The sequence below is a fragment of the Chryseobacterium sp. GM_Chr_2 genome (assembly GCF_026540445.1).
Classification (GTDB): domain Bacteria; phylum Bacteroidota; class Bacteroidia; order Flavobacteriales; family Weeksellaceae; genus Chryseobacterium.
Genome location: NZ_JALNUD010000005.1, coordinates 57672 through 115342, shown reverse-complemented (window position 1 = coordinate 115342; position 57671 = coordinate 57672). Strand labels below are relative to the sequence as shown.

At 34.5% G+C, this 57671-nt stretch carries 50 protein-coding genes (2 of these 50 cut by a window edge); 32 read left to right on the top strand and 18 right to left on the bottom strand.

Annotated features, from left to right (window positions below):
- Positions 1–1044, top strand: partial view of a SulP family inorganic anion transporter gene (locus OXQ85_RS09855; RefSeq protein ID WP_267404069.1) — the 3' portion only. 483 nt of this gene lie to the left of the window's left edge; only the last 1044 of its 1527 coding nucleotides appear in the window; its start codon lies beyond the left edge, outside the window; the stop codon is at positions 1042–1044.
- A 239-nt stretch (positions 1045–1283) separates the two neighbouring features.
- On the opposite strand, the gene fusA is transcribed toward OXQ85_RS09855, so the two are convergent.
- The gene (fusA, locus tag OXQ85_RS09850; RefSeq protein ID WP_267404067.1) at positions 1284–3350 is read right to left on the bottom strand and encodes an elongation factor G; all 2067 of its coding nucleotides are present in this window, start codon (positions 3348–3350) and stop codon (positions 1284–1286) included.
- Between the two features lie 720 nt (positions 3351–4070).
- Here fusA and OXQ85_RS09845 point away from each other — a divergent pair.
- From OXQ85_RS09845 to OXQ85_RS09815, 7 genes are all read left to right on the top strand, one after another.
- Complete coding sequence (locus tag OXQ85_RS09845) at positions 4071–4739, top strand: HAD family hydrolase (RefSeq protein WP_267404065.1); 669 nt, start codon at positions 4071–4073, stop codon at positions 4737–4739.
- Between the two features lie 9 nt (positions 4740–4748).
- Complete coding sequence (locus tag OXQ85_RS09840) at positions 4749–5573, top strand: phosphoribosyltransferase family protein (protein ID WP_267404063.1); 825 nt, start codon at positions 4749–4751, stop codon at positions 5571–5573.
- Entirely contained in the window at positions 5563–6117 is a 555-nt protein-coding gene (locus OXQ85_RS09835) for a TerD family protein (RefSeq protein WP_267404061.1), read from the top strand. Before OXQ85_RS09840 ends, OXQ85_RS09835 begins: the two co-directional genes overlap by 11 nt.
- Positions 6118–6123: 6 nt before the next feature.
- Entirely contained in the window at positions 6124–7293 is a 1170-nt protein-coding gene (locus OXQ85_RS09830) for a toxic anion resistance protein (RefSeq protein WP_267404059.1), read from the top strand.
- A gap of 164 nt (positions 7294–7457) precedes the next feature.
- Positions 7458–8258: a hypothetical protein gene (locus OXQ85_RS09825; RefSeq protein WP_267404057.1), complete on the top strand. Its 801-nt coding sequence runs from the start codon at positions 7458–7460 to the stop codon at positions 8256–8258.
- 85 nt (positions 8259–8343) lie between these two features.
- The gene (locus OXQ85_RS09820) at positions 8344–8955 is read left to right on the top strand and encodes a TerD family protein (RefSeq protein WP_267404055.1); all 612 of its coding nucleotides are present in this window, start codon (positions 8344–8346) and stop codon (positions 8953–8955) included.
- A 172-nt stretch (positions 8956–9127) separates the two neighbouring features.
- Positions 9128–10171 carry a TerC/Alx family metal homeostasis membrane protein gene (locus OXQ85_RS09815; protein WP_267404054.1) on the top strand — a complete coding sequence of 348 codons (1044 nt, stop codon included), beginning with the start codon at positions 9128–9130 and terminating at the stop codon, positions 10169–10171.
- Positions 10172–10200: 29 nt separating this feature from the next.
- On the opposite strand, the gene OXQ85_RS09810 is transcribed toward OXQ85_RS09815, so the two are convergent.
- On the bottom strand, positions 10201–10362 hold the full coding sequence (locus OXQ85_RS09810) for a hypothetical protein (RefSeq protein WP_267404052.1): 162 nt from the start codon (positions 10360–10362) through the stop codon (positions 10201–10203).
- A gap of 177 nt (positions 10363–10539) precedes the next feature.
- The gene (locus OXQ85_RS09805) at positions 10540–11538 is read right to left on the bottom strand and encodes a catalase (protein WP_267404050.1); all 999 of its coding nucleotides are present in this window, start codon (positions 11536–11538) and stop codon (positions 10540–10542) included.
- 227 nt (positions 11539–11765) lie between these two features.
- Here OXQ85_RS09805 and OXQ85_RS09800 point away from each other — a divergent pair, with 227 nt between their 5' ends.
- From OXQ85_RS09800 to OXQ85_RS09780, 5 genes are all read left to right on the top strand, one after another.
- Complete coding sequence (locus OXQ85_RS09800; RefSeq protein ID WP_267404048.1) at positions 11766–12200, top strand: FKBP-type peptidyl-prolyl cis-trans isomerase; 435 nt, start codon at positions 11766–11768, stop codon at positions 12198–12200.
- A 134-nt stretch (positions 12201–12334) separates the two neighbouring features.
- The gene (locus tag OXQ85_RS09795) at positions 12335–13285 is read left to right on the top strand and encodes a hypothetical protein (protein ID WP_267404047.1); all 951 of its coding nucleotides are present in this window, start codon (positions 12335–12337) and stop codon (positions 13283–13285) included.
- A gap of 65 nt (positions 13286–13350) precedes the next feature.
- Positions 13351–13761 (top strand): Rrf2 family transcriptional regulator, encoded by a 411-nt coding sequence (locus tag OXQ85_RS09790; protein ID WP_267404045.1) that lies wholly within the window; start codon positions 13351–13353, stop codon positions 13759–13761.
- 58 nt (positions 13762–13819) lie between these two features.
- On the top strand, positions 13820–14470 hold the full coding sequence (locus tag OXQ85_RS09785; RefSeq protein ID WP_267404043.1) for an NAD(P)H-binding protein: 651 nt from the start codon (positions 13820–13822) through the stop codon (positions 14468–14470).
- A 21-nt stretch (positions 14471–14491) separates the two neighbouring features.
- Positions 14492–15664 carry an MBL fold metallo-hydrolase gene (locus OXQ85_RS09780; RefSeq protein WP_267404041.1) on the top strand — a complete coding sequence of 391 codons (1173 nt, stop codon included), beginning with the start codon at positions 14492–14494 and terminating at the stop codon, positions 15662–15664.
- Between the two features lie 76 nt (positions 15665–15740).
- On the opposite strand, the gene OXQ85_RS09775 is transcribed toward OXQ85_RS09780, so the two are convergent.
- The gene (locus OXQ85_RS09775) at positions 15741–16769 is read right to left on the bottom strand and encodes a M23 family metallopeptidase (protein WP_267404039.1); all 1029 of its coding nucleotides are present in this window, start codon (positions 16767–16769) and stop codon (positions 15741–15743) included.
- 225 nt (positions 16770–16994) lie between these two features.
- Here OXQ85_RS09775 and OXQ85_RS09770 point away from each other — a divergent pair, with 225 nt between their 5' ends.
- From OXQ85_RS09770 to OXQ85_RS09740, 7 genes are all read left to right on the top strand, one after another.
- Positions 16995–18035: an NAD(P)H-dependent glycerol-3-phosphate dehydrogenase gene (locus OXQ85_RS09770; RefSeq protein WP_267404037.1), complete on the top strand. Its 1041-nt coding sequence runs from the start codon at positions 16995–16997 to the stop codon at positions 18033–18035.
- A gap of 397 nt (positions 18036–18432) precedes the next feature.
- Positions 18433–19938 (top strand): malate dehydrogenase (quinone), encoded by a 1506-nt coding sequence (mqo, locus tag OXQ85_RS09765; RefSeq protein WP_267404035.1) that lies wholly within the window; start codon positions 18433–18435, stop codon positions 19936–19938.
- Between the two features lie 259 nt (positions 19939–20197).
- Positions 20198–20599, top strand: a complete 402-nt coding sequence (locus OXQ85_RS09760) for a hypothetical protein (RefSeq protein ID WP_267404033.1) — start codon at positions 20198–20200, stop codon at positions 20597–20599.
- A gap of 416 nt (positions 20600–21015) precedes the next feature.
- A complete protein-coding gene (locus OXQ85_RS09755; RefSeq protein ID WP_267404031.1) occupies positions 21016–21633 on the top strand; it encodes a DUF1684 domain-containing protein in 618 nt (205 codons plus the stop codon).
- Positions 21634–21636: 3 nt separating this feature from the next.
- A complete protein-coding gene (locus OXQ85_RS09750; protein ID WP_267404029.1) occupies positions 21637–22110 on the top strand; it encodes a GNAT family N-acetyltransferase in 474 nt (157 codons plus the stop codon).
- A gap of 214 nt (positions 22111–22324) precedes the next feature.
- Positions 22325–23134, top strand: a complete 810-nt coding sequence (locus tag OXQ85_RS09745) for a glucose 1-dehydrogenase (protein ID WP_267404027.1) — start codon at positions 22325–22327, stop codon at positions 23132–23134.
- Between the two features lie 255 nt (positions 23135–23389).
- Positions 23390–26044 (top strand): glucosidase, encoded by a 2655-nt coding sequence (locus tag OXQ85_RS09740; RefSeq protein ID WP_267404025.1) that lies wholly within the window; start codon positions 23390–23392, stop codon positions 26042–26044.
- 77 nt (positions 26045–26121) lie between these two features.
- On the opposite strand, the gene OXQ85_RS09735 is transcribed toward OXQ85_RS09740, so the two are convergent.
- The 4 genes from OXQ85_RS09735 to OXQ85_RS09720 are packed head-to-tail and all read right to left on the bottom strand — an operon-like array spanning position 26122 to position 30764.
- On the bottom strand, positions 26122–26808 hold the full coding sequence (locus OXQ85_RS09735) for a recombination protein O N-terminal domain-containing protein (protein ID WP_267404023.1): 687 nt from the start codon (positions 26806–26808) through the stop codon (positions 26122–26124).
- Positions 26808–29045, bottom strand: a complete 2238-nt coding sequence (locus OXQ85_RS09730; RefSeq protein WP_267404021.1) for a two-component regulator propeller domain-containing protein — start codon at positions 29043–29045, stop codon at positions 26808–26810. The genes OXQ85_RS09735 and OXQ85_RS09730 overlap by 1 nt, the downstream gene beginning before the upstream one ends.
- Before the next feature lies 1 nt (position 29046).
- The gene (locus tag OXQ85_RS09725; RefSeq protein WP_267404020.1) at positions 29047–29997 is read right to left on the bottom strand and encodes a metallophosphatase; all 951 of its coding nucleotides are present in this window, start codon (positions 29995–29997) and stop codon (positions 29047–29049) included.
- Positions 29997–30764, bottom strand: coding sequence for a 5'-nucleotidase C-terminal domain-containing protein (locus OXQ85_RS09720; protein WP_267404019.1), 768 nt, complete (start codon positions 30762–30764; stop codon positions 29997–29999). The genes OXQ85_RS09725 and OXQ85_RS09720 overlap by 1 nt, the downstream gene beginning before the upstream one ends.
- A 107-nt stretch (positions 30765–30871) precedes the next feature.
- On the opposite strand from OXQ85_RS09720, the gene dapA reads away from it, so the two are divergent.
- The 4 genes from dapA to OXQ85_RS09700 all read left to right on the top strand — a co-directional run bounded on the left by dapA (position 30872) and on the right by OXQ85_RS09700 (position 33763).
- Positions 30872–31744 carry a 4-hydroxy-tetrahydrodipicolinate synthase gene (gene dapA / locus OXQ85_RS09715; RefSeq protein ID WP_267404018.1) on the top strand — a complete coding sequence of 291 codons (873 nt, stop codon included), beginning with the start codon at positions 30872–30874 and terminating at the stop codon, positions 31742–31744.
- Positions 31745–31940: 196 nt separating this feature from the next.
- On the top strand, positions 31941–32453 hold the full coding sequence (locus OXQ85_RS09710; protein WP_267404017.1) for a GNAT family N-acetyltransferase: 513 nt from the start codon (positions 31941–31943) through the stop codon (positions 32451–32453).
- A gap of 299 nt (positions 32454–32752) precedes the next feature.
- Positions 32753–33319: an AraC family transcriptional regulator gene (locus OXQ85_RS09705; RefSeq protein WP_267404016.1), complete on the top strand. Its 567-nt coding sequence runs from the start codon at positions 32753–32755 to the stop codon at positions 33317–33319.
- A gap of 6 nt (positions 33320–33325) precedes the next feature.
- Positions 33326–33763 (top strand): response regulator, encoded by a 438-nt coding sequence (locus tag OXQ85_RS09700; RefSeq protein ID WP_267404014.1) that lies wholly within the window; start codon positions 33326–33328, stop codon positions 33761–33763.
- Positions 33764–34388: 625 nt separating this feature from the next.
- On the opposite strand, the gene recG is transcribed toward OXQ85_RS09700, so the two are convergent.
- The 5 genes from recG to OXQ85_RS09675 form a co-directional block, all read right to left on the bottom strand.
- Positions 34389–36473, bottom strand: coding sequence for an ATP-dependent DNA helicase RecG (gene recG, locus OXQ85_RS09695; RefSeq protein ID WP_267404012.1), 2085 nt, complete (start codon positions 36471–36473; stop codon positions 34389–34391).
- 72 nt (positions 36474–36545) lie between these two features.
- Complete coding sequence (locus tag OXQ85_RS09690) at positions 36546–37079, bottom strand: thioredoxin fold domain-containing protein (RefSeq protein ID WP_267404011.1); 534 nt, start codon at positions 37077–37079, stop codon at positions 36546–36548.
- Between the two features lie 42 nt (positions 37080–37121).
- Complete coding sequence (locus OXQ85_RS09685; protein ID WP_267404010.1) at positions 37122–38633, bottom strand: peptide MFS transporter; 1512 nt, start codon at positions 38631–38633, stop codon at positions 37122–37124.
- A gap of 145 nt (positions 38634–38778) precedes the next feature.
- Complete coding sequence (locus OXQ85_RS09680; protein ID WP_267404009.1) at positions 38779–40284, bottom strand: peptide MFS transporter; 1506 nt, start codon at positions 40282–40284, stop codon at positions 38779–38781.
- A gap of 134 nt (positions 40285–40418) precedes the next feature.
- Entirely contained in the window at positions 40419–42128 is a 1710-nt protein-coding gene (locus tag OXQ85_RS09675) for a peptide MFS transporter (RefSeq protein ID WP_267404008.1), read from the bottom strand.
- Between the two features lie 88 nt (positions 42129–42216).
- Between OXQ85_RS09675 and OXQ85_RS09670 the strand changes: the two genes are divergently transcribed.
- Complete coding sequence (locus tag OXQ85_RS09670) at positions 42217–42462, top strand: hypothetical protein (RefSeq protein ID WP_267404006.1); 246 nt, start codon at positions 42217–42219, stop codon at positions 42460–42462.
- A gap of 352 nt (positions 42463–42814) precedes the next feature.
- Here the strand turns inward: OXQ85_RS09670 and OXQ85_RS09665 are convergent, their stop codons facing one another.
- From OXQ85_RS09665 to OXQ85_RS09655, 3 genes are all read right to left on the bottom strand, one after another.
- Positions 42815–44944 carry a S9 family peptidase gene (locus OXQ85_RS09665; RefSeq protein ID WP_267404004.1) on the bottom strand — a complete coding sequence of 710 codons (2130 nt, stop codon included), beginning with the start codon at positions 44942–44944 and terminating at the stop codon, positions 42815–42817.
- 131 nt (positions 44945–45075) lie between these two features.
- On the bottom strand, positions 45076–46464 hold the full coding sequence (locus tag OXQ85_RS09660; RefSeq protein WP_267404002.1) for a hypothetical protein: 1389 nt from the start codon (positions 46462–46464) through the stop codon (positions 45076–45078).
- Positions 46465–46471: 7 nt separating this feature from the next.
- Entirely contained in the window at positions 46472–47653 is a 1182-nt protein-coding gene (locus OXQ85_RS09655) for a hypothetical protein (RefSeq protein WP_267404000.1), read from the bottom strand.
- A gap of 191 nt (positions 47654–47844) precedes the next feature.
- Here OXQ85_RS09655 and OXQ85_RS09650 point away from each other — a divergent pair, with 191 nt between their 5' ends.
- Together OXQ85_RS09650 and OXQ85_RS09645 are read left to right on the top strand one after the other, a co-directional pair.
- Positions 47845–48318, top strand: coding sequence for a hypothetical protein (locus OXQ85_RS09650; RefSeq protein ID WP_267403998.1), 474 nt, complete (start codon positions 47845–47847; stop codon positions 48316–48318).
- Positions 48319–48330: 12 nt separating this feature from the next.
- Positions 48331–48516 carry a DUF6496 domain-containing protein gene (locus OXQ85_RS09645; protein ID WP_267403996.1) on the top strand — a complete coding sequence of 62 codons (186 nt, stop codon included), beginning with the start codon at positions 48331–48333 and terminating at the stop codon, positions 48514–48516.
- A gap of 216 nt (positions 48517–48732) precedes the next feature.
- Here OXQ85_RS09645 and glgP read toward each other — a convergent pair whose 3' ends face one another.
- Complete coding sequence (glgP, locus tag OXQ85_RS09640; RefSeq protein WP_267403994.1) at positions 48733–50397, bottom strand: alpha-glucan family phosphorylase; 1665 nt, start codon at positions 50395–50397, stop codon at positions 48733–48735.
- Positions 50398–50587: 190 nt separating this feature from the next.
- Here glgP and OXQ85_RS09635 point away from each other — a divergent pair, with 190 nt between their 5' ends.
- The 5 genes from OXQ85_RS09635 (at position 50588) to OXQ85_RS09615 (ending at position 57543) form a co-directional block, all read left to right on the top strand.
- Positions 50588–51385: a hypothetical protein gene (locus OXQ85_RS09635; protein WP_267403992.1), complete on the top strand. Its 798-nt coding sequence runs from the start codon at positions 50588–50590 to the stop codon at positions 51383–51385.
- Between the two features lie 155 nt (positions 51386–51540).
- The gene (locus tag OXQ85_RS09630) at positions 51541–53637 is read left to right on the top strand and encodes a gliding motility-associated C-terminal domain-containing protein (protein WP_267403990.1); all 2097 of its coding nucleotides are present in this window, start codon (positions 51541–51543) and stop codon (positions 53635–53637) included.
- 331 nt (positions 53638–53968) lie between these two features.
- The gene (locus OXQ85_RS09625; RefSeq protein WP_267403988.1) at positions 53969–54559 is read left to right on the top strand and encodes a DUF1572 domain-containing protein; all 591 of its coding nucleotides are present in this window, start codon (positions 53969–53971) and stop codon (positions 54557–54559) included.
- A 67-nt stretch (positions 54560–54626) separates the two neighbouring features.
- The gene (gene mtaB / locus OXQ85_RS09620; protein WP_267403986.1) at positions 54627–55973 is read left to right on the top strand and encodes a tRNA (N(6)-L-threonylcarbamoyladenosine(37)-C(2))-methylthiotransferase MtaB; all 1347 of its coding nucleotides are present in this window, start codon (positions 54627–54629) and stop codon (positions 55971–55973) included.
- A gap of 52 nt (positions 55974–56025) precedes the next feature.
- Complete coding sequence (locus OXQ85_RS09615; protein ID WP_267403984.1) at positions 56026–57543, top strand: FMN-binding glutamate synthase family protein; 1518 nt, start codon at positions 56026–56028, stop codon at positions 57541–57543.
- An 84-nt stretch (positions 57544–57627) separates the two neighbouring features.
- Here the strand turns inward: OXQ85_RS09615 and OXQ85_RS09610 are convergent, their stop codons facing one another.
- Positions 57628–57671, bottom strand: the 3' portion of a protein-coding gene (locus tag OXQ85_RS09610; protein ID WP_267403982.1) for a hypothetical protein. 727 nt of this gene lie beyond the right edge of the window; 44 of the gene's 771 nt are visible here — the last part of the coding sequence; its start codon lies off the right edge, out of view — the gene reads right to left on this strand; it ends in the stop codon at positions 57628–57630.

Below are 57671 nucleotides of genomic sequence, written 5' to 3'. Positions count from 1 at the left end.
GTTGCTTTAACCATCGCGATTGTTTACTCTTTTCCTAAAATTACAAAAGTAGTTCCGGCTTCTTTAGTTGCTATTTTAATAGTTTTTGGAATCGTTTTAGGTTTCGGAATTCATACAAAAACCGTTGCAGACATCGCTCACATTAGCGGAAGTCTTCCAAGTTTTCATATTCCAAGTATTCCTTTTTCATTGGAAACTTTACAAATTATTTTTCCTTATGCCTTAATTATGGCTGGAGTTGGCTTGATTGAATCATTATTAACATTATCAATGGTTGATGAAATTACCAACTCTAAAGGAAGTGCCAATAAAGAATCTGTTGCTCAGGGTTTAGCAAATATTACCAATGGTTTCTTCGGTGGAATGGGAGGTTGTGCGATGGTTGCGCAAACTTTGGTCAACTTAAATGCGGGTTCAAGAGCCAGACTTTCAGGAATTATTGCATCCATTACCATTTTAATTATCATTTTAGTCGGAGCTCCATTTATCGAAAGAATTCCGATGGCAGCTTTGGTTGGTGTAATGATGATGGTTGCCATCAGTACTTTTCAGTGGGTTTCGATTAGAATTGTCAATAAAATGCCGAAATCCGATATTTTTGTTGGAATGACGGTGGCTTTAATTACGATTGTTCTTCACAATTTAGCGTTGGCAGTTTTGGTTGGAGTGATAATTTCAGCCTTGGTTTTTGCGTGGGATAATGCGAAAAGAATTCGAGCTAGGAAATATATCGACGAAAATGGTGTTAAATATTACGAAATTTTCGGCCCTTTATTCTTCGGCTCTGTTACAACATTTACAGATAAGTTCGATCCTGCAAACGATCCGAATGAAGTGGTTATTGATTTCAAAGAAAGCCGAATTGTAGACATGAGCGCCATCGATGCTTTGGACAAACTATCAAAAAAATACAGTCAACTCAATAAAAAACTTCATTTAAAACATCTTAGCGAAGATTGCATCAAAGTGCTGAAAAATGCAGAAGCCGTTATCGAAGTCAATATCCAGGATGACCCGACGTATAAAGTGATGCCGGAAAGGTAGGAGAGCTTTTAGGGTTTGAAAGTAGGAGAGTTTTGAAGGATGAATTAGGTTAGAGTCCTGAAGGGACGATTTAGGATAGAATCGTATGTAATGCGATTAAAAACAAGGTCATATTAATCGTCTTAGAAAATCAGCGCAATCCGCAAAATCAGCGCGAGAAAAATTTCCAATTTACCATTGACAATTCACTTCCATAACCCAAACAAGGACTGCAAAATAAAATTTACAGCCCTCGTTCTTTAGGTTACTAATGTATTTGCAATGAAATCAGGCACCAAAGCATAGTGCGATAATTTCATGCTGATCGAAGCTCTACCGCTCGTCAACGTTCTCAGATCAGAAATATATCCAAAAGTAGAAGCCAAAGGAACTTCCGCTGTGAAGATTTTTCTTCCTGATTTTTCATTAATCGAAGTGATCATTCCTCTTCGTTTGTTGATATCCGCCGTCACAACGCCCGTATAATCTTCAATGGTTTGAATTTCAACTTTCATAATGGGTTCCATTAATTTAGGTTTACAAGATTTTCCTATTTCTTTGAAACCATCTCTTGCTGCCATTTCAAAATCAAAGGCATGAGAATCAACTTGATGAACGGATCCGTCCAGAAGCGTAACTTTCATACTTTCCAAAGGATTTCCACTCAAAGCTCCGTTTTCCATCGCTTCTCTGAAGCCTTTTTCAACAGACGGAATAAATTCACTCGGAATCACACCACCTTTGATTTGATTAATGAACTCCAAACCCATTTCATTATCTTCTCGAGGTCCAATTTCAAACGTGATGTCGGCAAATTGTCCGCTTCCACCGTTTTGTTTGGAAAGTTTTTCTCGATGCCTTTTAGTTTCCGTTAAAATTTCCTTGTACGAAACTTTAGGTTTTCCCTGATTGATTTCAATTCCATGATTCAATCGAATCTTTTCCAACGTCACTTCAAGATGCAATTCTCCCAAACCACTCAATAAAGTTTCCCTTTTCTGTTTGTCTCTTTCAACAACCAATGAAGGATCTTCTTCCTGAATTTTTGCTAAAACCAATCCGAAAGATTTTTCATCAGCATTCGTTTTTGGCTCAATCGAAACACGAATAACCGGAGCAGGAATTGTAATGGCTTCAAGCAAAATAGATTGTTCAACACATGATAAAGAATCTCCCGTTTTCGCATCTTTTATTCCAGTTAAAGCAACGATATCTCCCGCTTTTCCTTCCTCAATAGTTAAAATCTTGTCAGATTGCATCTGCAAAATCCTCGATATCCTGAAACTTTCACCCGTTTTTACATTCTGAACAGTATCGCCAGATTTTATTTTTCCGGAATAAATTCTAAGCATCGCCAATTTACCCATGTGTTTATCAATGATAACTTTGAAAACCAATCCTGAAAAAGTTTCTTTTTCATTCCTCTGCAATTCAATTGTTTCTTCAGTTTTCGCATTTTTTCCTTTAACAGAAGGCAATTGATTCGGAGCTGGAAGATAATTAACGATCGCATCTAGCAAAGGCTGAACGCCTTTGTTCTTAAAAGCAGAACCGCATACAACGGGAACCAAACTCCTTGCCTGACAAGTTCTTTGAATTGCTTCAAAAATCATTTCCTCAGAAATTTTATTCTCAGAATTCATAAAAGTTTCAAAGAAAATTTCGTCACATTCTGCCAATGTTTCCATTAGCTTTAATCTGAATTCATCAGCTTCAGCTTGGTAATTTTCAGGAATTTCCTTCTCAATAATGGTTTCTCCGTTTTCATCGATCCAATACAAAGCTTTTTGTTTGATTAAATCGATAACGCCTTCAAATTGATCTTCAGAACCAATCGGAATTTGCAAAGCCAAAGGAACTGCATTCAGTTTGGTTTTAATTTCATTCACAACAGCGAAGAAATCGGCTCCGATTCTGTCCATTTTGTTGATGAAACAAATCTTTGAAATTCCATGTTTTTCAGCTTGGAACCAGACATTTTCCGTTTGTGGCTGAACTCCTGAAGAAGCACAGAAAACCGGGACAACGCTGTCTAAAACTCGTAATGAACGTTCAACTTCCACCGCAAAATCAATGTGTCCCGGAGTGTCGATAATATTGATATTGAAAATGTTATTATCCTTTTTCCATTGCGTGGAAATTGCTGCAGATGAAATGGTAATTCCTCGGTTTTTCTCCTGAATGTCTTTATCCATCGTAGTATTTCCATCGTCTACGTTTCCAATTTTGTGGATCATTCCAGTGTAATAAAGCAATCTTTCTGTTAAAGTCGTTTTTCCTGCATCGAGGTGTGCTATGATACCTATATTTCGTGTGTTGTATTTCATTTTGTTTAATTTAAATTGTTGATTTTTAAAGTGTATTCTGAATTTTAGGCATAAAAATTCCTTGTCCTTACGTTTCGTTTTTGTAAGAAATTGAATTTTATTTTCGTGAAAAATATCAGATAACCTTTTCGAATAATTGAAAAGCTGAAAGTAGGGTAGCAAAAAAGACCTATCTGAACAGATAGGCCTTCATTATATTTTTATTTTATAAGGTCGATCGTTATTCAGATAAATATTTAGTGCTACCAAAGTACACAGCTCTGATAGGATTGCTTAAAGAAATTATATTTATCATTTTTGTTGACATTGTTGATTGTTAATCGGTTGCGAAATTAGAAAAAATATTTTAACAGCAAAAACTTTTTTTGATTTTTTTCAAAGGACAAAAAATTGACAAATATTGAATTGCTACATTCGTTCAGCAAATGATATCAGAAAATCTTGGCTGAGTGAAACGCCTTTGCGAACGAAAAATATACATAATGATTTTCAAGAAAACCTTTGCGATCTTTGCGTTAAAAAAATGATTGGTATTGAGTTCAAATTAGAATAAATTATAAAAATATCTTAAAACACAGAACTACATTTCTACATTAATTTAAAAATTCTATCTTTGGAAAGAATTGAAATGATTCGGCTAAAAAAACTAACGATGAAAAACTTGAAATCAATTAAATCTTTTTCAAGAAAAAGCTAAATAAAAATTTTAACTTATAAGGTTTGAAAACAGATATAGACATCCACAATCACTCACATTTTTCTTTTGATTTGTGGCTTACTTTAATAAAATCTCACCCTGAATTTAAAGCAAAAAGAGTTGAGCTTTTTTCCTCGTTTTTTAATGTGGAAAAACCGATTGATGAAGTTGCGAAAACGGTAAAATATTATGACGATTTGTGTAATACCATTAATGAAGTAATTGGTGGGAATGTAGACACTTTCGAAATTTATTTATTGATTTTAAATGCTCTGAATGTAAATGTAAAACAATTGAATAAAGATGTTTTAAGCGAATTTTATCAAAAAAGTGAAGATCTTTTTTTAGAATATAGCCCTGTTGTGATATTTGAAAATATTCATGATTTTTTTGATGAAATTAAAAATCAAGGAAAAACGATAAATATTCTAAGCAATACAGGATTTATAAAAGGAAAAACGATGCGCAAATTCCTTATTAATGAGAATCTGGATCAATACATCGATTTTCATATTTATTCTGATGAAATTAATTGCTCAAAGCCGAATCCTCAGATATTTCAGGAAGTGAAAAATTTAATTAAAAATCAGGATTTAAGTTTAAATCAAATTTTGCACATCGGCGATAATCCGATTGCAGATTATAAAGGGGCAAAAGATTTTGGTTTCAATGCACATTTATTAAAACACTAATTATAAAAGATGAATAAAAGATATAGTTTACATCACATTCATTCGGCGGATGAATTTACATTTTCGCCCGCAGAATACAGCTATTTTAAGTACGGAGATAGGTCGTTTGCACAAAAATTTGCAAAGGAATTGTTTACTGGGTTTATTGCTTCTCATGAAGAAATTCTGAACACAGATCAGCAGATCGTTGTGTTGCCAAGTCCTTACATGGCGATTCCGACGGCTTCTAATTTCCTGTGTTTTTACTTTAAAAAGCATCTTGATTTTTATCTTTTTCAGAAAGGAAAAAAATCAAGCATTTTATCAAAAATCAATAGAAATCATACCTATACAACAGATTACGGAAATCTAAGCTTTGAAGATCGTAAAAATCTGATAGCCAATGATACTTATTATCTGGATAAGGATTTTCTTAAAGGAAAACTTTGTATTTTTATAGATGATATTAAAATAACGGGAAGTCATGAGTTTACCGTGAATAAAATTTTGAATGAATATAATGTAGAAGGTGATTTTTTATTCATGTATTATGCTGAACTGATGAATTTTGAGCTGGATCCAAAGATTGAAAATTTCTTCAATTATTATGCGGTGAAAAACGTAGAACACATTGCAGAAGTAATGTTGAAACCAAGTTTTCAGTTCAATACAAGGATTGTAAAATATATTTTGGGCTTAGATTCAAGTAATTTTGATTATCTTACGTCTAAAGTAAAAAAAGAACAGATGGATGATTTGCTGGAACAGGCAATCAGTAATAATTACCATCTCATAAAAGAATTTGAAAATAATATAAACACTTTAACGCAAACAGAACTAAATTATGGCTATTAACTTACAGAAAGGACAGAGAGAAAATATAAATGCACCAAAATTCACTGTAGGATTGGGTTGGGACACCAACAATACTTCTACGGGAACGGGTTTCGATTTAGACGCATCTTTATTTTTGTTGGGAGAAAATAAAAAGTTAATTTCAGATAATCACTTTATTTTTTACAACAATTTGGAGTCTCCGGATAAAGCGGTAGTTCACTCTGGTGATAACTTAACAGGTGACGGAGCTGGAGATGATGAGCAAATTAAAATCGATTTAACTAAAATTGATGATGCTGTAAAAGAAATCACTGTTGTTGTTACCATTCATGATGCAGATGCAAGAAGACAGAACTTTGGGCAGGTGAGAAATTCTTTCATCAGAATTTTCAATACAGATACGAACGAAGAAATTTTAAAATACGAACTAGACGAAGATTTTTCTATTGAAACCGCTGTAGAATTCGGAAGAATTTATAACAGAAACGGAGAGTGGAAATTTGAAGCAGTAGGTGCGGGGCAAAGAGAAGGTCTTGAAAAATTTGTATCAATCTATCAATAATTTATTATGGACAATCAAGAAAATCAACCTATAGATCCACTTGGATCAATCGAGCCTCTAAAGACGTTTGAACCAACTCCGATGACTCCTCCGACACCCGCGACGCCAAGTATGGCTCCGGCTCCGGTGATAGATAGAGACGGAAACGTAAATTTAAAGCAGTTGCAGTCTGAAGAGCGTAGAAAATATGAAGTTCTTGCCGATTCTATTGATGAAACCAATCCAGGATCGATCGTTAATTTTGGAGCAGAGCTTCAGAGAACGTTATCGAACCAGAGTGATAGTTTCTTAGGAAATGTAAGAAGATCAAATTCCGGTGAAGTTGGAGAATTGATTAATAATTTATTGATCGAGCTAAATTATGTAGATGTTGAAGAATTAAATCAGAATAAATTCAAAAGTTTTTTAAGCAAATTACCTTTCATGAAAAGTGTAATGACGCAGATTGAGAATTTATTTGCCAAATATGATAAAATTATCAACAATATTGATCAGATCTCTTATAAAGTAAATGCTGGAATCATTACTTCAACGAAAGATAATGCAGTTTTACAAACGATTTTTGAAAGTAATATTAATGCCATCAAGCAAATTGAAGAACTGGTAATTGTCGGAAATCTAAGAATAGAAAGAGCCGGCGCCGAGCTAACCCACATGGAGGCTAATACGCAGGAGTTTCAGGATTATCAAATTGCGGATAAAAGAGATTTTATCGCGAGATTAGACCGAAGATTGGCAGATCTTAAAGTGGTTCGTTTAATTATGATGCAGTCTCTTCCGCAGATCAGATTGGTTCAGAATAACAACGTTTCGATTGCTGAAAAAGCTCAAACGATCTTAACAACAACGTTGCCACTTTGGAAAAACCAACTTTCTTTAGCCGTTGCGATGTACAGACAACAGCAAAGTATTGAAATTCAACAAAAAGTTTCTGCGACAACGGAAGATATTTTGAGAAAAAATGCCGAGCGTTTAGGTCAGAATTCAGTGAATGTGGCAAGAGCCAACGAGCAAACGATTGTATCTGTTGAAACATTGAGAGAAACGACTTCGAAGTTGATCAATACATTAAATGAAGTAAAACAAATCCAGAAACAAGGTGCAGAAGGAAGAAGAAAGCTGGATCAGGATTTGATGACTTTAGAGCACGAATTAAAAGCAAACGTAAGAGGATAAGAGCATAGAAAAAGGTGAATGATGATGCTGTAAACATACTATCTCAGAGCAATAGAAGATTAACAAAGCTTAAACTTCTGTGTAATTTTTTTGAAAATGTTGATATAATTTCAATTTATATAAAAACCGATATTATACACAATCTTTTTCGGGAAAATACGGGATTGGATTACAGTAAACTCGAACTTTTTCACTTGCAATATACCGATAGCCTGATCGAACTTCTGACTAAAATTAAAAGGCAAAAGGAAAACGATCTCTTGGTTATCATTAATGAAATTGATATTAATAACAAGTACATTTCGGGGTTTGAAGATAGACGTGTTGATAGTTTTGAAACAGACCGGAGAATGTACAGCGGAGTTTTTTCTAATCAGCTGAAAAGCCTTTACAAAGATCTTACGGAAGATAAATTCCGTCTGAATTGGGATAATGTGCTGTATTTTAATAAAAGATATGCCACAGAATTTTACAGAAATGATGTGGATGAAGAATTGTTAAAGTCGGATACTTTTCCTGCTTATCGATACCTTGAGTATGAGATCGAAAGAAAATTATTGGGAAGACTTAATATTCAGGATTTTAAAGCTCGTTTTGTCTGCGGATATGTGATTTCCGGAAATCAATATGAGTTGTTTAAAATTTTCCAGTCGGATGACCATTTTATTTTTGATGTTGAAGGTAAAAAAATGTACCTGGTCGATTCAAAAAAACTGGAAAAGCTGGATATATCGCCCAATGAATCTAATCAGGGATCTATTGTGGATCAGTTGAAAAAGAAAAATGAGCAGTTGGAAGAAAATATCAACCAAAGAAAAAGAACATTGCCGGAGCAGGTAACCTCTGTTTTGAAAGATTATATCCAAAATTTAGAAAGCATTGATATCATGAGCAAAATTTTTGACATCAATGAAGAAACGAATATTCTGCGTGCAATGTTGAATTTAAATTTAAATAATAATTAAAAAAACAAAGAATACTGAAAACCGTAGAATTTAAATACGGGAATTCTGTTTCTTTGCTAAAAAACAATAAACTAAACATAAAAAGATGGCTATCAATTTACAAAAAGGTCAAAGAATTAACCTTACGAAGGAAAATGGTACAACGCTTACTCAGGCTTGTGTTGGGATCAACTGGGGGGCTATTGAGAAAAAAGGATTTTTCGGTGGAGTAACTCGAGAGGCAGTTGATTTAGACGGAAGCTGTATTTTATACGATTCTAATAAAAATGCGACTGAAGTGATCTATTTCGGAAACCTGAAATCTAAAAACGGAGCTGTAAAGCACAGTGGCGATGATTTAACAGGTGACGTGAATGGAAACGACGGTCTTGACAATGAAGTAATCACTGTAGATTTCAGTAATTTGGATTCAAATGTTGAGCACGTTGCTTTGGTTTTGAACAGCTATAAAGGTCAGGATTTCGGAACAATTCCTTTTGCTTCAATCAGAATTTACGAAGGAACTCCTACGAATGTAAGAGAAGTTTTCGCTAAATATGATATTGCTAATGATGCTTCGTTCAGAGGTCATGTGGCGATGGTAATGGGTGTTTTCTACAAAAGAAACAACGAGTGGAAATTCAATGCGATTGGAGATCCAACAGCAGACAGAAAATTGCAGGAAACCATTGAAACGGTAAAGCAGAAATATCTATAAAATTGGTATTCATTAGGAACGGGCTTTAGCCCGTTTAATGAAAAGGTAAGTTTCTAATCCGGCTTTAGCCAAAACTTATTTTAAAATATTGAATTTTAAGACAATAAATTTAAATGGCAATACTTGTATTCGTACAACTATTGCTTTTATCATATAAAAAGCACATTAAAAAGTGGACAAACATCAAAGTATTATAGATCTTCATCCTGGGTTGGTTTGGGGATTTGCGGTAACGGTAGTTATCATGTTGCTCCTTGACTTAGGGGTTTTCAACAAAAAAAGTCATGAGGTTTCTTCCAAAGAAGCTACCATCTGGTCAGTTGTTTGGATCTCGCTGTCTATGGTATTTTCGGGAGTGGTGTATTGGGTTTTCAATACAGACGGAACGCTGGAAAGTCATGCTATGGCAGTAGAGAAATTCACACAATATCAGGCAGCTTATTGGGTTGAAAAGGCTCTTTCGGTAGATAATTTATTTGTATTCATCTTAGTTTTCGGATTCTTTAAAGTACCGAAATACCTTCACCATAAAGTTCTTTTTTGGGGAATTATCGGAGCATTGATTTTCAGAGCGATCTTCATTTTTGCTGGAGTTGGATTAATTAATTTGACGTATTTGCCTGAAATGAATATTTTCGGACAGGCCGTTCAGATCAATATTGTAATGGTACTTTTCGGATTATTCCTTGTCTATGCCGGGATCAAATCTTGGGGAGATGGTGGCGATGATGAAGACGAAGATTACAGCAATACTGCCGGAGCTAAACTGATCAAAAGATTCTGGAAAGTTTCTGATAATTATGCTGGAGATAAATTCTTCACCGTTCAAAACGGAATTAAAATGGCAACTCCACTTTTGGTAGTTGTGGCGGTAATCGAGTTTACAGACGTATTGTTTGCGGTAGATTCTATTCCGGCGATCTTTGCGATTTCAGATGACCCTTTTATCCTTTACACCTCGAATATTTTCGCAATTTTAGGATTAAGATCATTATATTTCCTTTTGGCAAACTTCATACACATGTTCAGCAAACTGCCTTACGGATTGGCAATTATCTTGTCTTTTATTGGAGTTAAAATGCTAATTGCACCGTGGATTCACATTTCATCACCGGTTTCATTAGGAATTGTAGGTGGGGTATTGGTGATCTCAGTAATTTTATCAATCATTTTCCCTGATAAAGAGGAAGAAGAGAAAGAAAAAATTGAAAAATAATACCAACTATCTTTAGATATAGAAAAGCTTTACATTGTGTAGAGCTTTTTTTGTTTGAAGCTTTTTCCCGCTTTCCACTGTATCTTTTGGGTTACGGCTTCTGCTTCGCTCCAGCCGCAACCCAAAAGGATGTCGTTCCAATCGGGGCTAGGGTAGAAGTCAATCATTTTAGTATTTGAAAATATGTTCAAAGTTTATCATTCTGAAAATAATCTAAACAGATTAAGATAATTAGTGTTTAGATGCTTTCAGCATGACAAATTAGAGGGATATATGAAATACTTTTTGAATTAAAATATTCTTAATAATTTCAAATTCATTATTCACTTGCAAAGCAAAATTCGCCATTGACTATTCAACCATAAAAACTACTTATATTTCAATAGTTTATTAATTTTTTGACGGGTTTGCAACGAAACCTTATACGCTTCATCTCTCAATTTTTGGATCTTTCCAACAGGCTGAAAATAATATTTACTTTCGAAAGGATTAAAAGACAGCAATTCATTTTCACAAGCCGTTGGATTTTGCAAAGAACCTTTTTCAATTTTTACTTCTCCAATTTTGATGAAAGGCGAGTTTTTCCATTCAACATTTAACCTGTTAATAGGTTGATGTTTTAGATCGTAACAAATTTGAATTAAAACATCGGCGTAAAAATCATTTTCATTAAAATAACGATTCAAAGCATCTTTGGGTTTCTTTTTTTTATCGAAATTTTTATCAACCGATTTAGGTTGAAGTTTTATTTTCATCATATTTTCTCCCAAACGGTAAGCCCCAACCGAATGATAATCGAATGATAAAATAAAATCATTTCTTTTAGCGAAAAGCTTAAAACCGTTTTTTAAGAACGAACCTGTAAAAGTGGAAGGTATCACTTTTAAAATCTGAAGCATCAACGAAAAAGAACTCCATTTTTTAATATAAAATCGATTCACAGAGGTAAATAATTTCAAAAAAGTAATTACGGAATTGATCGGAAACAAAGGAAAGTTCACCAAAGGATAATTGGCGAGTAGATCTCCATTTTCATCTTTTATCTTCACCGAAAATCCGTAGGCGGGAACATCTTTTTTGCTATCATTAATTTTCAATTGCGCATTCGAAAAACGAATCATCAGCTCATATTTTTCCTTATCAAAGAAAGGCTGAAGCTCTTCAGGTACATTCTTATCAATAATGAATTCTCCTTTTGCTACGGCATAGGTTTTTGCATGGGCATTTCGGGTGGCGTAATTTACATCGCTTACGGTTGATGACTGTTCAACAAAGTCGGCAATACTTTTTTTATTGATCTCAAGCAGTTCCTTTTCTTCGTCGGTTAGCTTGTCGTATTTCTTATTATATTTTAATGGACTTGGCATTTAGTTTTTAAATTCAATTATAACGCCAAGTTTCGACAAAGATGTTAACCCAGTATTAAAGATATTTGAACTTTTTCAAAAAGTAAGTTTTATGTTTAAGGTTGGTGGTTTAATGTGTTGAAAAATAGTTATTTAATATATTTTTATTTTATGATTATAAAAGAAACCTCCATTTTCCAACTCCCATCTTCCGACACAAAAAACTATCTTTGCAAAAATATTTAATTATGGGAGTAGCAGATATGTTATTTAAACGTAAAAAAGAATTGGCAGAGAAAAACCTGAAAGACGGTCAGGAATATATGGCAGAATACGGAAAAAGAGAATCTGTAGTTGAGCTGCCAAGCGGTTTGCAATATGAAATCATCACAGAAGGCGACGGCGAAAAACCGGGACCAAAATCTACCGTAAAATGTCATTATCATGGGACAACAATTACTGGAAAAGTATTTGATAGCTCTGTAAAAAGAGGTACTCCGGCTTCATTTCCTTTGAATAAAGTAATTAAAGGTTGGACGGAAGCTCTTCAGTTGATGCCTGTTGGAAGCAAATGGAGATTAATTCTTCCTCCGCATTTGGCTTACGGAGATCAGCAGATCAGCAAAGAAATCGGGCCAAACAGTACGCTTATTTTCGAAGTTGAATTGTTGGATATCAAATAGTATATCCTTAAAAATAGCTTAAAAATCTACTTGACATTCAGGTAGATTTTTTTATTTGTATTATCTTAGTGTTTAGTAATGATTGCAGATTTGTTTGCAGTTTTAAAGCTTTACACAAATAAAAATACAACCAAATGAAAAATTTATTCTATCTCCTTGCTGCTTTTAGCATGCTTACGTCCTGTGTTTCCAGAAAAAATCAGGTCATTAAGCAAAATATTCTTACTCTTAAAGACAGCTATTGTAAAGCGCCTTTTCAGTATAATTATACCAATAAAGTTCCTTCTTATAATTCAGATTCTATTATTGCTGCCAATAAAGAACTGAAACCGATGTTTTCAGATCAAAGTATTTTAATTTTAAATGCTTTGGATAATCTGGATGAAGTTCATGATATTATCGAGCTTAAAAAAAATACGTCTTTAGACGCTCAGGTTAAAGTTTTACAATTAAAAGGAAAGATTAATAGTAAAATTACCATTGCTTTAACTGAATTAGATGCTGTTGCTGCCGAATTTGACTGTGAAGGTGAAAGAGTAGCGCAGATCGGAAGTTATGTTGATAATCTGAACGATTCCAGAAATAATAAGCTTATTTTATATTCAATTATTACCGGAGCAGCCGCTTCAATCGCCGGAGGTATTGTGAAAGACAACGGCTGGAGCAATGCGATCGATATTGGTGGGGGTATTTTAGGAGCCGGATTTGGTTTGGCGACATTAAATCCTAAAGGTCAAAAAGTTGAATTTATTCATCAGAGAAATCTGTTAAGAGATATTTGGACAGAGAAACTAAAGGCTGCCAATTTTCCGCCGTTTGTTTGGTATATGTACACAGAGAAAAAGTTTTCAAACAAAGAAAAACATTCAATTATTGGAAGCATGAGAGAAAGATGGCTGCATTATCAGTTTGAAGATAACAAAGCGGATGCAGATCAATCGGTTATTTTCAGTGATGGAGGTTATTACAGAGCAGATGATTTGCACAATCGGGAAGCTATGTTGAATCAAATGCAGTCGGCAACGAGAACAATTAATCAGAATATCAATTATTTACTCTTAGATTTGGATCGATTAATTCTTTAAGAAAATTTTAAATGTAATATTTTTTGTTACAATTAAAATATATATATCTTTGTACTGTAATTAAAATGAACAACACAAGATTTGCTACGGCAATACATATTATGATTTTATTGGCTAAAAGCCCTCAAGAATGGTTAAATTCTGAGTGGCTGGCGGGTAGCATCAATATCAATTCGGTTGTTGTTCGTAAAGAAATTATTGTGTTGAAAGAAGCCGGTTTAATTGTCAGCCGCCAGGGAAAAGAGGGAGGAAGCCAGCTTTCGAGAAAAGCAGAATCTATTACCATCTCTGAAATTTATTCAGCGGTAAAAAATACGGAGCTTTTAGGAAAGAAAAATCAAAATCCTAATCCGATTTGTGCTGTGGGAAGAGATATTAACAATCATTTGGATCATTTATTTACAGAAACTGATCGATTGGTTTTAAACTTTTTAGGAGATAAAACACTTCAGGAGTTTAGTGATCAGTTCGAATAAAAAATTTGATTCAAAATGTAACAAAAATTATTACAATTTAATTTAAAAATAAAATATTATGAAAAAAGTAGCAGTAATTGGTGCGACAGGTTTTGTGGGAACACAAGTGGTAAACGAATTGGTAAACAGAGGATATGAAGTGGAAGCGATTGTAAGAGATGCTTCAAAAGTCCAGCAAAATGAAAAAATAACCGCTAAAAGTGTTGATGTAAATAATGTAAGCGAATTGGCAGATGCTTTAAAAGGAAATGATGCGGTAATCAGCTCTTTCAATGCAGGTTGGACAAACCCAAACTTGTATGAAGACTTTTTAAATGGTTCTGTAAACATTGAAAAGGCAGTTGAAGAATCGGGCGTGAAGAGATTTATTACCGTTGGTGGAGCGGGAAGCCTTTTCATCGATGGAAATCAGTTGGTAGATGGACCAGATTTTCCTGCAGAAATTAAACCAGGAGCAACAGCTGCAAGAGATTATCTAAATAAAATTAAAGAAAATACAGTATTGGACTGGACATTCTTTAGTCCGGCTATCGAAATGCATCAGGGGACTGCAGGAGTGAGAACTGGAAAATACAGAACAGCTTTGGAAAATCCAGTGTTCAATGAAGAAGGAAGAAGCGTACTTTCTGTAGAAGATGTTGCAGTTGTTTTGGTAGATGAATTAGAGCAGAATAATCATATCCGCGAACGTTTCACCGCTGCTTATTAATTGTAATTAAAATTTTCATTGATGTTTAAAAAGAAGTTTTTAACAATAATTGCTGTTTTGAGTGTAAGTTTTGCTTGGGCGGGAAATTTAAAGATAGAAGTTTTCAATCCGGGATCTAAAGCTATTTTTCCGATAACTTCCACTATTGTTTATGGAGATAAAGATGCGATGTTGGTGGATGCTCAGTTTGAAAAGCAATATGCAGAAGCGCTGGTAAAAGAAATTAAAGCTACAGGTAAAAATCTGAAAACGGTTTTTATTTCTCACAGTGATCCTGATTTTTATTTTGGATTGGATGTGATTAAAAAAGCTTTTCCCAATGTGAAAATTATTTCGACGGCACAAACGGCGTATTTAATTTCAAGGTCTAAAGATGGAAAATTAGCAGTTTGGGGCCCAAAATTGAAAAATGATGCGCCTTCTGAAATTATTATTCCTGAAGCAGTTTCTGAAATTCCTGATCTGGAAGGAAACAAAATTGAGATCAAAGACAATATCGATGATCCTGCCCATAGTTTTTTGTGGATTCCTTCCATTAAAACTATTCTTGGCGGTATTTCGGTGACCGTGGAATCTCATATCTGGATGGCTGACACTCAAAATAAGGCTGCAATCGATCAATGGATTGCTAAAATAGATGCCATGAAAGCTCTGAATCCTCAACAGGTTGTGCCTTCGCATTATGCAAAGCTGGATCTTTCACCAAAATCATTGGATCTTGTTAAAAACTATCTTGAAAACTTTAAAAAAGCGGTTACAGAATATAAAACTTCAGATGCCATAGTAAACTATATGATTAAGCAGTACCCAACTCTTCCCGGAAAAGATGAATTGGAAATGGGCGTGAAAGTTTTCTTGGGAGAAATGAACTGGGATTTGAAATCTCCTTATCCTGCCATCGGTAGAAAAGTTTTGGTGGATTTTAATGAAACGAAATTTATTGAAGAATACAAGGATAATAAGACGATGACTTTTGTTCAGGCAGAAGGAAAATCAAAAGGAGATACAGACACTGTGCAATATTCTGTGGTTGAGGTAGCTAAAAATGTTTTTCTGGTTTATTGGCATGAACCTAAAAACGGATACAATATAACGCACATCGAAGATTATAATAAAAATATTGTGTACTCTAATTTTACAGCAAAAGATGGAAGTTTAGTTCATCTTGAAGGTAAATTGAGCTTTTTGAAATAACGAATTGCTAGTGCTAAAAATAAGTCTGGGCGGAACCAAAGGTTCCGCCCAGACTTTTATATAACATTAAAATCTTTTACAAATTCATGAATAACTTCGGATTAACCGGAGTATTATTTTTGTGTACTTCATAATGAAGATGAGGTCCTGTAGAACGTCCGGAATTTCCTGATTTTGCAATCACTTGGCCTACTTTTACCTTATCATTTACCTTTGCAACCAATTGAGATAAGTGACCGTAAAGCGTTGCCAAACCGTTTCCGTGAGAAACAATCACACAATTTCCATAACCACCTTTCTGTCCGGAAAAGATTACTTTTCCTGCAGCGGTTGCTACAACATCCGAGCCATACGCAACAGCAATATCCAATCCTTTATGGAACTGCATTTGGTCTGCTTCAGCCGGAGGATTATTTTTTTCAGGAGTCGTTGTTTTAGTGTTTGAATTAGAAGCGATAGCTTTTGTTGATGAAATAGCTGCTGGAGAAGGAGCGGCAGGCGTTGCTTTCGGAGTTACCATTACTTTTACTTCTCTCTTATTTCCGTAACTGTCTGTCAGTTCAATGATTTTTTCTACAGGTTCTGCTTTCACTTCAGGAGCGGCAGCTGCTGCAATAGGTTTCGAGTCTGTTTTAGACGGTGATTTTACCGAAGCATACACTGTTTTAAAAGGAATCGGATTTTTTCTGATTCCGAAGTTGGATGAAATATAGCCGTCAGTAGGCATTCCTAGGGGAACTTCCTGAAGCTTTTTCTGTAAATCCATTAAATATTGGCTGTATCGGTTCGATTGTTTTGCCAGATATACAGAGTTGGAAATACTATCTTTACTCAATGCCATCAATCTTTCGCTCGGCACATCTTTAGACTTTAAAAATGAGTTAAGCTGAGCAACAGTTTGATCTACAATACTCAGGTCAGTTTTCATTTTCAGGTAATCTACGCTGTCTTTTTGGGTGTTGATCTTCACAAGATTCACCTCGTAGGTCTTGTCATCTTTTTGAGAGAATAACTTAACAATAAAAATGGCTTGTGCAAAAACTACTAATAAAAGCCCTCCTAAAAGGAAATTTACGTTTTTCTTGCTGCTTAGAAATTTCTTCATTTTCCTGCTCTTAGAATTAAAAAAACGGTTTTAAGCTTGCAAATTTAATTAAAAATAACTTTTTGATGTTATTCTTAACATACTTTTATTTTTATCTGTAATAAACGGCGATTAATGTATTTAATTGTGTTGAAGTGTTAATTTTTTCTAAAAATGGGTTTTATCATGCCTTCAAAAGTACTGTTCAACCTTTGTTTTAATATATTTGCAAATCACATTTCAGTTATGGCGAAAAAGAAAACAAATTCGGAAACTTCAAATTCAAAAAAGAATAAAAAAGACATTTCCGTTGGCGTAGTAGGAAGCGGAAGTTTTGCAACGGCTATTGTAAAAATGCTCGTAGAAAATTGCAAAGTGGTGCATTGGTGCGTAAGAAATGAGTTTGTAAAAGGAGCAATCGAGCTTCGTGGTCACAACCCGACGTATCTTACAGCTGTTAATTTTAATCTTAAAAGTTTAAAGCTTACGACAGATATCAACGAGTTGGTTTCGGCTTGTGATGTTATTGTTTTGGCAACTCCATCTATTTATTTATCAGATACATTAGATAAAATGAGTTGTGAATATAGCGACAAGATTTTCGTTTCTGCGATCAAGGGAATTATCCCTAAAGTGAACGATGTGGTTGCTCATTATTTAAGAGACGAATTTAAAATCGGTTTCAGAAATCAGGCGGTGATTGCAGGGCCTTGTCATGCTGAAGAGGTTGCAATGGAAAGACTTTCTTACCTTACAGTTGCCACAGTGGAAGAGGAGGTTTCAGCTAAATTGGTTGATATTTTTAATTCTGATTTTATTAAAATGCATTCCAGTAAAGATATTTTAGGAAACGAGTACAGTGCGATTCTTAAGAATATTTTCGCTATCGGAGCGGGTATTGCAAGCGGTTTGGGTTATGGAGATAACTTTACTGCAGTTTTTGTTTCCAATGCTATTCGTGAAATGGAAACTTTCCTGGAAGCTATTTATGAAGCACCGCGAGACGTGAATGAAAGTGCTTATTTAGGCGATTTATTGGTAACGGCGTATTCGCTTTTCTCCCGAAACAGAAATTTAGGAAACCTTATCGGAAAAGGATATACCGTAAAATCTGCCATTCAGTCTATGAATATGGTAGCAGAAGGATATTACGCAGCCGATTCCATTTATAAAACATCAAAATTGAAAGGATTAAAACTCCCAATTGTTGATACCATTTACAGTATTTTGTATGAAGGTAAAAATGCTGAAAAACAGTTCAAAAAGTTAACGACAAAACTTAACTAAATTATATTTTCAAACATTTCGACTTTGAGCAAGACTGATTTTTAATAATTAAAACTGTTCCGAGCCGAAGTGTTTTTTTTCTGATATTATTTCAATCAAAAAGTGAAATTTCATTCCTTTTTAGAAAAAAGTGGAGCCAATCCGTGGAATACTCGGAAAATAAAAATTTTAAAACCATTAAGATTTATATTGAAAAGCTCAAGTTTTTCTCATCCTTAATCTTAGCCTCTACCTCCTATTAAAATTTATCTTTTCGATAGCACTTCATTTATATTTTCCATCATATTTTCTTCTCTATCAACTAATTTGTTTTTTTCTAAAAAATTACGTGCTAAATCGTATAATCAAGCTTTAATTGTTAAAATTTTTCCCGAAATTTGTTGTAAAATTTAGAATTATGCCACAAACGCTTATTAGCAGAACACCGAAGCCAAAATACGACGTTGTACTGATAGGTGGCGGAATTATGAGCGCCACTTTAGCAACTTTGCTTCATGAGTTTGATCCTAACCTTGAAATTGCCATTTTTGAAAGGCTGGGACGATTCGCCAAAGAAAGTACCGCAGCATGGAATAATGCAGGAACAGGACATTCTGCTTTTTGCGAACTAAATTATACCCCAGAACAGCCAGACGGAAGCATCGATATTTCAAAAGCAGAAAGTATTGCTGAACAATTTGAAATTTCTAAGCAGTTTTGGGCTTATCTTGTGGATAAAGGATATGTGGATACACCTAAAGATTTCATTAATTCTTGCGCACACATGAGCTTGGTGTTTGGTGAAAAAGACGCTGAATATCTGAAAAAACGTCACGATAAATTATCAGAATCTGCTTTGTTCAAAGGAATGGAGTTTTCAACCGATCATGATAAACTGAGAGAATGGATTCCATTGGTAATGAGTAAAAGAAATAAATCTGAAGTACTCGCAGCCACAAAAATGGATATGGGAACAGACGTGAATTTCGGAAGCTTAACAAGAAAAATGGGAAGACATTTGATGTTAGGTTCGAATGTTGAGATTTTCCTTTATCATGAAGTAAAAGACATTAATCCTCGTAACGACGGAAAATGGGAGATGAAGGTGAAAGACAGAACTAAAAATCACAAGCAGGAAGTGGTAGCGGATTTTGTATTCATCGGAGCCGGAGGATATGCATTGCCGTTGTTAGACAGTTCGGATATTAAAGAAAGTGAAGGATACGGAGGTTTCCCTGTTTCCGGGCAGTGGTTGGTAACTCATAATCAGGAATTGGTAGAAAAACATCAGGCAAAAGTGTATACACAGGCAACTGTGGACGCGCCGCCAATGTCGGTTCCTCACTTAGATTTAAGAATTATTGATGGTAAAAAAGCACTTCTTTTCGGTCCTTTTGCAGGTTTCTCAACGAAGTTTTTAAAAGAGGGAAGTTATTTAGATTTACCTGAAAGTGTGAATACTAAAAACTTAAGATCTCTTTTTGGAGCTTGGTGGCATAACTTACCATTAACGAAATATCTGATTCAGCAGGTAGCGATGAATAAAGCACAGAGAATTCAGCATTTAAGAGAATTCATTAAAGATGCGAAAGAAGAAGACTGGGAATTAAAAGTTGCCGGACAAAGAGTTCAGATCATTAAAAAAGATGACCAGCTGGGTGGTAAACTTGAATTCGGAACTGAAGTCGTGGTGAATAAAGCAGGAACAATCGCTTCATTATTGGGAGCCTCTCCAGGAGCTTCAACAGCAGTTTATGCTATGTTGAATGTTCTTGAAAAATGTTTCCCTGAAAAAATGGAAGGAGAGTGGAAAGCTAAATTACTGGAAATGGTTCCTTCTTACGGACAGAAATTAGCGCAACATCCGGAACTTACGGACAAATTGAGAGATTATTCGAAAGAAAAATTAGAATTGGAATATTAATCTGATTCATAAATATTTAAAAATGGCTTTGCAGTTTTGTAAAGCCATTTTTGTTTTATGAAATTTTCAAAATTATCTTAGCTTTTGAAAAAAATGTTATCATCTTAAAATAGGATATTCAAACATTCTAGGGATCATTCTAATTAACTTCACAATAAGCTACAATGTGTTTATGCATTCTCTGAATTGGAATTTTCTCAGCGCTATCTTTCAACAAAAATTTTAAAATTAATTATCTTTGCCCAACAATTTCCTCAATATGTCAGAAACAATAGCAAAGCCCATCATTGCAAAAGAATTGCTGGAATCTCTTCAGACCAAAATAGAAGAAGAGCAGCAGGTGATTGTGCACTGTTGCTTTCCGGCATCGCCATTTTTAGGAAATCTCATCAGAATTTGGCATACGACCTATTTATTTGATAATCAGTCAGAGCATCAAAGTAAGCTTATTCATGCCGAAAATATTACTATTTTTCCAAATTGGACGCCCGTCCCTTTTATGCAGGATTTTTGGTTTACACTTGTCTTTTCAGGATTACCGAAAGGTTGTAAAAGTTTTGATTTGAAGGAAGTTATTCCAGAAGAAGGTGGCTTTTTCGTAGAATCAATCAAAAGGAATAACTCAGACATTTATCGGGTGAAAATTTCTGAATCCTATTAGAATGATTTTACTAACTCTTCCATTTTAAGCATTACTGTCATTTGCTGAGTAAAACGCCCTTTCGAACGAAATTATTAAGCGTTAAATTGACCAATCCTTGCGAATCTTTGCGTTAAAAATTACAAGTATTTATCTTCGAAAGGATATTTTTTTAACCAACCAAAAAAAAAGTCCTTCTATAAGTGAAACGGCTTTGTGAAACTAAAAAAATAATTAGTATCCAAAAAAGCTTCGTGAACTTAGTGTTCAAAAATTAATATTAGCCTATTCTTATCATTTTCCCAAAACAGTTTCTAAAAAATTCAAATAAATTCATGAAATTTGTTTGTCATAAAACGATCAGTATTTTGTAACATAATCATAATATTGACGAAAACAAAAAAGTAATAGTTTTAACCCCAATTTCAAATAAATTCATGAAGAAATATATTTTACTGCTTATACTTTTCCCTTTGTTTGCCTTTTCTCAGAAAATGGTTTCTAAAGACATTGTGGAAATCAAAAAATTTCAGGAAGACCTAAACGCAGAATATTTCAATCCGAAGGAGACGCCTTTAAAAGGTGATAATTTCACCAATTTCAAAGGACATCCTTTCTTTCCTTTCGATTTGAAATATAAAGTAACCGCAACATTTACCAAAACAAAAGACGCGAAACCATTTGATCTTCCTACTTCTTCAGGAAAAACAAAATCTTACAGAGAATATGGTAAAGCAACTTTCGAATTAGACGGAAAATCATATACTTTAACCTTATATCAAAGTTTAGATTTAATCAAACAAAAGAAATATAAGAATTATTTATTTCTCCCTTTCCGTGATGCAACCAACGAAAAAGAAACTTATGGTGGCGGAAAATATATGGATTTAACGATTCCAAAAGGAAATACCATCATTTTAGATTTCAACAAATCTTATCAGCCTTTCTGTGCTTACAACGCTTACGATTATAATTGCCCGATCGTTCCTGAAGAAAATAAACTTCCCGTTGAAATTCGCGCAGGAGTAATGTATGAAGATATTTATCATCATTAAAATATGGTTCGCTTACAATTTTTCAGCCCAGAAGATCTTTCTAGAGTAAATTATACTTTGAACGAACTTCAGCTTCAATATACTTCTACCGCCGAATTTGCTTTAAATCGAATTTCCGAAAGAAATACAGGTTTAGAATTTGCTGTTACAATTTTCGATAACGAAGAGATTGCCGGCTTTTTTACCTTAGATTTTGGTGAAGATAAATTAGATTTAACAGATAATCAAAACTCAACTTTACTGCGTTCCCTTTCCATAAACCCTGAATTACAAGGCAAAGGAATCGGAAAAATTGCGATGATTCAGGTGGATGATTTTGTACGAAAAAATTTCAAAGACTGTAATGAAATCGTTCTTGCCGTTAATCAAAATAATATTTCCGCTTACGAGTTATATTTAAAAGTAGGGTATCAATATGAAGGAAAAACCCGCATCGGACGAAGCGGACTACAATATTTAATGTTCAAAAGACTTTAAAATCAATTTTTCAAACAATTAACACATAGATTCACCACAAATATCTGCGCAATTTGCAAAATCTGCGAGAGAAAAAATCAACATTCCCATTCAATTAAGAATGGGCTTTAGCCAAAACTTATTAATCCTCAAACTTTAAGAAACTTTTAATTCAGAATTTTCATGTTTGGCGTGATACTTTCAACTAAATTTGAGTAACATCAAATAATAAAACATGGAAATATCACTTCATAGTCAAGTAGCTATCATAACGGGAGCTTCCAGCGGCATTGGATCCGGAATTGCAAAATCCCTCGCTTCGGCGGGAGCAACGGTTATCGTCAATCATTCCTCGCAACATTCTACAGACGAAGCAAAAGCTGTTTTAAAAGAAATTACCGATGCTGGAGGAAACGGAATGACCTATCAATGCGATGTTTCCAAGGAAGATCAGGTGGTGAAAATGTTTCAGGATGTTGTTGCACAATTTGGAACGGTTGATATCCTCATCAACAATGCCGGAGTTCAAAAAGATGCAAAATTCACCGAAATGACACTCGATCAATGGAATACCGTCATCGGCATCAACCTCACCGGGCAGTTTTTATGTGCCAGAGAAGCGATCAAAGAATTTCTCCGTCGCGGAATCGACACTTCCAGATCCGCTGCCTGTGGCAAGATCATTCATATTAGCTCGGTTCACGAGATTATTCCTTGGGCGGGGCATGCTAATTATGCGTCGAGTAAAGGAGCGATCCGTATGTTGATGCAAACTTTGGCTCAGGAATACGGGGCAGACAAAATCAGAGTCAATTCAATATGTCCGGGAGCCATTCAAACACCGATTAATAAAGACGCTTGGGGAACTCCGGAAGCTTTAAATTCATTGTTGGATTTAATTCCTTATAACAGAATCGGACAACCAAAGGATATCGGCAATCTCACCGCATTTTTAGCAAGCGATCTGGCAGATTACATCACAGGAGCCAGTATTTTCGTAGATGGCGGAATGACTACTTTCGAAAGTTTTTCTACCGGAGGATAGTTTTTGGGGCGCACATTTCCGGCTTTCACTACTCGCTTTTTTATGCCCTTTCTGAGTCCAACGCTTATAAAAAGAGTTCAGACAGGCCGTTCAATCCGGGGCGCGATGCAGCCGAAAATAGAAAAAGTAGTTTTTTGAAAGTGAATGGTCAATAGTGAATTTGTTTCACTTGTCAATTTTTAAGCTAGATATCAATTCACCATTCACTTTTAGCCCTTTAATCATATACCATTTATCAATTATCATTTATAAAGTATGAAAGAAAAAGAAAGATTATCCGATGTCAGCTGGAAAAAATGGGGACCTTACGTCAGCAATCGTGAATGGGGAGTTGTGCGCGAAGATTACAGCGAAAATGGCGATGCATGGAATTATACCAACCACGACATCGCTGAAGCTAAAACATATCGTTGGGGCGAGGAAGGAATTTGCGGAATTTGTGACGACCTTCAAAAGCTGGTTTTTTCTGTCGGATTCTGGAATAAGAAAGATAAAATGGTAAAGGAGCGTTTTTTCGGTCTCTCCAACGATCAGGGAAATCACGGGGAAGATGTGAAAGAATATTTCTATTATCTCGATTCTACGCCTACGCATTCTTATATGAAGATGCTGTACAAATATCCCCAAAATGCTTTCCCTTACGATGATCTGATACAAACGAATGCTGCAAGATCCAAAGATGAACCGGAATATGAACTCATCGATACCGGAGTTTTCGATCAGAATGAATATTTCAATATATTTATTGAATATGCCAAAGAAAGTCAAAATGATATTCTGGTGAAGCTCACGATTGTCAACAAATCAGAAAATCATGCGTCATTAATTATTCTTCCTACCATTTGGTTTAGAAATACTTGGAATTGGGGATACAACGATTATCAGCCACAAATGAAATCTGATGAGGTGAATTCGATACAAATCAATCATAAAGATGTAGAAATAAAAAATATTTACGCTAATCAATCGGAGAAAGTACTGTTTTGTGATAACGAAACTGATAATGAGAATATCTATCAATGTCCGGGAAATTCAAACTATCCCAAAAACGGAATTAATGATTTTGTAATTAATGGAAATGTACAATCGGTTAATCCCAATAATAAAGGCACCAAAGCCTCATTTTTTATAGACGAAAATTTTAAGCCAAAAGAAACAAAAACATTTGAATTCAGAATATCAGACAAAGAACTGAATCAGCCATTTGAAGATTTTGATGAAATTTTCAGTTCAAGACAAAAAGAAGCCGATGAATATTATAATGAAATTCAGCAGGGAATAAAGTCTGATGATGAAAAATTGGTTCAGCGACAGGCTTTTGCGGGAATGTTATGGAATAAAATGTTTTATCATTACAACGTGGAACGATGGCTGAAGGGCGATCCCGCTCAGGCAAAACCTCCAAAATCCCGTGAGAAGATCCGTAATTATGACTGGAAACACCTCAACAATGAGCACATTATTTCCATGCCTGATAAATGGGAATATCCTTGGTATGCGACTTGGGATCTGGCTTTTCATACCATTAGTTTTTCTTTGATTGATCCGGATTTTGCTAAGCATCAGTTAAAATTATTCCTTTTTGAATGGTATATGCACCCCAACGGGCAACTTCCGGCTTATGAATGGAATTTCAGTGATGTCAATCCGCCGGTGCATGCTTGGGCAGTGTTCAGGGTTTTTAAAATTGATGAATATTTTAAGGAAAAACCGGATCTGGAATTCCTTGAAAGTGCCTTTCAAAAACTGTTGATGAATTTTACATGGTGGGTGAATAAAAAAGATCTTAACGGAAATAATATTTTTGAAGGCGGATTTTTAGGACTCGATAATATTGGGGTTTTCGACCGAAATACAACGCTTCCCAATGGCGAACAACTGGAACAGTCGGATGGCACGAGCTGGATGGCGATGTTTGCTTTAAATATGATGAGAATTGCTCTCGAATTGGCACTTTATAACAATGTGTATGAAGAAATGGCTATGAAATTTTTTGAACATTTCCTTGCCATTGCCAACTCTTTGGATAATATGGGTGAAGAATGTTTCAGCCTTTGGGATGAGGAAGATGAATTTTTCTATGATGCAATTGCTTCCAATGATGGCAATCATATGTATTTAAAACTGAGAACTATTGTTGGTCTTATTCCGATGTTTGCAGTAGAAGTGATTGATGATGAAATGATTGAAAAACTGCCAAATTTCAAAAAAAGAATGCAATGGGTTTTGGAAAATAAACCGGAATTGGCGTCGTTGGTTTCCCATTGGGAAGTAAAAGGGGAGGACTCTAAGCATTTACTGTCTCTGTTGAGAGGCCATCGTTTGAAAAGATTATTGAGCAGAATGTTGGATCCTAATCAGTTTTTAAGTGATTTTGGTGTGCGTGCTCTATCGAAAGAGTATGAGAAGAATCCATATACTTTAAATTTAAATGGAACAGATTATACCGTAAAATATACACCTGCAGAAAGTGATAGCGGACTTTTTGGAGGAAACAGCAATTGGCGCGGACCGATTTGGTTCCCCATCAATTTTTTAATTATTGAAAGCCTGCAGCGTTTTTTCTTTTATTACAGTCCTGATTTTTTGGTGGAATATCCTACGGGAAGTGGAAATTATTCAAATTTAGATCAGATTGCAGATGCGCTGAGTAAAAGATTGTCTAAATTATTTTTAAAAGATGAAAACGGAAATCGCCCTTTCAACGGGCAGTATTCGAGATTTCAGACTGATCCTGATTTCAAAGATTATATTTTATTTTACGAATATTTCCACGGAGATACCGGACGTGGAGTAGGAGCCTCCCACCAAACAGGTTGGACAGGATTGATTGCAAAGATTCTGATGCCTAGATTTTCTAAAAAAGAAATTGCCGAATCTGAAACAGAAATGCCGGATGACGCTGAATAATTGTTTTTGGTTGCTGGTTGATAGTTGCTGGTTTTTAGCTTTGTAAAACTTAAAAATATTTTCAAGATGAGTTGCTGCTATTCAAATATTTCCTGAATGACTTCCAGTGATGTCGGTGTTTTAAAATCGGTGATATGATAATGATAATAGATAAGAATGCTGTCTAAAAATTCTTTCCGAAATGACGAATGAATCTTGATTTCGTAAGGATTTTTAGATAGTAAAATACTTTTCCAGATAAGAGAAATCGTATTGTTAAACAATTGATGATTGATGGTTGATGAAAAAGTTCCCGTCTCAGGATCAAGAAAATCTTTATCATTAATCAAAGGAGAAACACCCTGAATTTTTAAGATTTTAATTAAAAAAACAAGATGTGCCTGATAATTTTTTTGAGATAATTGGCTGATAAATTCTTCAATTCCCCAACAAATACTTAGGTTTTTGCTTTCGTTTCTTAAAATATGATTTAAAAAATCTGAAATAAAAAATATAATGGTGTTTACTTTTATATCCGTATAAATATCATTATTCTTTACCAACTCAAATTTCGAAACGGTTTGAATTCCGTTTCCTTTAATCGGATTTAAAGAAAAACTAAGCTGGTTCAACGGCAGAAGTAAGGCTTTTTTCTTATTTCTTTTGGCATAAATACCTTTTAAAAAATAAGTTTGAAAGCCATCTTCTTCAGTAAAACAATGCAGCACAGCATCATTTTCTCCGTATTTTAAATAGGAAATTAGAAATCCGTTTTGTGAATTCATTAATTTACCACCGCTATTTTTGCAGTTGCTTTATCAGAACCATCTTCATTGGTCATTAAGACGAAATAAATTCCTGAAGCAACACGCTTACCTTTCTGGCTCATCAGGTCCCATTCATAATATCCTCCTCTCGCAACTGCCGAGTGTACCACGTTTCCGGCCGCATCAGCTATTCGGATATTGGTTTTCTCAGCAAGACCTTTTATCGTAACTTTTCCTTTGAAGTTTGAATAAACCACAGGATTCGGATACACCAACACGTTTCCGAATTTTGAGTTAACATCGCCCACATCACCTTGATATACGACGATTCCATCAAGAGTAACGAAATAAACTTTTCCGGTTTTAGAATCAACTTTTATGTCAGTAACACTGTTTGTTGGCAAAGGAGAATTTTCTTTTGTAAAGTGCTTTATAGTCTGCTCGCCACTTGGTGAAAGGTAATATACACCACCGTCTTCCACAGAAACCCACTTTTGATTTCCTGTATCTGGTTCGATCTGAAGAATGGCATTATCTCTGAAAAGTTCTTCTGCAACTCCGTTTTGCTCAATAATGATAGCTTCTGCTTTTGGAGCTGTATCTGTAATGGCAGATTTTGGATTTGAAAGAATTCTGATTCCCAATCTTGTTCCGATCCAAACATTATCGTCTTTATCAACAGCTACAGAAACAGTTCCATTTGCCGGTAAACCATTGTCTTTTTTAAGAATTTTATAGGGAGCAGTGGTAGAGGTTGGGTTGTTACCATATTGCTTCATTACCAAACCTCCTGCTTCAAAAAACGGACTTGGAATATATAACATTCCATCTTTTACTACAGGCTTTTGAGTATTTCCTCCAGAAATTACAGGTACAAGAATAAAATCGTCGGCTGCTTTATCGTAGAAGTAATATCCTACGTTTCCTAATGTACTGTTTACAATTCCTGCCGATACAAACATTTGATTATTTTCGTCAAACGCAATACCTCCGGGACGGTTTTCGCCAATTGCCCCGTCATCATTTTTATATCTCTTTTTAAAGACATCGTTTTCCATTTTGTAGATGCCTTTGTCTTGATTAAAAATATAATTTACAAAGTAGGCTTCACTCGGATTAGAAGGATTTGGTACTACATCTAAAACATTGAATGTTATCGGATTATTGATGAAATAATCAGGATAATTCCACTTGTTTCCATCAAAATGATAATATCCTAGATTCCTTATGGTAGGAGAGTTGTAGGCTTCTTTACCTCCTGTTGAAACCCAAATCTGATCGTTTAATAATGAAACTTTATAAGAAGTGTTGCTATAAGGACCATCTGGTTTGAAGACCATATTATCCTCGGTTTTTATACCGCTCAGTTTTGTTCCTCCGTATACTTTGCCATTAACTTTTGTCGCGGTGTTACATTCTTCCCCAATACTTACATTTCCGCTGGAAGTACCGTTGGTTCCAAATGTATAAATTCTGTTGGCATCAGTCACCACAATATCATTATTGGTTACTACAATATCACGAATATTAGAGAAATTTACCGGTAAAGCGGTTGAGGTTCCGCTATTGTATAAATACGCGGCAGTTGGCGATCCAAACGTCATTACAGATTCTGAATCTATATGATTAAATGATCCAGCCATTTCTGTAGTCCAAGTACTGTAAACAGGAAAAGTAGTATTTATTTCGTGGCTTTTTAAACCTGAATTAGTTACAGAAAATACTTTACTTCCAACAATTGTTGCTTCATTACTGGCTTCATAAACTCCTCCGGTGATGAAAAATGCAGAATCATTAAATTCTTTTTTAGGCAAATCAAAAATAGAAACACCATAGCCTACAGAAACAGTCGCTTTACTTCCTGTAATCGATATGTGATTAATCCTTTTGTTTCCGGTATAGCCTGTTGCTAAAGGAATATCAACAACATAGGTTACTCCGTCTGGAGTGATAACATCCAAAGAACCGTTTTGATAACCCACAAGTCCCATATTGGTTTGCGGATTATAATCAAATGCAGATATTTTCACATCATGAAGCCCGTTGGCTTTTGATAACTTTGTAATTTCACCTGTGGAAATGGTATAAAAAAAGATCCCGTTTTCTGTGGCTGCTACTATTTTGCCTCCGCCTTCTTTCATGGCCAGTACATTATTGTAGGAAAAAAGATCCGACCATTTTTTAGAAGAAATATTTTGAGCATTTACAACTTGTAGGGATGCTAAAATTCCAAGAGAAATTAAAAGTTTTTTCATGTTATGCTATTATTCTGCTGTCAATCACCTGATTATTCCAGGAAATATGTTTTACGTTTTTATTTGAATCGAAGAAGAAATCTATTCTTCCTAAAAGAAGCCCTGCCCATCCAACCTGGTTTACCAAAACATTTTTACCGGCTCTGTTGGTAAAAGTTTCAGGTTCAGGTAAGAAAGTATGAGTATGACCTCCCAGAATAATATCAATATTTTCTGTTTTGGATGCTAAGATTTTATCACTGATTTTATTAGGTTCGTCTTTGTAATCATAGCCAATGTGAGAAAGGCAGATTACCAAATCACATTTTTGTTCGTTTTTCAGAAAGTTGGAATAATGCTGAGCAACTTCAACAGGATCTGAATAAACCGTTTCCCCGTATTGCTTTTTATCCACTAATCCGTCTAACTGAATTCCAACTCCGAAAAGCCCGACTTTGATTCCGTTTTTATTGAAAATTTTGTAAGGAGAAGTTTTTCCGTCTAGGATTGTATTTTTAAAATCATAATTCGAACAGATAAAAGGAAACTTTGCATTTGGCAAAACCTTTAAAAATCCGTCCAAACCATTATCAAAATCATGATTTCCCATGGTTGAAGCATCATACTTCATCATGGACATTAATTTAAATTCAAGCTCACCTCCAAAAAAGTTGAAATAGGGAGTTCCCTGAAAAATATCACCAGAATCAAGAAGTAAAACATTCGATTCCTGATTTCTGATTTGTTGAATTAAAGTTGCTCTTCTTGCAAAACCTCCCTGATTAGGATTTCTGGTGTAGCTGGCATCAAAAGGTTCTATTCTGCTGTGTTGATCGTTGGTATGAAGAATAGTAAGTTTGTTGGCGGATTTCAGATCAAGAATATTCAATTCTTCCGCCATCATCATATTGGGAGCTAAAGCCATTGCTAAAGTTCCGCCACCTATTGCTTTTAAAAACTTTTTTCTATCCATTATTTCTTACCGACAAAATTTAAACGAACATCATTATTTACTACAACTTCAGGATTTTTCTTAAAATAATCAATAAAAAGATCTCTCATTCTAATTCCTGTTGCGATAGATTCTCCTTGTGCGAAGAATTTCATATTATCACCGCCCAAAGCCAGATAATCAGAGGTTGCGATGTAATAATCCTGTGTTGGATTTACTGCTTTTCCGTTAATTAAAGTTTTGGTTAATTGTCCGTTATTGGTTTCAATCGTCAAATGAGAAACCGGATTGTTCACCTGATTTTTAGCGTAATAATCATAAAGTCCCTGTAAATCCGAACCTTTCATTTTTACGATCACCACTTCATTTTCGAAAGGCATTACTTCAAATACATTTTTAAGCATAATATCGCCTTTACCGATTGTTGTACGGATTCCTCCGATGTTAATCAATGCTGCATCTATGTTTTTTTGAAGATTTTTCTTTGCCCATTCATCAGCTCCTTCAAATGTATAGTCTGCTAAAAGATTGCCCAAATTGCTATTGTCACCCTGCTTGGTAAGATCTACATTGGTGTGGGAGATTTTTTGATTCATCTCTTTATCCAATTTTTGCTTATAAGGTTCAATAAATTTTACAAACTCCTCATCATTTTTTAGCTCATTATTAATAGAAATATTTTTCTGGGTTTTCACTTTCACAAGCTGCGTGGAAGAAGCCGATGAAGCCGTCTTACAAGCCGAAAGTGTTGCCAGAGCAATTCCTAGTAACAAGAATTTATTTTTCATAATATCTTTTAGTATATGCAAATATAATTATATGTATAATAAAACATTATTATTTATTACAAATTCTTAGCTTAAATTATTAAATTTGGCAAAAATAATTCTTACAGATGAGCAATTTAAAAGGAGTAGGTGTTGCACTGGTGACGCCTTTTAATGAAGATTTATCCGTTGATTTCGATAGTTTAACAAAATTGGTAGACTTTAATATCGAAAACGGAACCAACTATTTGGTTGTTTTGGGGACTACAGCGGAAGCTGCGACGCTTTCTGCTGAGGAGAAGAAACAGGTAATTGACCATATCATTAAGGTAAATAATAAACGCGTTCCTTTGGTTTTAGGAATCGGTGGAAATAATACGCTGGAAGTAAAAAAACAGATTGAGGAAGCAGATCTTTCTGCATTTGAAGCGGTACTTTCTGTGTCTCCATATTACAACAAACCGAATCAGGAAGGGCTTTACCAACATTATAAAGCATTGGCCTCTACAGGAAAAAATATCATTATTTATAACGTTCCATCAAGAACAGGACAAAATCTTGAAGCAGAAACAACTTTGCGTTTGGCAAATGATTTCCCGAATTTATTCTTAATTAAAGAAGCGGCTCCGAATATTCTTCAGTATTTCGATATTTTAAGAAAAAAACCAGAAGGATTCAACCTAGTTTCTGGTGATGATGAATATACACTTCCGGTAACTTTAGCGGGTGGGGCAGGAGTAATTTCTGTGATCGGACAAGGATATCCTAAAGAATTTTCAACAATGGTTCAGCTGGCTTTAGATAAAAAGGTAGATGAAGCTTACGAAATCCACAACAAATTGGTTGAGATTACAAGATTGATTTTTGCTGAAGGAAACCCATGCGGTATCAAAGCTGTCTTGGCTGAAAAAGGAATCATTAAAAATTATTTAAGACTTCCTTTAATTCCGGCTTCCGAAGGTCTTTATGCTAAGATTAAGGCTGAAATGGCAAACATTTAAGACTTGAAAAGTCAATTTGCTTTGCAGTAAATTGTGAATTTATACATATAAGGTGAAAGGTTGATACTTTTCACCTTTTTTATTCATAATAATGATAAAGTCTTTGCTAAGTGAAACGTTTTTGTGAACTTATAAAACATAAAGTATTTAAAAAAAATCTTTGCGAACTTTACATTAAAAATTAAATTCAAACTCAATGAAATTTATAAAAGCAACAGAAAATGATATTCCTTCAATTCAGGATTTAGCGAGAAGATCTTGGGAAAACGCTTACGCCGAAATACTTTCCAATGAACAAATGGAATATATGCTAAATACAATGTATTCTAAAGAAGAAATATCAAACCACCTTCAACAACCGAATTATCATTATTTCTTAATTCAGGATGAATCTCAAAATTCGTTTGAAGGGTTTATCGGTTATGAAAATCATTATGAGGAAAAAACAACCAAGCTTCACCGAATTTATCTTGTTCCCGAAAGTAAAGGAAAAGGTTTCGGAAAAGGGGCATTAGAGTTTTTGAAAGAAAATGTTGAGAGAGCAGGGGATGAAAGAATTATTTTAAATGTTAATAAATATAATTCAGCGAAAAATTTCTATGAATCTCAAGGTTATAGCGTATATGATGAAGGGGTTTTTGATATTGGTAATAATTTCGTTATGGATGATTTTTTGATGGAATTTTTAATTCACAAACAATTGACTTAAAATTCTGTAACATTGAATTATAATTCTATAACATGTGAAGTGTTTTTTTGCTTCATATTTGTAACAGATCAAAGTCAAATATTAATTAAAATATAAAATAGTACATTCATATGCTCGGTTCTAAGCTGTCAGAGCTTTTTATCAGTATATTTTTTTTCATCCTTAGTGTTTAAATTCCTGTATTCAATAATGCAGGAGTTTTTTGCTTTTTAACATTTTTTTAGAATTTTTCGCCTAATTCACTTTTATTTGAAATAAAGTAATTATATTTACTCGAAAATTTTACACACTATACCAGGATGAAAATGTACGTTAAATTTGATTTCAATGCTCTATGTAAAAAAGTATTGGATGAAAAACTAAAAGAACAGGGGTTAAAATATCGCTTGTTGAACTTTGGCGAAGTAGAATTCTACGAATCTTTTACCAAAGAACAGCATAAAGTTTTCAAGAAAAACCTTGAAGATTATGGTATTGAAATCATTGAGAGTCAGAAAATTGCTTTGGTTCAGAAAATCAAAGATGCTATTGTTGAGCTTGTTTTTTCCGATGAGGTAGTTCCCGTGAAGGCTTCTATTTACATTGCAGAAAAGCTAAACCATAGTTACGGATACCTTTCTAATCTTTTTTCAGAAGTCACTTTTACTTCTATTGAAAATTTCATTATTCTTCAAAAAATAGAGCATGCCAAAGAGCTTATTATAGGAAATAAACAGAGTCTTACAGAGATTGCTCATAAGCTGAATTATTCTAGTGTGGCACATCTAAGCACACAGTTTAAAAATACAACCGGAGTAACACCGTCACAGTTTCACAAAATTGTGGCGAAAAGAAGAAAGGCTCAAAGTATATTGGTAAACTATTAATTGGCTATGAATAAAGAATATCTCAATGTTTTCTTGGTGGATAATATTGATGAAAATATCGATTTTTTTAAAAATATTTTTAATGAGTTAAAAGTTGGTATTAAACTTTTAACATTTCAAAATTCAGATGAAGTTTTAGAATATTTAGATAAGGAAGATACGCTTTCTCCGGAATTAATATTCATGAATTATGATATTTTAAAGAATGAATTGTTAGATGAAATTAAAAAAAGAGAAAATCTGTATAAAATAGTCAATGCCATTTATTCTGAAAAAATTTCAGATGCAGAAATGGATGATTTTTTTGTTAAGAATGGAAATATTTGCATCAAAAAAACGGAAAGTAAGAGTGCTTTTAAAAAGAAGATTTCTGATGTAATAACACTGAATTGGCAATATTATACTTCAGGATTAAATAAGGATAATTTTATCTTAAAAATATAATTATTAAAAGCTTTTAAGTATTGCTAATATTAATTAAATATTAATATTTAAAGCATAATATTCACACAAAAGTGAAAATTTTGTAATTAAAAATTGAAATAATATAAAAACTTTTTCAACAGTTATCATCACATTTGTAATAAGAAAATAGCAACACAAATTCATCCATATTTTAAGACATAAAAATGAATGATTAAGTTATTTCGAATTTTAGAACTGAATTATATAAATCACAATGTTAGTTAAACAAAATGAATTATATAAAGTCTCCAATTTATAAGCGAAGAAGATCTTTAAAAAAACGGTACAATCATGAAAACTCGCGAGTAGTTAAAGGATAATTCGTTTCATTTACGCCTTTAATGAAAGTCTCAGTTAGTTTTTATAATAATGCAAATTGGAAACATAATTCATTTTGTTTTTTTATAATTTATTTTAATAGTTGCAGCTGAAAACATCCCTCAAACCAAATTTAATATCATCACACCACACCACAAAATATTAATTTATGAAGCGAATCAACTATTAAAATAAATTTTTCATATAAACAAAAAGTAAATTTCTTCTAAATAACAGTTTTATAAGGGGGCCGCGAAAGTCATATTTTCGCGGTTTTTTTATTTCTCTAGGAAATTTTACTCCACTTATTTTTTCCGCGATAGAATCTCAGATAGTAATTTTTGATGATTTGATTGTCGGGTCTTGCCAATAAAGAATCTGCTTCCAGAATTTTTTCAACCGTTTTTTTCGTCAGTTTAATAATGGCAGCATCCTGCACCAAATCTAGCCTTTTAAAATCAACAACGCCACTTTGCTGAGTTCCCAAAATATCTCCGGGACCGCGCAATTGCATATCGACCTCAGAAATTTTAAAACCGTCGTTTGTATCAACCATGGTTTTAATACGCGTTCTGCTGTCGCTGGATAATTTGTCGGAAGTCATCAAAATACAATAGCTTTGCTCTGCGCCGCGACCCACACGACCTCGAAGCTGATGAAGCTGTGATAAGCCAAATCTTTCAGAGCTTTCAATCACCATTACTGAAGCATTGGGGACGTTTACACCCACTTCGATTACCGTTGTAGCGACCATGATTTCTGCTTTTCCGGAAGCGAAATAATTCATCGCTTCATCTTTTTCAGCAGGTTTCATTTTCCCATGAAGCATCGTTGTATTGTACTTCGAAAAATTATCCATAATATTTTCCAGTCCTTCCATTAAATTTTTATAATCTAAAGTTTCAGATTCATCAATCAATGGATAAACGAAGTAAATTTGCCTGCCTTTCTGTATTTCTTCACGACAGAAATCATAAACATAAGCCCTATCTTTTTCTCGTCTGTGAGCGGTAATAATGGGTTTTCTGCCGATCGGTAGTTCATCGATTACAGAAACATCCAAGTCAGAATAGAAGCTCATCGCTAAAGTCCTAGGAATTGGCGTTGCCGTCATCACCAAAATATGTGGCGGAATTTTATTTTTTGCCCAAAGTTTAGCGCGCTGTGCAACACCAAATCTGTGTTGCTCATCGATAATTGCTAAACCCAGATTTTTGAACTTCACTTTATCTTCTAAAACAGCGTGTGTTCCTACCAAAATAGAAAGTTCACCACTTTCTAATTCCTGATGAATAATTTTCCGTTCTGAAGTTTTGGTTGAACCTGTCAGTAAACGGATATTAATTCCGGTTCCTACCAATAAATCTTTAATCCCGTTGTAATGTTGCTGAGCCAAGATTTCCGTTGGAGCCATCAGACAACTTTGGAAGCCATTATCCATTGCAATGAGCATGGTTAATAGAGCTACCATCGTTTTTCCTGAACCTACATCACCTTGTAAAAGTCGATTCATCTGGATTGGCTTTTTCATATCCAAACGAATTTCCTTTAGCACTCTTTTTTGAGCTCCCGTAAGTTCAAATGGAAGATGATTTTCATAAAAATTATTAAAATAATCTCCAACAATCGGAAACTGATTTCCATGAGATTGCGTTTTATGATGAAGTTTTTTCAAAGCATATCCCAACTGAAAAAAGAATGATTCTTCAAACTTTAATCGATAATCAGCTTTTTCATAGTGTTCTAAATCTTTTGGAAAATGTATGTTGAGAAATGTTTGCTGTCTTGATAAAAATTTAAAATGTTTTATCATGTATTCAGGCATATTTTCTTCAATCAAACTAGGAATTTCCTTACAGACATTTCTTAAAATATTCTGGAAAAACCTTTGATTTAATCCTCTTTTAGTCAGCTTTTCAGAACTTGGATAAATAGGTTTTAAACGAACATCATTTTCCTTTTTTTCTTCAACTTCGATTTCCGGATGCGGCATTGAATATTGATTATTGAAAACATTGATCTTTCCGAAAATATAAAGCTCTTTGTTGATTGGAATTTGCTCTTTCAACCATTTTGAATACTGAAACCAAACTAGATCCATCGAACCGGTTTCATCATTAAATTTAGCAGCAAGTCTTTTTGTTTTACCCGTCTGAATTTCCTGAATATTGGTGATTTTTCCCTTCAACTGAATTTCAAGACTACTTTCCTGAAGATTGAATACTTTATGAATTTTACTTTTATCCAAATAACGGAGAGGGTAGAAGTTCAGAAGATCTTCTACATTCGAAATGCCCAAAACATTTTTGATAAGTTTGGCTTTTTCAGGACCTATGCCTTTAACGTATTCTATGGAGGTTTCTAAATTCATTGAAAAGAGCCACGAATTTCGGGAAAAAATAGAAATTAAAAAAGACTTTCAAAGCTGAAAGTCTTTATATGTTTAATCTTTTATTTTAGATTTGAATTTTTTCTGATAATCTTCCCACTGTTCACGACTTCGGATTTTTTTATATAAATCTTTGGAAATCAGTTCTAAATAAGGTTCAAGTTCTTTCGCAGACAACTCACCTTGCAAAATCGTGATCGGATCTCCTTTTTCATCCAAAAAAACAGTACTTGGAACGGCTGCAACATTCATATACTGCGTAAACTCGTGTAGAGAATTTCTTCCTTTTTTTTGTTCCGTATTTGGGTTAGAAAAAGTTCTGTCGAAGATTTCAATTGATTTTTTTTCTTCTGCATTAAATTTTACAGGATAATAATTTTGATTTAAAATATCAGCAATTACTTGGTGACCGTATGTTTTTTTATCCATGATTTTACATGGGCCGCACCAGTCTGCATAAAAATCGATCAATATTTTTTTTGGATTTTCTTTCTGAGCTTTTAAAGCCTCTTCAATGGTCATCCATTTTACCTGAGCAAAGCTAAAGCTTAAACAGAAAAGGAATATTATGCTTATAATTTTCTTCATAATTTGATATTTAAGTAAAAATAAGCATAATTTGCTTTATTTCTATTTTACCTCCTGCATTAATTTTTTCACGAACGGAGATATCAAAATTAATACCACTCCGGCAATTACCGCGTATAATCCCAATTGTTTATATCCATCGGTATAAGTGATGAGAGCATCATAGTTGGTAGAGCCTTCTTTTGCTGTGGCTAAACCTGCTCCGATGATTCCAGCAACGTATTGTCCGTATGCTGATGCTAGAAACCACATTCCCATCATCATTCCCTGAAGATTTTTCGTTGAAAGCTTTGTCATGATGGATAAACCGATAGGAGAGAGGCATAATTCCCCTAAAGTAATCACTAATAATGCAATGGTAAAGAAATTCAATGAAGTGATTCCCTGAAGGTCTGCAAAAAGTCTTGTCGCAAATAAAATATAATAACCTAATCCTAAGAAAATAAATCCTAATCCAAACTTGATGATGGTATTGGGTTCAATTTTTCTTTTATTTAACCAAATCCATAGTAAACCAATTAATGGAGCTAAGAAGATGATAAAGAATGCTCCTCCGGAATTATTTACACCGTTTGGATCTAATCCAAGAAGATCTTTATTTAAATTTTTAGCGGCAAAAATACTTAATGAACCTCCACTTTGCTCATAAATTCCCCAGAATAGAATTGAGAATAAGATGAAAACTAAAGCTGCCCACAATTTCTTACGTTCTGCCGGCGTTACTTTTGTCATTTCGTAGAATAAATAGATTAATGTTAATGGCCCGATCGTCCACATAAAATAATCTGTATATTCTGTTTTAGCAACCATCGTCATGATAATGGGAACGAAAATTAATGATAAAACATAAACTCCATATTCTTGCCATTTTGGGATTGGAGCAGATTGTACTTCATTTTTTGGATGTCCTGGCTGGAGACCAATTGAACCTAAACTTCTTTGTGTGAAAACAAAATTAATCAAACTTACAACCATTACAACAGCGGCAAACCCAAATGCCAAATGCCATCTCAATTCTTCCGGAATTTGGTTGGCAAGAAGTTCTCCTTTTCCGATGGCAATACATAAATATCCTCCAAGTAGAGCTCCAAGGTTAATTCCGGCATAGAAAAGTGAAAAACCTGCATCTGCTCTGGAATCATTTGGTTTGTAAAGCTGACCAACCATTGATGAAATATTTGGCTTGAAAAAACCTGTTCCTACTACGGTAAATGCAATTCCTAAAAAGAAATTATGATGTGGATCAGCCGCTAGAATCAAACTTCCGGCAATCATCAGAATTCCGCCCCAAAAAAGAGATTTTCTGAATCCTAAGATTTTATCTGCGAAAAGCCCACCCACAAAGGTAAAAGCGTACACAAATGCCTGTGTAGCTCCATATTGAAGATTGGCTTCTTTTTCATGGAAATCGAGTTGAGAGATCATGAAGAAAACCAGCATTCCGCGCATTCCGTAGAAACAAAAACGTTCCCACATTTCAGAGAAAAACAGGCTCCAGATTTGTTTTGGGTATTTTCCTTTGAAATTTTGTATTTCATCTAAAGTTAAGCTCATAATGTATATGATTAAGTTTTAATTAAGGTTTTTTATCCTTCATTTAATTCAAGACGCACTGCGTCACATATTGGAAGAACGTACGAAAATAAAAAAAACCTCTGACTTAGCAGAGGTTTGTATATATTATTTATTTCAGAATGTATTATTTGATACCATGCATTTTCTTCTCTAGCCATCTGCTGATAACGAAAAGAATAGCTGCAGCTACACCACACATTACTACGAATACAATGAAGAAGTCGAAAAGGTTGGTGATTTGAAATCCTAGTATAGAAGTAGTTTTTGCTGCTTCTCCATGTTCTCCTCCTCCAGGAATCAAAGCTGATAATGTTCCTGCAAATTTATTAGCTGCTGCATTGGCCAAGAACCAAGTACCCATTAATAAAGATGAAAAACGAGCCGGAGATAATTTAGAAACCATTGATAATCCAATTGGAGAAAGACAAAGCTCTCCCATTGTGTGGATTGCATATAAACCGATTAACCAGAACATTGAAACTTTATCCATCATTCCTAATCCGTAGACTGCATAAGCGATTACAGCATATCCAAAAGAAATTAATGCTAAACCATACGCCATTTTTTTAGGTGATGAAGGTTCTTTACCTCTGTTTCCTAATCTCAACCAAAATGATGAGAATAAAGGTGCTAAAAGTAAAATAGCCAAAGCATTTACAGACTGGAAGTAACTTGCGGGCATTTCCCAACCAAAAAGATTACGATTGGTTTGTCTGTCTGCAAATATTGTTAATGAAGCACCTGCCTGTTCAAAAGCACCCCAAAAGAAAATAACGAAGAATGCTAAAATGAAAATTACAAGAATTCTATCTTTTTCATCTTTCGTAAGACTTTTATCTGTAAGGACAATTAAAGGCATTACGATCATCGCACCGTAGATAAGATATCCGATAACATCTAAATCGCTGTTGAACATCGTTTTGAAGTTCATCAAGAAGAAAATCAACCCAATTGAACCTAAAACCATTCCTATTTGAGCAATACCAAATTTGTTTCTTGGCATACCGATAGGCTGATTTTCAGAATCTACCAATACTTTATTTTTCTGAGTGATGAATGTAACTAAACCAATAAGCATACCTACCCCTGCTGCTAAGAATCCCCATTTAAAATCTACTTTCTCTGCTAGCGTACCACAAATAAGAGGTGACATAAATGCTCCTAAATTGATACCCATGTAAAAAATAGTAAATGCCGAATCTACTCTTCTGTCTCCCTTAGGATAAAGCTGACCAACCATTGTTGAAATATTTGGCTTGAAGAATCCGTTACCGATAATCAGCATTGTAAGACCCATCCACATTAATGTTACAGCACTTGCGCCTGTAGTAGAAGCACTAAAAAACAAGATGAATTGCCCAATTGCCATTAATAACCCTCCAATTTCTATACTTCTTCTGTTTCCTAAAAAACGGTCTGCTAAATATCCACCTAAAAGCGGTGTAAGATATACTAACCCTGTATAGCTACCATAAATTTCCGACGCATTGGCATCATCCATAAGGAGTATTTTTGTCATATAAAGTACAAAAATAGCACGCATTCCATAGTAGGAAAAACGTTCCCACATTTCTGTCATAAACAGAAGATAGAGACCTTTAGGATGTCCTTTCTGTTGAGCTGTATCCATATTTCTTGTTAAATTTTTGTTAAGACTGACAAATATAGTTTTTTTTGTGTTTTCGGCAAGGTTTTAATTTTATAATTAAATAAAAAAGCTGCAGAATGATTCTACAGCTTGATTTTCTTTATTATAAATAAGGATTAATGTCCTTTTTCTTTCATGATCTTGTTTAATCTTTTCAACATAGAAACTCCTAAAAGTGTAGCAAATATCAGCAATCCGAAGTTCACAAGGAAATAATTCATTTTATTATCGTAATTATACCAAGTACTCGCTAAAATTCCGGAAAGTTTGTTTCCGACTGAGTTGGCAAGGAAGAAACCACCCATCATTAACGCGGTAATTCTTGCAGGGGAAAGTTTTGAAACAAATGACAATCCCATTGGTGAAAGACAAAGTTCACCCACCGTAATGACTCCATAACTTGCCACTAACCACCAAGGCGAAACTTTTACAGCTCCGTTATCTCCGGCCCAAACTGCTAAAACCATTACCAAACATGATAATCCTGAAATGAAAAGTCCCAAAACAATTTTTGTTGGCGTTAAAGGTTCTTTTCCTTTTCTTCTTAACAAAGCCCAGAATCCTACGACAACCGGCGTTAAAGCAATTACCCAAAACGGATTAATCGATTGGAATAATTCTGTATTGTATAAATAGGTTTTCGTTTCCGGATTTTTCTCTAAAACAGCACGTTGTTCAGGAGAAATATTTTTAAAATAAACATCTTTTCCTTGTACTTTGATGGTATTTCCGTCTTTATCTTTTTGAGACTGGAATTGATTATCATAAACAGGAACTTCTTTGTTTTCATAGCTTTTTCCGTCAACCATATAAATGCCTTCCAATGGTTTTTCCATGGATGCAGGAACACTTCTGTCGGTGTAATAATTTGCCCATCGCGTTAAAGCCGTTCCGTTTTGTTTGAAAACTGCCCAGAAAAACATACTGATTAAGAAAACCGATAACAAAGCTCCAATCGAAGATTTTTCTTCCGGTTTTGCTTTAAAATAAAGAGAAGCATAAAAGTAAATAACAGGAACACATGCAAAAATAAAGGCATCTGTATTATTACTTCCGAAAATATTGGCAGGATTACTGAATATTTCCAGATAATTATTCATGTTTATAAGTTGTTCATATGGAACATAACACCAACCAATTACCCCGGCAATAATTGCTGGTAAGAAAACTTTCAACATAATTTCAGAAAGCTTTGTATCGCCTTCCTGAACGGGTTTCATTTGAGCAGCGTGGATATAATGTTTTCTACCAATTGTAAAAATCACCATACCAATTAACATTCCGACTCCGGCAGTAATGAAAGCTTCACCCCAACCGAATTTATTTCGCATAAATGCTGCGATAATGTTGCAAATAAACGCTCCGATATTGATTCCCATGTAAAAAATATTGTACCCGGAATCTTTATTGGCTTTGTAAGGTTCTTCGGAATATAAATTTCCAAGTAATGTGGAAATTGTAGGTTTAAAGAAACCGTTTCCGATGATAATTAAGGCTAATGAAGAATAAAATAAGGTCAGATCTTTGAAAACACCCATCCCGATATATCCGGCAGCCATTAAAATTCCTCCCAAATAGATCGATTTGATATAACCTAAAACTCTGTCTGCTAAAAATCCGCCGATGAAAGGTGTCAAATAAGTCAAAGCGATATAGGTTCCGAAAATGTCGTCGGCAGTTTTGTCGGGAAGTCCGAGACCTCCTTTTAAACCCGTGGGTTCAATCACATACAACACAAAAATTCCGAGAATAAGATAGTACCCGAAACGTTCCCACATTTCCGTAAAGAAGAGGAAAGGCAATCCCTTAGGATGTTTAGTCTTCATAGTTGATAAATTTCAAATTTCACAAATATAGAATTTTAAAAATAATAATCGAATTTTATTAACTTTGGATAAAATAAAGATGAAGAAAATGGAAATTACGTTACAAGATTTAGAAAACAATATTAGAACACTTCCTGAAAATTTTTACGAGGAAGTAAATGATTTTATTGATTTTTTGAAACATAAACATATTAAAGTAAAGGAAACTGATATTCCAGAATGGCAAAAAGAAGAAGTAAGAAGAAGGATAAAATATTCTCAGGATAATCCTCAAAGTTTTGTTTCAGAATCTGATATGGATGACTATTTAAATGATTTAGAAAGTGGAGATTAAGTTAATTTATAGTCCTTTTGTAAAACAAGATTTGAAAGAAATTAATGATTGGTACAAGAAAATTAATAAAAAACTATGGATTAATTTTATGAAAGAATTTCGCTCCAAAATCAATTTCATTAAAGAAAATCCTTTATCTTTTGAATTCAAATATGATCATAATCGAATCGTTTTTCTCAAGAAATTTCCCTACCGAATCCACTATTCGTACAACGTAGAAGAAAATATAATTGAAATATATTCTATTTTCCACACGTCAAGAGATCCTGAACAATGGAAAGAAAGAAAATAAAAACTCCGAATCTTAAAAAGAGATTCGGAGTTTTTTTATCATTAAATTTCAGATCAATTCTTACAAATTCTCCAAAATAAAATCAGTCATTTTCTGATACAGTTGCGGTCTTGTTTGTCCACCGTAAATTCCGTGGTTTTTATCAGGATACGCCATGAAATCAAACTGTTTTTTGTTTTGAATTAAAGCTTCTGAAAATTCCATAGAATTTTGGAAATGTACATTATCATCCGCAGTTCCGTGGATTAGCAAGAATTTTCCTTTCAATAAATTCGCATATTCAGTCGGTGAATTTTTATCGTATCCATCAGGATTTTCCTGTGGAGTTCTTAAAAATCTTTCTGTATACACTGAGTCATAATACCTCCAGTTCGTAACCGGCGCGACAGCGATTCCCATTTTAAAAACATCCGCACCTTTGGTCATTGCCAAACTCGTCATATAACCTCCGAAGCTCCAACCGAACATTCCGATTCTTGATTTGTCGATATACGATTGATTTCCAAACCATTTTGCTGCTGTAATCTGGTCTTCAATTTCGTATTTTCCTAAATTCATGTACGTTACTTTTTTGAATTTAGCGCCTTTGTAACCCGTTCCACGTCCATCGACACAAGCTACGATATAACCTTTTTGAGCCAACATTTCAAACCAAATCCCGTTTCCGTTATCCCAAGAGTTGGCAACTTGCTGAGATCCCGGACCAGAATATTGGAACATGAACAATGGATATTTCTTGTTTTTATCAAAGTTTTTAGGCTTGATAATCCATGCATTCATTTGATCTCCAGCGTCGTTTGGAATCGTGATGAATTCTTTTTCTGTGAAATTATCCGATTTTAATTTTTGAAGCTGATCATTATTATTCTGAAGCTCTTTTACCGTTTTGCCGTTTCCGTCTTTTAAAACGAAAGTATAAGGTTTTGCAGCGGTAGAAGAAGTTTCGATGAAATAATTGTAGTTTTTACTGAAATTAGCAGAATTATTTCCTTCCGCGTTAGAAATCAACTGAGTTTTTCCACTTTCGATATTTACTTTGGAAACTACTTTGTTGATGCTTCCTTTTTCAGTGGTCTGAACGTAGATTTCTTTCGATTTAGGATTAAATCCGTAATAATCGGTTACTTCCCAATTTCCTTTTGTTACTTGTTTTTTTAGCTTCCCATCTTGGTCATACCAATATAGATGACGGTTTCCATCTCTTTCAGAGCCCCAAAGAAAGCTGTTGTCATCTAAAAATTCTAAGGTAACATTATCTGTATCAATCCATTTTTCATCGGTTTCTGTGAACAATTTTTTTACTTCACCAGTTTTCGTATTTACTTTCAATACATCAGACGCGTTTTGTGTTCTCTGAGAAGTAATCAACACAATTTCGTCAGGTTTTGAAGTCTGAATAACATTCGGAATGTAATAATTTTTAAAATTATCCAAATTTACTTTCGTTTTCTTGCCGCCATCCAAAAGGTAAATATGTGCTGAAACTACAGAGTTTTTTTCTCCCGCTTTAGGATATTTGTAACGCATTTCTGTTGGATAAAGCGTTTTTCCGTAGATTGGAATATAAATTTCCGGAACATCTGTTTCGACAGATTTCACAAAAACAATCGCATTAGAGTTTTTCGTCCATTCATACAATCTTGCGTGCCCGAATTCTTCTTCATAAACCCAATCTGCAAGACCGTTCAATACTTTATTTTTAACACCGTGCTCTGTAACCTGTGTGATTTTTCCTGAGTTTAAATCCTGATAAAAAATATTATTATCAACAATAAAAGCCACTTTGGTTGCATCTGGAGAAAATCTTGGCTCCTGAACAGGTTTTCCGTCATTTAACGAAAGCGTTTTCCCAGATTTCAGATCTTTAACATCAAAAACACCTAAAAAAGAATGTCTGTAAATCGGCTGGCTGCCTTTTAGTAAAAGAATTTTAGACTCATCATCCGAAAATTCATAGCTTTCAAATTGTCCGTCTACAATATTTCCTTCTTTTTGAGAGGTTTTGTAAGAATATTTTGCAATTCCTGTCGGTTCAATTACTAAATAATTTTCGCCGTTTTTCATGGATGTTATTCCGGCAATGCCTTTTCCACGGTAATATCCTGAATATATTTTATCTAAAGTGATTTCCTGTGCAGACCAACTTTGAAATGCAGCAGCAACGGTAAGCGTTAGTAAGAATTTTTTCATTTCTAATTTTAAAGAATTCAAATATATAAAATATTTAAATCTTACAGATGAAGTTTAGGATTTGGTGAATTATTTAAAACAAAAAAGTTGACATATCTGCCAACTTTTCGCTTATATATCAATAAAAATGATTAATTCTGCCAACCATAAAGGCTTTGGGTAAGCAATTTATTTTCGCCTAATTTTCGTAAGAAAATCACACGATCAGATTGTGGAATGTACTTCACCGAAGTGAAAATAGGTTGCCCATACTTTGCTTCAGTGCTCGTGTATCTGTTTTGGAATTCTACAAATTTACTTGGATCTGTATGATCGCTTCCAACTTTATAAGGTGTGAAACCATAGCTGTCTGTGAAGAAATAATTCGTATTTTCTTTAGTGAAAAATCCTATATCTCCTCTTTTTTGAGTAGAAGTTGTACTTGCAGTTCCTTCAGATTTTATGGTAAACCATTTACCCGGACCATAAGAATAAATAGGATCTGGGAAACGATTAGCTGGCGTTGACGGCGGTAATGTTTTATTGACGTTAAATCCATATAAAAATGCTTTTCCGTCCACGACTTGAACCAAAGGAATATCTACTCCCGACATATTAGTATTTGATCTGAAATCTGAAACCTCGCTCATCGTAATATTTCCGTTTTGAAGATTGATGAATGCCATATCTCCAAAATTACTTTGATTGATTCTCACTCCCGTAAAATATCCGAAAGAAACCAAATAATCCTGATCATTAATAGAAACAGGGGTTAAAGTTTTTAAGATTAATTTATCCTTCAAAGCAATATCCTGATCACCTTGAGCTGAAACGTAAATCAATTTTGATGATTCTTTCCAACCGGTTGATTTTCTTAAGATTAAAACTCTTCCGGAATTCGTAACCGCGGCATCTGCTTCAAAATAATCTGTATCCAACGTGATTTCTTTATCCCACTTTTTGGTAAGTGTAGAAAGATCAATCACAATATTATCAATCGTATTTGCTGTTTTTTTAGAAACCGATCTGTCGTTTACAATCGCCACATATTTTCCGTTTTCTGAAAATCGAAGATAAGTGGTTCCCATTTTCAAGCCGCCTTCTGTGAAAAGTTTGGCAACGCTTGTTGTGGTGTAGTTTCCATCTTTTTTATTGAAAACATGCTGGAAAATTTCTTTTCTGTTAACCTTTGTTTCCAATTCTTCAGTAAAGATCACAAATTGGTCTTTGCTGATTTCAATTGAACCCAAATAATTATGCAAAACGCCGTTGGTTTTGTTGGCGTAATCTTTAATATAAGTATCGATCAAATTTCCGTTTTGATCCAGCTTTCTCATTAAGATTTTCTTGTGAGGATAAGTGCTGTAGCCGTCTTCATTAATATCACTGAAAACATATTGATTATAGTCGTCTGCCAGTACAAGTTTAATGTCTTTTTCGTATTTAGAATTAAACTCGAAAGCGTCTCCGTAAACGTTTTTTTTCTGCCCGAAAGCAACTGCGCTCATCAAAACCAGCGAAGTAATTATTGTTTTTTTCATGGTTGTATTAGTTATATATTTGTTGCTCAAGGCCTTTTAATTCGTTGTTTTGATCCCAGGATAATTTCATGTCTACCAAATGCTCCTGCATATCATTTAACGATTTTTCTGCTTCAGATTTTCTTCCCAAAGCTAGATTCAGACGAATAAGATTCATATAAAGATAAGCGGCAATTTTGGCATTGTATGGCGCTTTTTTATCATCATAATTGATTTTTTTCAATGCATCTTTCCAAATGGTAATTCCTTTATCCATGTTCTCCAACGCTGTTTTGTTGGGAGCATAGTCAGGTCTTGCCTGCATTTTTTTCAGGTTGGTGGTTACATAAATAGATGCTTTCTCCAAATCATCATATTCACCCTTATTTTTTACCGTTTCTAATTTTATGGTTGAACTGTATTTCGCAAAAGCATAATTATCCGCTAAAATTTCATTGATTTTATTGATGACTTTTTGCAGATACATTTTTTCATGAGAACTTAAATTGATCTCATTGGTTGGCGAAGATGCAATTTCCTGAAAATCTGTGAATAACGTTTTGTCAATTTTTACCACGCCGTTTTGCTTAACGACCAATTTTGTTGGCTGATTGGCAAAAGATTTTCCTGCATTATCTTGAAAATTAGTTCTTTCCATATCAACCGTGATTTCGATGGCATTTCCTTTTGTAAAACCTTCGATACCAACTTGGGAAGCCAAAACTTTATTATCAACAATTAAAGCATTTCTAAGATCCGGTTCTGTGTAAACGGGCTTTGCAGGAACGTTCAACTGTGGTCTTGAAGGAAGTCTTAAAACCGGCGGCATAGCGTTCATCGCAATTTTTTCAACGGCTTTTAATTTATTGTATTGCTCAGATTCTGTTTTGTATTTTTCCTGAAGTTTTTTTACTTCGGCATCGTAATCTTTTAATCTTTCTGCGTGCTCTGCTTTTGCATCAACCACACTTTGATCGTAGTTATCTACACGTTTTTGAAAATCTTCTTTTGCCTGTTTCGTAACGTCTTCTTTGGTGATATTGTAAGGCGAATTTACCGTTACAGAAAAATTTCTGTTTTGGGCATCTACAGGATTTAAAGGTTCTCTTAGTAATTGAAATGTTACATTCTCAGCGTCTATTCTCTGAGCCTGAACAAATGCAAGGCTACCCGCTGTGAGCAGCATTGAAAAGATAAAATTGAGTTTCATGTCTTAAATTTAGTTTGCAAATGTAGTTTTTTTAATAATGTGTAAAATATTAATTGCCAAAAATATATAATTAGAATGTTATTCTTAGTATTAAGTTTTATTATTGATACCATACACTAATATTTCTTTTACTAAAGGGTTTGGCAGAAAAATTGAATATGATTAAAGTATAATCAAATCAAGTAATAATTATGGAAACGAATGCTTTTAACCAAAAACTAAACCGTTATGACTTTAATGACCAGATCATATATACAGGTTTTTCAGGTTTCAAAGATGCTGAAGCATGTGCACAGAGCAAAGGTGGTACTTTGGTGGAAGTGGGTTTTAAGGATGGCAACGATAACCCGGTAATAACAGATGAAGCAGGCTTAATAGAGAAAAAACTCCATTATTTTGTGGATGCGGGAGAAGAATATAAATTTATCCATTCATCAGATCCAGGTTTCAGAAAATATGCTGACGAACTTCAAAAAATTAAGGCTAAACTACAGCAGTCACCACCTGACGAAAGATATTTAGCTAACTTCGAAATCGAAAATGCAGAAGATCCGATTATTGTGATTAAAAATGATCACTTTGAGTCGGTAACTTCAAGAGAAAGATCCAAATACCTAAAGCATGCTCACGTTTATGAAATCGGAGTGGCTTTACCTAAATCTTAAAATAGTAATATCATGAGCAAGACAAAATATTCAGACAAAGCTCAAGACAAAATAGGAAAAGTAATGCACGAATTTAAGGAAGGAAAGTTGAAATCTTCTTCCGGACAAAAAGTGACCGACAGAAAACAGGCAATCGCCATCGGAATTTCCGAGGCCAAAGAGGCTGGTTTGAAAGTTCCTAAAAAGAAAAAAGATTAGTTTTAAAATAAAAACGGTTTGTAAATTTTACAAACCGTTTTTTACTTATTTTTAAAAGGAAATTTTAATTTTTTAAACCATTAAGGTTTCATTTAAGAAATTAAGTTTAATTAAGATAGTCGTTTGATTAAAAAACTTAAATATAGTAAGCTTAATAACTCTTAACAACTTAATTTTTCTTAATGGTTAAAGATATTTTTTAACCTTCTTTGCAGGTTATCCTTTATAATTATACAAAATTCTGTAATATTCATCTGCCATTCTATCACTGTTAAACTGATCTTTCACATCGTTCATAGAATTATGCTGAATTTTTCTCCATGCATCCGGCTTGTCGTAATATGTTGGAAGAATTTCGTTTTCAAGGATTTCATATAATTTGTTTAAATCATAATTATCCTGCTCGTAAATGCTCATATTCATGTAATCTGCCTTCGGAACTACGAAAGAATTTTCGCCATGTTTCGCAAACTCAGGAATCCAGCCGTCGTCTGTAGAAAGGTTGATCGATCCGTTCATGGAAGCCGTCATTCCAGATGTTCCCGAAGCTTCTCTCGGAACTCTCGGATTGTTTAGCCAAAGATCAGAACCTTGCTTCAAAGATTTACTTAATGACAATTCGTAACCTGTAAGAACCGCCATATTTTTATGATTTTTACTTTCTTCAACCAAAGAATTGAAGGTAGAAATCGCAGAATAATCCATCGGGTAAGGTTTTCCAGCCCAAATAATCTGCACCGGATATTTCGGATTATTTAAAAGTCTGTAAAATCTGTCTTTATCGTGTAAAAGAAGGTCGGCACGTTTGTAACCTGCAAATCTTCTCGCCCAAACGATAGTGAAAACATTCGGATTAAATAAATTCCCTGTCTGGTCGGCAACAATTTTAAATAATCTTTTCTTTAAATGTTTTTTACGATAATCAAATAAGGTATCGTTACGCTCATCTTTTGCATTGTAAAGCGGTTTGTCTGCCCAATATTTAAATTCCTGAGCGTTGGTAATCGAAGTAATTTCACAAATTCCTGAATATTTACTCCACATTGCTCTTGAAACTACGCCATGAAGCTGAGAAACACCGTTTGCCACTCTCGCCATTTTCAAAGCACAAAGGGAATGGTTGAAACGATCATCATCAGAACCTTCAATGCTTTTCACGTCTTCCATGCTGAAGCCTGAAAAATAAGACATATCATAACATAATTTGAAATTATGCTTCTCATTTCCGGCTTCTTCAGGAGTGTGTGTGGTGAAAACCAGTTTTTCTTTAACCTTATTTAAATCACCATTATATTTTTTCAACAAATGGAAAGCAGCAGGAAGTCCATGAGCTTCGTTCAAATGATAAACATCTCTTTCAATGTTCATTTCGTCCAATAATTTCGCACCACCTTTTCCTAATAAAATGTATTGCGCCAGTTTTGTAGATTCGTTTGCATCATACAATTTATGACAAATAGTTTTTGAAATGTGATCATTTTCAGGAACATCCGTGGATAGGAAAAACATCGGAGCTGTATTGAACGTTTCAGGATCAAGATACCAAACCTTCACCCAAACTGGTGCGCTGTGAATTTCGATCTGAAATTTAATGCCAGTATCTTCCAGAAAACTGTACATTTTTTTCGTCCAGGTTGGTTGCAGGGTTTGATCGTGATTTCTCGCCTGATCATAGTATCCGAATTTCCAAAGAATCCCGATTCCTACAAGGTCTTGTTTAAGATTGTAAGCACTTCTCATGTGAGAACCTGCCAAAAATCCCAACCCTCCAGAATATATTTTTAGCACCTGCTCAATGGCAAATTCCATTGAAAAATAGGCTACTTTTTTAGAGTATTGTGGATTAACACTATACGGTATTTTAAAATTTTTAAAATCCATAAATCACAGTTTTATATTTGAAGCGCAAAGGTATTGATTATGAAAATAAACTCTATGTTAATTAACTGATAAATTAATTTTAAATACAAGGGTTGCATAGTTTTTTTTACTAACTTTAAACTATAAATTTTTGATAATCAAAAGAAACCGAGGGTTTCGTGTGTCTCAACAACCATTAAAAGATAAGCACATGAAAAAGGCATTTTCCGATGAAGATTTGATCAAGAATCTGAGCTTATATTATCTCAATCGACATTTGAAAAAGAAGCCGATTGAAAAGTATCACCGCAAAATAGATGAATCTCCGCTTCACGACCGTGAAAAGTATAAAAAGAAATCTGAAATTTTGCTGCTGAATTCTTTTATGCATCATTTTCCCGAAGTTCAGTTTGAAAACCTTACCTGCGAGAGTCCAGACTTTATCGCCAAATTCAACGACAAAAAAATAGGAATTGAATTGACTGAGGTGATCAATCATCTTGAAATGAAAAAGATGGAAAGCAATTTAAACAAGATTTTCCGTCAGGCAGAAATATTATTGGAACAAGAAGACACTACGAAATATCGTGGTGTTTATTTTTTAGAATTTTATCCTAATCTTAAATTTGAAAATCTTGAACTGCAACAGGAAATCATTCATTTTATTTATAAAAGTATTAAAAAAGGAAAGCCTGTTGGTTGTGTAAAAAGTTTGCGAAAATCTTTTCATCGTAGAAATGTTTTCATTACTCACGAATATAATATGAATCTTTTTGATGAGCTGTGTTCAGAGAAAATTTTAGAATTAATAGAAAAAAAGAACGAGAAATTTCCTTATTATGATACCTCGGTTGATGAATGTTGGCTGGTGATTGTTTCTGATATGAATTCGCTTGCTTCACGGTATACTTTTATTCAGGATAAAGAACATTTGCATGAAGTGAAAAGTCCGTTTCATAAGATTTTTCATTTAGAAAATCTTTGCGGAAATATCACAAGTATAAAGTAATTGTTGTTGTTTCGATTTTTAATTTGAGTTAATTTTTAATATTTCGCATATAAATATGTAATTTTTTTAAATATTGTTATTATTGATTGAAAAAATGCTTATATTTGATATACACCATTTTACATTGGCACTAATAATCCTGAAAAAAATTATATATGAAAAAAATTCTACTCGTTTTATTTGTATGTATTTCTCAAATATTTTTTTCACAAGCAGATTGTTCAACCGCGTTATCGGTTTGTGGAAATTCTAGCATTACGTATTCTCCCACGGGAATTGGTAATGAGAATGAAAGTCTGGGAGGTTGTCTTACCTCTGGCGAGCACAATTCAATTTGGTATAAACTTACTATTGCCACTGCGGGAACGCTTACTTTTGATCTTATCCCGAATGATCCTGATGCAGATTACGACTGGGCAATTTATGGCCCGAATGTAACCTGTGGAAGTTTGGGATCGCCAATTCGCTGTAACGCAGCAACCACACAATTGGTTGGCGGCAACACGGGGATGAATATGACAAGCACCATTATCAGTGCGGCAGGAGGTTCTTATACACCGTATTGCCAATATATGGATGTTTTACCGGGACAAACCTATTATTTATATATTGATAACTGGGTAGGAGCGGGAAGTACTACTGTTGCTCCTTTTTCTTTAACTTGGGGCGGAACGGCAACCTTAGCTTCACCATTTACAGACCCTGCATTGCAGCCACATCCTTTTAACCCACCGGGAAGTCCGGCGGCTAATCCTGCAGATCCTAGAGAGATTATTATTTGCAATACACCTGCTATTTTTGATTTCAGCACTTTAACTGCAGGAATTTTAAACGGAAATCCGAATTTCTTTGTGACGTATCACACCACGCAGAATGATGCTTTGGTGGGATTAAGTCCTATTTTGGCTCCGATTACGGTCAGTACAACAGCAACGTATTATTACAGTATTCATTATGAAGATCCTGCGAATCCCAATAATCCTATTAATTCTTGCCGACAAGTTGGAACTTTTAAATTTAAACAAGGAAATATCAGCGGTACGAATGTGACGATATTTAGCTGTAACAATAACAATGCGGGGACGGCTAGCTTTGATCTGACTGCGGCTGGTGTTTTTGGAGATCCTACCGCAATAAAAAAATATTACCCTACATTGGCTAATCTGAATGCAGGAACCAATGAAATTCTAAATCCTGCAGCGTATGTTTCTGCAGAAGGAACGGTTTATGTAAAAATAACCTCGCAATTCGGATGTGTTGCTGACGCGGTGATAACATTGAAATTTCATCCCATTGTTGTAGTAAATGATGCGGTTTTAAGAACGTGTTTCCTGGAAAGAGATCCTTTAACTGCGGCATTCAATCTTACGGTGGCGGCAGTTACTTCACAAACAGGAATTGTTAAGTCGTATTACCCTTCATTAACAGACGCGATCAACTCTACAAATCCTATTATAACGCCAACAGCGTATATTTCTCCAACTGGATTTGCCTATATTAAAGTTACCAATTCTCAAGGATGTTATGCGATTGCAAAAGTTGGATTAGAAGTAATTCCTCCTGTTTTTTCTTCAGAATTAAAAGATAAAACGATTTGTATTGAAGATACCACAACATTGGATGCTGGTTCTGGTTTCGGCGGATATGAGTGGAGTACGGGAGCAACAACCCAATCAATTGCTAATATTGGAGTTGGATCGTATTGGGTAAAACTGAAAACGGGAGATTGTATTACGACACAATATGTAAAAGTGATTCCGTCGGATCAACCTGTTATTTCTTCCATTGATATTTCAACACATATTGTAACGATCAATGTTGTAGGCGGTAAACCACCTTACAAGTATTCGATGGATAATGTCAATTGGCAGGATTCAAATGTGTTTAATAATGTTTCAAGAGGTGATCACACTGTTTTTGTAAAAGATGCGTATGACTGTGATCCTGTGGATGTCGCAATTGTTGTTCCTAATCTTACAAATGTTATCACACCCAATGGAGACGGAATTAATGATGTGATCGATTATACGGCACTGGCAAACAAACAAAATTTAATTTTCAATATTTTCGACCGCTACGGAAATAAAGTTTTCCAGGCTGACAGATTCAATAATTATACATGGGACGGAACCATCGGTGGTAAAAAAGTTTCCACAGGAACGTATTGGTACTCCGTAACATGGAATGAAAATAATAAAAAGAACACCCCAATTAAATATTCAGGTTGGGTAATGGTAAAAAACAGGGATTAAACTCATTTTTAAAATAAAACTAGGTCAACCGTCACGAAAGTGGCGGTTTTTGTGATTATTAAACATAAAATCTTACAAAACGTAAACCCTTAAACTCTATAACTCTAAAACTCATCCACGCTCCAACTTTTCCAGGAGCTATTTCCTGCTCTCCGCACTCGCTATTTTCTAATGATTCGGCTCGGGGCGGGCGAAGCCCGCCCCGAGCCGAATCATTAGAAAATGAGCTCAAACAAATGCTGCGATCAGGGCTAGGGAAGTGGTACTTTTTTCATGATTTGTCATTTTATTCTTGTGAAAACATTTAACTTAGATCATCAAATTAAAACTCATGAAAGAACTATTCATCAAACGTTTTGAGTACTATAAAATGCTTGGAGATAAATCATTTGACCAAGTGTCAGATGAACAGATTTTCTGGCAATTCAATGAAGAGAGCAATTCTATTGCAATTATTGTAAAGCATGTTGCGGGAAATATGTTATCGAGATGGACAAATTTTTTAACCGAAGACGGAGAAAAGCCTTGGCGAAATCGCGATGAAGAATTTGTAAATACCTTTAAAACAAAACTAGAAGTTTTAGAATATTGGGAAAAAGGCTGGAAATGTCTTTTCAATGCTTTGAATCAGATAAATGACGAAAATTTATATTCAACGATTTATATCAGAAATGAAGCACATTCGGTAATTGATGCGGTCTTCCGACAACTGGCGCATTATCCTTATCATATCGGACAAATCGTTTACATCGCAAAAATGATGAAAAATGACGATTGGAAAACACTTTCTATTGCAAGAAATAAATCCCAAGAATTTAATTCCGAGATGAAAAATCAATTCTCTGTTCAGGATTTTGATTCAAATTCGTCTCCGGTTTGCTATCAGAATAGCCCCGAAGTGAGGGATGAATTTAATCAATAGATTGAATCAATTTCAAAGTCATATTAAAATTACTATCTTTGCACCCAGAAAAAATAGGAGTATTTCAATGTCAACTTTTCAACGAACTGCCGCATTTCACACCCTTGGCTGCAAATTAAATTTTGCGGAAACATCTACTATTGCCCGTCAATTAACGGATGCCGGTTACGATAAGGTAAGTTTTGATGAAAAGGCGAATGTTTACGTAATCAATACCTGTTCGGTAACAGAAAATGCAGATCGTGAGTGCAAACTTCACGTGAAAAGAGCCATGAAAGCCAATCCAGAAGGGTTGGTGGTCATTGTTGGATGTTATGCACAGCTGAAACCTGAAGAAATTTCACAGATTGACGGAGTTGATTTGGTTCTTGGAGCCAAAGAAAAATTCAATATTCTAAGTTATCTTGATGATTTGGAGAAATCTGAAAGCGAAGGAATTGTTCATTCTTGCGAAATTGAAGAAACCGACTTTTTTATCGGAAGTTATTCTATCGGTGACAGAACCAGAGCTTTTTTGAAAGTTCAGGATGGTTGTGATTACAAATGTACGTATTGTACCATTCCTTTAGCAAGAGGGATTTCTCGTTCAGACACCATCGATAATGTACTGAAAAATGCTACTGAAATTGCAGCCAGAGACATCAAAGAAATAGTTCTTACAGGTGTAAACATCGGTGATTACGGTAAAGGTGAATTCGGAAACAAGAGACACGAACATACTTTTTTAGATTTAATTTCAGAACTAGATCAGGTGGAAGGCATCGAAAGAATTCGTATTTCTTCTATCGAACCGAATCTTTTGAAAGATGAAAGCATCGAACTGGTTTCTAAAAGCAAAAGTTTTGTTCCGCATTTTCATATTCCTTTACAATCAGGAAGTGATGATTTATTGAAAAAAATGAAGCGACGTTATCTGACGAAGCTTTATAATGATAGAGTAAACAAAATCCGTGAGGTAATGCCTCATGCGGCTATTGGTGTAGATGTGATTGTTGGTTTCCCCGGCGAAACAGAAGAAAGATTCATGGAAACGTATAATTTCCTGAATGATCTTCCGATTACCTATCTTCACGTTTTCACCTATTCGGAAAGAGAAAACACGGAAGCTGTAGGAATGGAGGGTGTTGTCCCTATTCCTGAGAGAAAGAAAAGAAATAAAATGCTGAGAATTTTATCTGAAAAGAAAAAAATGGCATTCTATCAAACCCAGCTTGGGAAGACACTTCCTGTGCTTTGGGAGCACGAAAACAAAGACGGCAAAATGTTTGGCTTCACAGAAAACTATGTGAGAGTACAGAAAGATTTTGACGAAGCATCCGTAAATCAAATCGAATTTCTGAATTTAGAAAAAATCCTGTCCGATGGCACGGTTTCTGTGCAATCGTCTTACGAAAGTTTTTTAGCAAAAGCATAGTCTCTTTGCAAAATTTCCACTAAATTTATTTTTAACTTTAAATACTACATTCATGAGAGATAAGTTTTTATCTTGGGGGATTGTATTAGTTATTGCTACATGGGTTGTAGCGATACTAATAAGAGCGCATTATTGGATACCGACGCTGCTATCCGCAATTTACGCATTGGGAGTTTACAACACTTACCAGTCGAAACACGCTATTCTGAGGAACTTTCCGGTGTTGGGATACTTCAGGTATTTTTTCGAAGGGATCTCGCCCGAAATGCAGCAATACTTCATCGAAAGGGAGACCGACGGGAAACCGTTTCCAAGAAATCAGCGTTCTGCAGTATACAGACGTTCTAAAAATTTGAGCGACACGGTACCTTTTGGAACTCAACTTGAAGTTAATCACAGAAAATACGAAGGAATTAAGCATTCTATTTATGCTAAATCTCCCTCAGAAGAACTTCCAAGAGTTTGGGTTGGGGGAGAGCAGTGTACACAGCCTTACCATGCTTCATTGTTCAATATTTCGGCAATGAGTTTTGGGGCGTTGAGCGACAGAGCTCAAATTTCGTTAAATAGAGGGGCTAAAAAAGGAAATTTTTATCATAATACAGGTGAAGGAGGAATTTCTCCACACCATTTGGAAGGTGGAGACCTTTGCTGGCAAATCGGAACAGGATATTTCGGATGTCGTGATGATGAAGGAAAATTTAATCCTGAATTATTCGCAAAATATTCTACACTTCCCAATGTAAAAATGGTTGAAATTAAACTATCTCAAGGTGCAAAGCCAGGTCACGGAGGGGTTTTACCAGGCGTAAAAAATACACCGGAAATTGCAAAAATTCGTCACGTCACACCGGGAATGACCATTATTTCTCCGCCCTCACACACCGCATTTTCTAATGCCGCGGAATTATTAAGATTTGTTCAACATTTAAGAGAACTTTCAGGAGGAAAACCTGTGGGATTTAAACTTTGTATCGGTGATACTAAAGAGTTTGAAGATATATGCGTTCAGATGAATGTCTTGAAAATTTACCCTGATTTTATTACAATCGATGGAGCAGAAGGAGGAACTGGAGCTGCACCGCCAGAATTTTCGGATGGTGTCGGAATGCCTTTAGAGCCAGCCTTGATTTTCGTCAACAGAACATTGAATAATTATAATTTAAGAAATAAATTAAGAGTTATCGCCAGCGGAAAAGTTTTAACAAGCTTGGATATTCTGAGAGCGGTTGCGATGGGTGCCGATATGTGTAATAACGCGAGAGGTTTTATGTTCTCATTAGGCTGTATTCAGGCGTTGAGATGTAATAATAATAAATGTCCGACGGGTGTTGCAACACAAGATAAAATGCTGATTAAAGGACTAGATGTTATGGATAAAGCAGAAAGAGTCTATCATTTTCATAAAAATACGCTTCACACTTGTAATGAATTAATTGCAGCAGCAGGAAAAAGTTCTTATGATGAGGTCGATGCTTCCATGTTTATGAGAGGTGATGAGTTTGATCACTTGGCAGATCTTTATTTCCCGGATATTTTAGGAAATGTAAAGCAGAAAGCTAGATATTAAAAAAAGAAAACCTCAGTTAAAAAAATAAAAAACCACTTCGGGATGAAGTGGTTTTTGTTTTATATGAAGGTTAATGAAATTAGCTTATTTTTCGTCTGTAGGTCTTGCCTCTGTTTTGTACACTTGGA

Coding starts and splice junctions, on each gene's coding strand:
- fusA (WP_267404067.1), bottom strand. CDS start 3,350: ATGAAATACAACACACGAAATATAGGTATCATAGCACACCTCGATGCA.
- OXQ85_RS09840 (WP_267404063.1), top strand. CDS start 4,749: ATGAATAAAAGATATAGTTTACATCACATTCATTCGGCGGATGAATTT.
- OXQ85_RS09835 (WP_267404061.1), top strand. CDS start 5,563: ATGGCTATTAACTTACAGAAAGGACAGAGAGAAAATATAAATGCACCA.
- OXQ85_RS09830 (WP_267404059.1), top strand. CDS start 6,124: ATGGACAATCAAGAAAATCAACCTATAGATCCACTTGGATCAATCGAG.
- OXQ85_RS09820 (WP_267404055.1), top strand. CDS start 8,344: ATGGCTATCAATTTACAAAAAGGTCAAAGAATTAACCTTACGAAGGAA.
- OXQ85_RS09805 (WP_267404050.1), bottom strand. CDS start 11,538: ATGCCAAGTCCATTAAAATATAATAAGAAATACGACAAGCTAACCGAC.
- OXQ85_RS09800 (WP_267404048.1), top strand. CDS start 11,766: ATGGGAGTAGCAGATATGTTATTTAAACGTAAAAAAGAATTGGCAGAG.
- OXQ85_RS09795 (WP_267404047.1), top strand. CDS start 12,335: ATGAAAAATTTATTCTATCTCCTTGCTGCTTTTAGCATGCTTACGTCC.
- OXQ85_RS09790 (WP_267404045.1), top strand. CDS start 13,351: ATGAACAACACAAGATTTGCTACGGCAATACATATTATGATTTTATTG.
- OXQ85_RS09785 (WP_267404043.1), top strand. CDS start 13,820: ATGAAAAAAGTAGCAGTAATTGGTGCGACAGGTTTTGTGGGAACACAA.
- OXQ85_RS09780 (WP_267404041.1), top strand. CDS start 14,492: ATGTTTAAAAAGAAGTTTTTAACAATAATTGCTGTTTTGAGTGTAAGT.
- OXQ85_RS09775 (WP_267404039.1), bottom strand. CDS start 16,769: ATGAAGAAATTTCTAAGCAGCAAGAAAAACGTAAATTTCCTTTTAGGA.
- OXQ85_RS09770 (WP_267404037.1), top strand. CDS start 16,995: ATGGCGAAAAAGAAAACAAATTCGGAAACTTCAAATTCAAAAAAGAAT.
- mqo (WP_267404035.1), top strand. CDS start 18,433: ATGCCACAAACGCTTATTAGCAGAACACCGAAGCCAAAATACGACGTT.
- OXQ85_RS09760 (WP_267404033.1), top strand. CDS start 20,198: ATGTCAGAAACAATAGCAAAGCCCATCATTGCAAAAGAATTGCTGGAA.
- OXQ85_RS09755 (WP_267404031.1), top strand. CDS start 21,016: ATGAAGAAATATATTTTACTGCTTATACTTTTCCCTTTGTTTGCCTTT.
- OXQ85_RS09750 (WP_267404029.1), top strand. CDS start 21,637: ATGGTTCGCTTACAATTTTTCAGCCCAGAAGATCTTTCTAGAGTAAAT.
- OXQ85_RS09745 (WP_267404027.1), top strand. CDS start 22,325: ATGGAAATATCACTTCATAGTCAAGTAGCTATCATAACGGGAGCTTCC.
- OXQ85_RS09740 (WP_267404025.1), top strand. CDS start 23,390: ATGAAAGAAAAAGAAAGATTATCCGATGTCAGCTGGAAAAAATGGGGA.
- OXQ85_RS09735 (WP_267404023.1), bottom strand. CDS start 26,808: ATGAATTCACAAAACGGATTTCTAATTTCCTATTTAAAATACGGAGAA.
- OXQ85_RS09730 (WP_267404021.1), bottom strand. CDS start 29,045: ATGAAAAAACTTTTAATTTCTCTTGGAATTTTAGCATCCCTACAAGTT.
- OXQ85_RS09725 (WP_267404020.1), bottom strand. CDS start 29,997: ATGGATAGAAAAAAGTTTTTAAAAGCAATAGGTGGCGGAACTTTAGCA.
- OXQ85_RS09720 (WP_267404019.1), bottom strand. CDS start 30,764: ATGAAAAATAAATTCTTGTTACTAGGAATTGCTCTGGCAACACTTTCG.
- dapA (WP_267404018.1), top strand. CDS start 30,872: ATGAGCAATTTAAAAGGAGTAGGTGTTGCACTGGTGACGCCTTTTAAT.
- OXQ85_RS09710 (WP_267404017.1), top strand. CDS start 31,941: ATGAAATTTATAAAAGCAACAGAAAATGATATTCCTTCAATTCAGGAT.
- OXQ85_RS09705 (WP_267404016.1), top strand. CDS start 32,753: ATGAAAATGTACGTTAAATTTGATTTCAATGCTCTATGTAAAAAAGTA.
- OXQ85_RS09700 (WP_267404014.1), top strand. CDS start 33,326: ATGAATAAAGAATATCTCAATGTTTTCTTGGTGGATAATATTGATGAA.
- recG (WP_267404012.1), bottom strand. CDS start 36,473: ATGAATTTAGAAACCTCCATAGAATACGTTAAAGGCATAGGTCCTGAA.
- OXQ85_RS09690 (WP_267404011.1), bottom strand. CDS start 37,079: ATGAAGAAAATTATAAGCATAATATTCCTTTTCTGTTTAAGCTTTAGC.
- OXQ85_RS09685 (WP_267404010.1), bottom strand. CDS start 38,633: ATGAGCTTAACTTTAGATGAAATACAAAATTTCAAAGGAAAATACCCA.
- OXQ85_RS09680 (WP_267404009.1), bottom strand. CDS start 40,284: ATGGATACAGCTCAACAGAAAGGACATCCTAAAGGTCTCTATCTTCTG.
- OXQ85_RS09675 (WP_267404008.1), bottom strand. CDS start 42,128: ATGAAGACTAAACATCCTAAGGGATTGCCTTTCCTCTTCTTTACGGAA.
- OXQ85_RS09670 (WP_267404006.1), top strand. CDS start 42,217: ATGGAAATTACGTTACAAGATTTAGAAAACAATATTAGAACACTTCCT.
- OXQ85_RS09665 (WP_267404004.1), bottom strand. CDS start 44,944: ATGAAAAAATTCTTACTAACGCTTACCGTTGCTGCTGCATTTCAAAGT.
- OXQ85_RS09660 (WP_267404002.1), bottom strand. CDS start 46,464: ATGAAAAAAACAATAATTACTTCGCTGGTTTTGATGAGCGCAGTTGCT.
- OXQ85_RS09655 (WP_267404000.1), bottom strand. CDS start 47,653: ATGAAACTCAATTTTATCTTTTCAATGCTGCTCACAGCGGGTAGCCTT.
- OXQ85_RS09650 (WP_267403998.1), top strand. CDS start 47,845: ATGGAAACGAATGCTTTTAACCAAAAACTAAACCGTTATGACTTTAAT.
- OXQ85_RS09645 (WP_267403996.1), top strand. CDS start 48,331: ATGAGCAAGACAAAATATTCAGACAAAGCTCAAGACAAAATAGGAAAA.
- glgP (WP_267403994.1), bottom strand. CDS start 50,397: ATGGATTTTAAAAATTTTAAAATACCGTATAGTGTTAATCCACAATAC.
- OXQ85_RS09635 (WP_267403992.1), top strand. CDS start 50,588: ATGAAAAAGGCATTTTCCGATGAAGATTTGATCAAGAATCTGAGCTTA.
- OXQ85_RS09630 (WP_267403990.1), top strand. CDS start 51,541: ATGAAAAAAATTCTACTCGTTTTATTTGTATGTATTTCTCAAATATTT.
- OXQ85_RS09625 (WP_267403988.1), top strand. CDS start 53,969: ATGAAAGAACTATTCATCAAACGTTTTGAGTACTATAAAATGCTTGGA.
- mtaB (WP_267403986.1), top strand. CDS start 54,627: ATGTCAACTTTTCAACGAACTGCCGCATTTCACACCCTTGGCTGCAAA.
- OXQ85_RS09615 (WP_267403984.1), top strand. CDS start 56,026: ATGAGAGATAAGTTTTTATCTTGGGGGATTGTATTAGTTATTGCTACA.